Origin of the sequence: Nitrosococcus watsonii C-113, from assembly GCF_000143085.1 — a bacterium.
Lineage (GTDB): Bacteria > Pseudomonadota > Gammaproteobacteria > Nitrosococcales > Nitrosococcaceae > Nitrosococcus > Nitrosococcus watsonii.
Window position 1 is genome coordinate 2,560,417 of sequence record NC_014315.1, and the last position, 57,671, is coordinate 2,618,087.

Consider the following 57,671-nt stretch of genomic DNA (forward strand, 5'->3'; position numbering starts at 1 on the left):
CAGCGCCAGGCCGAGTCCCATATTAAGGCGCGGCAAGGGTCTAGCTTTAGAGGAGCGTTTTTCTTCAGGCAAGAGGTTGGTGTGCTCCCTATCTGCGCCCGCCACATCGACCACCGCAGGTTGAAGCCCCCAATGGGATAACCGCTCCAGCCACTCGTCCAGGATACGCCGGGGCACAACAATCAAGCTGACGACTATCTGGCGCGTGGCCAAATTACGTTTCCTGATGGCAAAATCGTAGTAAACCTGATTGACGGCAAAAGGTGTGTGACGCTCCATTTCAAAGGCCAACACTTGGCGTAAATTCTCTTCCGCCGCGCTAGGCAGTACCAGGGACTTGGACAGCACCTGCCCTGGTGGCAGGCGGAATACCAGGACCGTATCCTCCTCAAGGAGGTTATCCCATTGCCCCGCACCCTCGTAAAAGCCGAGATTTTCCCGGGATTCACCCCGCTCCCGCTGGACCCGCACGCCGCTTCCCTGGGGCTCCAGCACCACGCTCGTGGTCTCGCGCCAAAACCACTGCCGCACCCGCCGGGGGAGGCAACCTAGTAATCCCTGTCCCCACCAATCGAGGAAACTACTAATATTCAGAGACGACGCCATCTCTTTAGACAAGATCTGAGTGCCTTTCCCTGGGTGCTTTGCCTGGCGTTTGGCCGCGCTCATCGGAATGTATCCTTACTCATCATGGCTTCCTTTTCTAAAGGCGCTTGCTGATAACACAACGGGCAGCCAGATCCTTAACCTCTTCATGCATACAGCGCTATTGGCTGCCTCGCGGGAGCCATTGAACCGTGCGTAACCAGCCCTGTTCTTGCCAAAATTCTTATTGAAATATCCTCCTCCATAGTAGCTTCTGGCACTGTCATAATGGTATGAAAATAGCTTCAACGTTTGGCTCTGAATATATTCGGCAGGGGATGCTCGCACTTGAAACCGATCCCAATATCGGTTGCTGGGATAGTTACAGGTTTTCCCGCCATTGGAGTATGGACGAATTGGGGATAAAACCTCCCGTACCGGAAGAACCGAGAGCAATCACCGCTTCTATAACGGCGGCGCCTCCTTCCTCTGGTTTAGCTTCAGCGCGCACACTATACGCCAAACCGCTTGCCTGGGCCAAATATCCCCCGCCAATGGGCGGTAATGGCGGCGGTATATCTCCCCTGGCCGCCATTATCCTTCGTTCCTCAAGATAAGCTTCAATTAATTGGAGATCCACCCCCGGTATGGCTAGCAGCACTTCTCTTGGCGCTACCGTGGGATCAACCCCCGCTTGCCCTGAATAGACTGTTAATGATGGCGCCATGCGCTGATACAAGGCCGACGAGATCCCTAAAACCTGCTGCAATTCCGTGACATCATCAAAAGGGCCATCCTTGGCGCCATAGGGCAATCCCGCGGCAAAGTAATCTTTATCCTCCGCCCCCTCTAAAAGAGGAATATCATCGGGATCACGCCAATCCTCGATGGCATCCAGCAAGCGGCCCTGCCCATTCGCGGGAACGCCCGCCGCCATCAATAAGCCGCCTAATAACTCTCGGCTGGCAGTATTTAAATCAATCAAACCGGCTACATCTCGAACGGAGATCATGACGGTTTCCGTGCCAAATTTCCATGGATAAGGGATACCATTGGGAGGAAAACGGCGCAATGGAGGTGGACGGAGCATATCCAGCGCGGCATAGGCAATACCCGCCTCCGCCAAGGCCCGGGCCTTGGCCCGTCCCACCACATTAACGGCCAGGGTAGATTCAATGCGTAAGGTGTAAGTAAAACTGCCAGCGATAATAGCTAACAAAGTCAGCATCCATAACACCACAATCAGGGCAATGCCATGCTCCCTCAACATGGGCTTACTCTGGAATAGGCTGAGACTGAGCACGGCCAGGAAACGAAGAGTCAGAACCAAAATCAATCCCGGGGAGTCCGCCGCCCATTCCCATGCCACCTCCGATTACGCCCTCGGAGGGCTCCGCCCGAATCGGCACCACCAGCTCGGGCCACGCCCCATGCGGGGTATGGACTTCCAAACGAACTAATTGGGGCGGTTCCTGGGGATTTTCCCATTGTCCGCGCCACTCAGGAACCGTTCCTCCAACCGCCCGGCCAAAATAGGAAAAAGTGGCCGTTTTCACAGCTTTCAGCAAAACTTCTTCCTCCCGTTCCTCTACTTCTTGTTGGCCCGCTGGCCGGTAAGGCCACCAACGCATGACCAAGCGGGACTCGCCTCCCTCCTGAATCACCTCAAACATTATCCAATAAAGCCCACCAAGACCTAAACGGGTCAGAAGAGGCGCTACAAACTGCATGGTATTTGAGGTGCCGGCAAACGTCGCGACTTGGCCCCGTTCGGCATCACTGTAGAAAAGCAATTTTTGCTCCCGAATTTGACGCCGGAACAAACCTTCTATGGCTCTTACTTTCTCCACTACCGCTAGCCTTCTCTCAGTAGCTTCCCAACTTCGGGTCGATAGACGCAGAGCACTAAAAAGAATGACTAAAATCATCCCCACTAAAGTCATGGCAATCAGCAACTCCGCCAATGTAAACCCCTGGCGATAGCGCAAGGCCCCACGCTTCCGCCGAAGCCGGGGTAAAACCGCCCTAGAAGGGGCTTCTTTGAGGAACGCCGCGCACATGCTATAACTCTATCCAATTATATAAGGTTAATATAACCTGAGTTCCAGATAAGTGAGAGAAGTTTCCCGGAGCAGAAATTTAAAAGCACCCAGGGCCCGGATACGTTACGCTTTCCCGTCCTGCCTTTTCTTCTTCCAAGCCCGGGCTGCTATCCAAAATTGGCTGACGTTAACATAAATAAGCAAATTAAAAAGCCCACAAGGAATATTACTCAAGGAATGAGCATCGAGAAATTGCTAGCGAAGGCCCGCCAATTACAGGCCGCAAACCGGGTTCAGGAAGGCACCCAAATCTACCGCCAAATTCTGGCCGAATATCCTCATCACTCAGCCGCTCTTCTGGGCTTGGGCAACGCCGCGCTTCAAAACAAGGATTTTACCGCAGCTATCCAGTGGTTAGAGCGTCTGCTTGCGGTTATCGGCCCCAAAAAGCAGCTATTAACCACCCTGAGTATGGCCCACAGTAATCGTGGCTCCCGTCTGTTTGAGAAGGCCGCGCTGCCCCAGGCCCAGGCCCATTTCCAGCGGGCCCTGGAACTCGACCCTCGTAATCGGCTTGCCTGGCGCAATTTAGTGCTCGCTCAACTCCAGCAGGGACACAATCAAGCCGCCGTTGCCAGCGCCCGCCAGGCAAGCGGCCTCGACCTGCGGGATCATGAAATCCGTTTACTGCTAGCGCGGGCCCTCCTCGCTAACCAGCAATACCCCGCGGGACTGGGACTGCTCGCTATCCTAACCAATATTTCTCTGCCTGATGATATTGCCCTGGGCGTGGCCGAACAATGGCTGCTTTACCACCAACCAAAACGTGCCTGGGCATTGTTAGAGCGGCAACAAAATCTTAGCGCGAATCCTAAGGCATTGATATCCCGTGTCATGACTCTCGCCCGCCGCCATGGAGAAAACTGGCAGGCAGCCCAATGGCTGCGCCGCTGGCTTAAGCGCCACGATGCCCAGGAAAAACAATGGCTAACTTTCGCCCGCGCCCTCGACCGGGCTGGCGAGGCCCGAAAAGCCATAACCGTCTACCGGCATCTTCTGACGAACTATCCCGATGCCTGGCAAACGCGGCTAGGCGCGGCCCTCACCCTGCCGGTTATCTACCGCGATCGCCAGCACCTGGCTACCGCGCGGGGCCGGTTCCAGCAAGAATTGCAAGCCCTCAAGGACTGGCAACCGGCGAGTCCACCGCGGCTGGAGGATCTGCTCTGGTCCAACTTCTTCCTAGCTTACCAAGGTGGGAATGATTTCTCCCTGCAACGGGATTATGGTGATTGGCTCCATCATTGGGCCAGCCGCGCCCTGGATGCCCCTAGTCCAACCCGCCGCCAACATGCCAGGCCGCACCGTATCGGTCTGGTGTCAAGCGCTTTCCGCGACTGCACGGTGGGTCACTACTTTGGCCGCTGGCCGGGGAGCTTGCGGCAGGGGGGCTTTGAAGTTATCGTTTACCAATTAGGCCCAAAACGGGATCACCATACCCGGATCGTCGCCGATTCAGCCAGTCAATTCCGCTACCTGGACGGTCGCCTTGCCTCTTGCGGGGCCCAAATAGCAGCGGATCGGCTGGATGCCCTCATTTACCCGGAGCTGGGCATGGACGCCCGGCTGCTGGTGCTGGCCGCCCTTCGCTTAGCCCCGTTTCAGGGCTGTGCTTGGGGCCATCCTGTCACCAGTGGGCTGCCTACCATGGACATGTACTTCTCCTGCGCCACCATGGAGCCACCCGAAGCTCGGACCCATTACCGTGAACGGTTGCTGTTCCTGCCGGGACTAGGCACTAGCTATCCAGCTCCGCCTGAACCTCCTCTTGCCGATCGGCACGACCTTGGCCTGCCAGAAAAGCGCACGCTCTATCTCCTGCCCCAGTCGCCCTTTAAAATTCACCCGGATACCGATACCCTGGTGGCCCAAGTGCTGGCCGAGGATAGGCAGGGAATGTTGGTACTATTTACCGGCCAAGATCGCCGGGTTACGGACAAACTGCTAACACGCCTGGGAATGGCCTTAACCCAAGCGGGGGCTAACCCAAAGCGCCAACTGCTACTGCTGCCCGCTACGTCTCGCGTACGCTATTTACAAATCAACCGCTGCTGCGATCTCATGCTGGATACGCCCCATTGGTCGGGGGGCAATACCGCCCTGGATGCCTTGGGTTCCGGGCTTCCTCTCATTGCTCTGCCCAGCACCTACATGCGGGGGCGGCAAAGCGCAGCCATGCTAAATTTGCTGGAACGCCCTGAATTGATTGCCCAGGACGCCGGAGATTATGTCCGTAAAGCGCTCCAGTATGGCCGGGACAAAGAAGCCAACCAAGCCTTGCGGGCGCAGCTTTTAGCCCGACGCGATCGTCTCTTTGTCCAGCAAGCGCCCCTTGATACGCTAACCGCCTTTTTTAAATCCTTGAACTAATAAACCATCGCTACCCATGATCCTTCTTCAACTTTTGACCGCCCTCTTTCTCCCCTGGCTCCTGGGCGTGGCCTGGTTAAGAATCGGCTGGTCGCGGACCACCCGTGGCGCTGGTCCCTTGGTGCTGGGCTATGCCTACCTATTAGGCATGCTGGCTACCACACTCATAATGCGCCTCTGGGACGCAGTGGGGTTAAAGCAGGCTTTTTGGCCCCTTGCGGGCCTATTTCTGGCCTTGACCCTAGTAGGATTTTGGATGAGCCGCACAAGCACCAGGCAAAGTGATGGATACGTGGATAATAGCACCGTCCATTCCTGGGATTCCTGGCAGACAGGGCTTTTTGCCCTATTGCTTGCCCTGCTTGCTATCCGTTTTGTTAACCTGGGGCTAGAGATTCTTTGGCGCCCCTTATATCCTTGGGATGCCTGGACCACCTGGGCACCCCGAGCCCAGGTGTGGTTTGCCCTAAAAGAGCTAGTACCTTTCGTCGACAGTACCACCTGGCTCCATCACCCCAGCAGGGACATCTATACCTTGCCGGCCTGGTCCTATCCCGAAACCGTTTCCCTTATCCAGCTCTGGATCAGTCTGGCCCTGGAGCAATGGGACGACTCCTTAATTAATTTGCCCTGGCTATTTTGCGCCGCCGCGCTGGGGCTCGCCTTCTACGGCCAACTCCGGCTTTGGGGCCTGGCGCCCCTGGCGGGCCTGCTCGGCAGCTACCTGCTGCTTTCCCTGCCGCTCCTCAATACCCATACCGCCCTTGCCGGCTATGCCGATTTATGGCTCGCAGCTACCTATTCCCTGGCTGGAATGGCCTTCTTGCAATGGCTGCGCAACGGTGATCCCTGGCAGGGCGGGCTGGCGCTGCTGCTGGCCCTCGCCTGCCCCCTCATCAAGCGGGAAGGACTCATCTGGATGTTCACTTTTCTGCCCCCCCTTCTCATCGCCTGTCTCCCCTTCAGGACACGACTATTGGCCGGGGCGGGAGGAGCGGCGCTGCTTGCCATCTGGTATGTAAGCGGGGGCATTCGGATAGGGGAATTCCAGCTTACCCCGGACGTCATTCAGATACCGTCCCTAGGACGTTTTGAGATTTTACTCCAGGGAGGATGGGAGCCGTTCCAGCAAAATCTGCTGGTGCTGGATAACTGGCACCTTCTCTGGTACTTGGTCATCCCGATAGTGATTTTTTCCATACCCCTTATGATCGCCCGGCGCCAGCGCTTGATTGGCCTCACCTTTATCGGCAGCGGCTTAGTGGTTATTTTCGGCACTTTTTTTCTGACCGACAATGCTGCCTGGGCTGAATTCTACACCAGCATCAACCGGATACTGCTGCACTGGGCGCCGCTGCTGCTATTCTATGTGTTGGTGTTGCTGCAAGCATCGCACCCGGGACAACCGCTGAAGCAATAATATTAGCCGGGCAACACGACGGGGCCCTGGATAAACGGGTTAATGATAGTCACTCCGCCCAGTTGCTGTTCATGTTGCAAATCTTCAGTCAACAGATAATTGCTGTTAACCTGTTGCGCCGCCGAAACGATAAGGGAGTCCCACCAAGAAAACTGGTATTGATCTTGAATTATCCAAGCACTCTCAATAAGCCCTTGATTGATACTTATCGGCTGCCAGGCGATAAGATTGCGAATATCTGCCCGCGCCTCCATAGAATCCAGCCCGGGGTTAAGCTTCTGAGTAACGGTCACATAATATTCATTCAATACCTGAAAACTGAGCTGTCCTTTTCGCAGCCGCCATAATTCAGCAAGCCACTTTCCCGAACGTGCCTGCTTTTCAGGCTCTGAAGCATCACGAAAATAAACCAGGATATTAGTATCAACGAAGCAGATCCCGGTCATCGCAGAATTAAAGCGGAAAGATAATCATATTAATTAAAAAATAGAGATGGAGGGATACAAGCCGTTCGAAGCGACATTCACAAGGAGTGTAAGCGGTTAGGTTTGGGGGAACTTGGCCTTTGGCGGCCGTATCGGGCTGGCGGTGGATACGATTAACGGGGGAATGTACAAACTTACGCCCGAGCAACTCTCGACAGAGCTGGCAGAAGAAGCAAAGGCCGTTGCCGTTGATGACAGCGATCAACTCTATCTAGCCGTGGTGCTGAAACCTCATCCTCGCTGGGAAAAGATAGGGGTTTTAAATCCGTTAGCGGGTCATCCATAAACGAATTCCACGACACATTGAGCCCGTCCAGGCGGACTCAAGCGGGCAAAAAACATCTACCAAACCTGATCACCGTTCCCGCCAGCGCCCCCCTCCTTCTGGGCGGGCCGGTTCCGCCGCTCCTTTTCCAACAACGCTTCCAGCATCGCTAGCCGCTGCGTCAGCCGGCGCAACTTACGCTCCTGCCGGGAACGCTCCAAGTCCATGGTCAGCATTTTAATCAGAAGCAACCCCATCCCTAGCACTACCGCCAGAATGGGTGGGTAAGCTACGCCAAATAAAGGCGCCACCGTATCGAACAGGCGGGGGAAAGCACCCAATACCACGACCATGGCGGCCACCACTAACCACCAGATAGCATAGGGGCCATGTAAATGATCCCGGCGTACCAAGAAAAGAATCAGGCCAGCAATCAACAGCCCAATCAGGGTGGAAGTCCACTGGTAATCAATCATCGCTGGGCTACCCGCCGCTTCCCATTCATACCTACCTTGGCGAGGCATAGAAGGCTCGTTTGCAGCATATATTTTCCCACCACCAGCCAGGAAGGAAATACCCGCGAGCCGCCATGGTCCCGCTCGCGCATAGGCACTGGAATTTCCCGAAGGCGCAACCTAGCATGGCGCAGCAGCAATAACACCCCCACATCCTGATAATCAAGTAAGGTGGCATCGGGAGCAGCCAGCACTTTCATGGCAGCCTCGTTATAAGCACGGAAACCGGAAGTCAAATCCTCAATCCCCAGTCCCGTCAGTTTTCGAAAATAACTCCAGGCAAGCTGCCGGGCGCGGCTGCCCCGCTCAGGGCAAGCACCGATCACCACGTCTACCTCTCCCGAAACCAGCGTTGCGAGCAGCAAAGGGAGATATTCTGGCAGATGCTGACCATCGGCATCCATGGTTAATACCTGCTGATAGCCGGTCCTCAGTGCATAGCGCATACCCGCCTGAGTCGCGCCCCAAGCCCCCAGATTGCAGCTCAGGGGCAAAACGGTGGCACCGGCGGAGCGGGCGATACAGGCAGTTTCGTCCGTGCTGGCATCGTCAATCACGACCACATCTCCACCCAAATGCTCTTTGGCTGCCTCCACTAGGCCGCCAATGGTTGCTGCTTCATTATGGGCCGGAATCAAAACCGCAAATCCCGCCAAAACGGGAAATGATTGAGAATGTGAGTGCATAAGAGTATGATTTAACAAAAAAAACGCCAGCGAATGCTGGCGTTTTTCTCCTGCTGGCAGGAAAATTGGGCTTTTTACTTAAGGCTACCTATAAAAGCCGCTACATCGGCAATGTTCTTCTCACTCATAGCCGCCGCATTAGCGTTCATGATAGCGCCAGGCCCTTCGCCTTTCCGCTCGCCACTCTTGAAGGCATGGAGTTGCTCGGAGATATAAGCGGCATCATGGCCCGCCAATTTTGGGAACATGGCGGGGTTAACACTCTCCCCTTTTGGCCCGTGGCAAGCCGCGCATCCGTGCTGAGTATAGTACGCCTTGCCAGCCTCAGCATCACCATCACCCTCAGCCATTAATAAGCCCGAGGAACAAATCAGAGCCGCGCTAGCTACTGTTAACAGAGCTTTTTTTAGCATTTTTTCTTCCTCCACAATTTATCTTAAGGAACTAGAAATAAATCCTTATAAGTTTTATTGCTATCAGGTGTTCCAAATACACCTATAGAGATTTTCCCCGAGAGTGGCGCCAATGTAAAGCAATCGTCTCAAAACTTAACCGGTAGGGCGGGATGCGCTACGCTTTCCCGCCCTACCTCACAGCAGCTTACCCATTTTTTCCAAAAAAATTCTTTTATCAAATTTCCGCGCCTGCATTTCACATGCTTGCCGCATCTCTAACGCTCGCCGGGGAGTCAGCGCACGTACCGCCGCGATAATATCTTCCGGTGAGGGCTCCGGGCCAACCAGTAGACCCGTTTCCCCATCCACAATAGTCTCCAACAATCCTCCTTCCGCCGCTCCTATCACAGGCTTTCCCGCCGCCATGGACTCCACGGGAGACATGCCAAAATCCTCATCCTTCGGAACATAAAGCGTAGCAATGCAACGGCCTATCAATTGCCTTAGCTTATCTTCATCCACCAGGCCCGTGAAAGTAATGTTTTCCGCCCCCCCGGCAAGGCGCTTCAGGCGGCTAATCTCAGGCCCGCTGGAAGCGATGATGAGCTTTTTATCACCCATCTGAAGAAAGGCCTTAACGATAAGATCCACGCCCTTGAGAAAATCCAACCGGGCGGTGGAAAGGTAGTAATCCTCCTGCCCGCCCCAGGTAAAGCGTTCAACCTCACAAGGAGGATAAATAACGGTAGAAGGCTTACCAAGATAATGATGAATACGATTTTTGACGTTCTCGGAATTGGCAATAATAGTATCCATTTCCGCCACCGCCTCCTCATAGCGAGGCCGTAAATAATCAATCAAAAATTGCAGCACGGGACGTTGCCAGGGAGGAATTTGGGCAAGGAAAAATGTTTTTTTATCATAAATAAACCGGGGCGGCGTATGGCAGTAAAAAAGATTAAAGCCATTTTGGTGGTTCCTAACCGCCAAGGGCGCCACCACGCCACTATAAATTACCGTATCATAACGAGACAGAAATGAAGTTTTGTGTTGGAAAGCCTTAATATGCTTTAGGGTGCGCCACCCAATTAGGCGGGAACTCACTTCCAAATCAAAAACCCGAAGGCCCTCCAACACTTCCCGCCCATAAGAAGTGTCCTGCCAGAAACCAAAGCCAATATCCAACCCCAGTTCCTGGCATAGAAGCAACACCAGCCGCTCGCCCCCGCCACGAATTTCAAAGAAATCATGCAACAGGATGGATTTTGGGCTACTCATGGAGAATCAGAACAGTCCTTTGAGCCATTCCGAACGAGAAACAACAACCGAGTTACCTCGGAGCGTTGTCGCGAATATTCCATTAATAGACTACGGGCGGGATCATTAAGCGATAAACCTTCATAACGGCTCCAAGCGGCAGCATGCTGCTTTTTAATTTCCGCCAGGGGCAACCGTCCAAAGTAGGCATTAAGGCCCAGTTCATCGAGCATTTGCTCGCAGCGCTTCTCAATGGTCTGAAACCAGGACTCAGCATACCGCTCCGCCCACTGGCCCGAGGATTGGGGCTGAATCAGCGGACCCAAATCATCTATTTGCCGGGAATCCAGATAGCCCGCCTGGGACAGTTTTTCCAGACCTAAAGCGGGATTGTCCCGGAAATCGGCATCGTAGGATAAGGATAAATCGCTGCACCGGCGACCCATAAGGTAGCTCAGTTTCCAAAAATAATAGTGCCGCTCATAGAGGGATTGAATCCCCGGATCAGCCAGGAAAGGAAAATATTCCGCTAGGGCGACAGACCATTCCAGTAGATCGTATACATGGCCTTGACCCGGATTATCCGCTGCTTCCGGCGCCAGATGCCGAGTCATGGAGAAATAGGAATCGCGGCTATCCCGGTAGAGGTGGACAATCCTGGCCGTGGGAAAATGGGTCCGTATCCAGGGCAGCCGGAAATCTATCCGGTTAAACTGGAGTACGGGAATTGCCGGCGCCGCGCTTTGGAGAAGAGATTGAAGATAAAATTTTAGCTCATCCCAGGATTCATGGGCTTCTAGCAATAGCCGGGAAAGGCCAAATTCGGGTTGGTGTCTGTTCTCTATAAGGGGCAGCTGATTTTGATAGCTGGCCCAATAACTCTGGACGCCCCGATGGGAGTCCATGGGCAAAGTATAGCGAATATGGGCCAGCAAATTATCGTGGCAAGGTTCATAGTAGGCATGGTAGCCCTTGGCCTGATCAAAAATATGCCACAGCAAAGTGGAACCGCTACGGAAGCGGGCAGTAATAAAAAGAGGGACTTGTTTTGACATAAACGCTTGCATAACCAGGATAAACTGTGCCCAGCTACCTTACAATCGGAGTTGGCGGCTTAACGTTCGCGACCGGGGCTAATCGCCCCATGAGTGCCTCATGCGCCGCTACGCTTAGTAACCCGGCTAGGGGGTCGTCATACATCCCTGTATTCCTTCTAAGCGCTCGGCCCGTAGCCAATTGAGGGCAATGCCGACCTGGCGCTCATCCGGGTTGGCCGGATCAAGGGATTGGGGGGAAAGAGTCCGATTCACCTTGAAAACCAGCCGAACCAGGCCGCGGGACTTGTCGGCGATAATGTTGACGGGAAGCAGGCAGCGATAACGTCTTACGGTCGTTTCCCTGGTTCCTTCTGTTATTTCCAGTTCCAGGGGAACGCCATGGGCGGTAACCTGCAAACTACCTAGGATATCTAATGCCAGAGCATGGACGATCCGGAATTCAAGCATCCACTCCTGACCCCCCTGAATAGGCAAGTCGATAAAAGATTCCGTTCCGGGACCCGACCAGCGAAAAGTTGAATTATCGGCTGGCGCCCGCTCCCGCCTATGCCATCCAGACCCTAATAAAGGCTCTTGGAGGGAAAGATAAAGACTTTCCTGGGCTAAAGGTCGCGCTTCCAGATGATGCCGATAATGACGGTCGAGAAGCTGGTTGACCAGAGCCGGATTTTTGGCAAACGTTCCAGGAACCACTTCCCCTGGCCGGGCGTAACGCATCAAATCCCCCAACATGTCCGCCACGCGATCCTGGAAAAGACGCTCCGCCTCTTGGTACAGGGCCATATCCAATTTATTACAATTGAGCACCTTCTCCCGCACCTCTTCCGGCAAATCATCACTATTTGACCCGCCCGGCGCTACCCGCAGCTTTTGAACCTGCCCCACGGGCGGCCAGCCAAACGTCCAGCTTAGCAGCGCCATGGATTCATCAAAGCGCTCGGCCAAACCCAACCAGGCGCAGGCATGGAGCATCCTTTTAGCCCGTTCCAAACGCTGCTCAGCGGATAGGGAAACTTCATGCTCCAGCACCCATTTATCTACCGCGGACCGGGACTCGGCGGATAAAAAAATTGGGCCTGTATCGGGATCGTGCCGGAGATCAAAGGAAAGATGGCGGACTTGCATATCGCTGACCTTTTTCCTTGTTTCCGGGGAATCGAGAAAGTCGGAAAAAGACATAGCGCGCTCTTTTACTAAATGATGAACCCGGGTGCCCGACTCCCGTAAAATAAACCGATAGGTGGAAAGCGTAAGCGACAGGGGGTGGCGCAGCATGGTGAGATAAAGGGGCGGTTCCGGTAAAAATGGTTGCAAACCGCCGGCACCAAAATGGCCCCGGAAAAACCGGTACTGAGGAAGCGACTCTTGGGGCAAGGTAACCAGCTCGCGCCATAATTGCGCAGGGCAAATATCATTGGCGTCAAAGCGGGCATCCAGCAGCGGGATCAGGGTCGTTCCCGCCGTTTTTGGAATATGGATGAAATAGAAACGGTCGCTGAAATTCAGCATAATCCGGGAATATATTTCTAATAAATGTCAGCTTTTACACTAACGCTGTAACAAAAGATTAGTAAAGCCGCAGGACAAAAGCTGTTGGCGGTTGATGGGATGAACGCCGCTGTTTGCAAGGTTAAAGATATTAAAGCCAAACCCTTCCACCATATCAATAAAACTGTCCAGCGGCATGCGGTTTTTAAAGCGGTCAGGCGAATATTCAATAATCACTTTGATATTTCTGGAGCGATGGATAAGTTGGGACATGCCCTTCAGGCCCAGGGGCTCCGAACCTTCAATATCCATTTTCACCACATCGGCGGTAAAATCGGAACCCAAAAATTCATCAAGGGTAACCACGGGAACGGTAATTTCATCCATGCCTTTGTTTTTAGACTGCTTTTCCGATACAAAAAACGACCCTCCCCCCATTTGATTGGGAGGAAAACGAAGCACCATTTCTCCTGCCCGATCCATGACGCCCTTATTGAACAATTGCGCTTTGCCATTGCGGAACATTCCATTCGCTATGAAACTTCTTTCAACCAAGGCGCACAGCCTTGGGTTTGCCTCGAAGGCCATGATTTTGCCCCGTTCTCCCACGAGAGGCGCGGCAATCACCGAAAAATAGCCCAGATTCGCGCCAATATCGAGCACCGTATCCCCTTTTTTTATCAAGCTAGTAAACGTCCTGGTAATATGGGGCTCCCATCTCCCCGTGCTGATGATATGAGGCGCGATACTGATGTCATCAGTAAACACATACAGTTTCGAGCCATTGGCAAGGAAAGTCAGCGCGGTATGGTCGCCAAGGTAAAAGGTGCGGGTGTCGAGCAGCTTTCTTACCTCTTCTCGCAGCTGCTTGTTTTCCTCTAAAAGCTGATTAAGCTTGCCTTCGATGGAGTAAGTATCGGTAGGCATTTTAGTCCGCACGTGATTCCATAGCTGCAATATTTTCTTGGTTAATCGTTCCACGCTGATATCCTGCATTAGGGAGAGGAAATTTTGAGAAGCTGATTCGCCTTAAGATTGGAGTGGGTCGTCACCTTCCCATCTGGCCAGTAGATCGTTGCCTGCTTGGCTTGTGGAGATTTTCCCAGGCCAAAGTAAAGACGGTAATGCCCCTGGGAAAAGTGCGCGCCCTCCGAGACTCCCACCTCGCGCACCTGAACGCCCTCATCCGTTGAAAGCTCCACCCGGGCGCCAATGGCGTTCCGGTTACCCGCTGGACCCACCAGTTCAAGCTGTAACCAATGATTTGCGGGCGGCTGGCCTTGGTAGAGCCGGGTACGGTACCAACGCCACATGGGCCGCAAGGGCCAGGCTACATCCTTGCGCGCTAGCCGCCATTCTTGAAGCGTTTGGCCCTGTTCCTCCGCCTGCTGCCGCCGCCATTCCTGCAGGATTTTGAAATAGCCTTCCGCAGGGAAAATACCCAACGTCATCAACACATCCCAGGCCCCGTCATTATCAGCATCGAACCAAGAGCTTACGCCATTTCTCGCCCTCTGGGCCAGCTTCCAGCCGGTCCATTCCCTAGCGCGTTGAAAGCGCCCGTTTTCGGTTTGATAAAAAATGCCAACGGGCAAGCAATGAAAATCCAGCTTGCCATCCAGATCCACATCAACCCAGCTTGCCGACAGACAGCCCCTGGGAAGCCCCCATTGCTCCATATCCCGGGGCTCCAGCTTGCCCCTATTGTTCACCAACAAGAAACTCTCATGGCGGTATTTTTTACGGGCCGTGACGACATAGACATCCTGATCCCCATCGGAGTCAAAATCCCCCAGAGCAAACTGCATCACGCTGCCTGTAAACGGCCGGGAAATAAGTTGCCGTTTAAACGTCACCTTATCGTTGATAAAGACCGCAAGCCAACTATTGCTATCAGTATATAAACCAAAATTAGGATCTTGATGGCTACCGTCGCCATTGAGATCGGCCAACAAATCCATATCGCCATCCTGATCCACATCAAACCAGACGAATTGAGCGCCGGGCCTGGTCGCCAGGCCATACTTTCTAGCAACCTCTTTGAACCGTCCCGTTGAGTCCTGCGAATAAAACTGATTGGGACCGCCCAGGCAACCCACATAGAGTTCCAGGCGATTATCCCCATTAATATCCACCCAGGCGGGCCTATAGGTTCGGCAGTTTTTTTTCTGAATGCCCCGCTCGATGGCGACATCCCGGTAGCGGCCGCCGCCGTCGCTGAGCAGGAGTTCATCGGAAGCGATGTGGGGCTGCTGGAAGCGATCGAGGGCGGCCCGCAGACCGCCGGTGGACATAAAGGCATCCAGCCACCCGTCGCCATTCAACTCTGCCCAGGCTACCCCATGCCGATCACGCCAGCTTAGGACAAAATGATGTTCCTTGGGATGGAGGGCATGCTGCCCCACCTTCACCTTGTTTAAGGGCAGGGATGAATCCAGCGTCACCTCGAAGGGCAAGGCAATGTAAAGGGTATCAAGCACCAACGTACCTTGGGGAGCGATAGAAAATTGGACCTTGGTCCAAGTCTCGCCAGCTTCCGAAGCCAAATTGGTGATATCCGCGCTAGCGTGCTCAGCCCAGTAAATCTGGATCGGCGAGGGCTCGCCGGTGGGAGAAGGCACCAGAATGCGGCCGGAAACCGTTCCCGCCTCGCCTAATTCATGGGCTCTAAAAATTAATAACCGCCGCCGCCGATGAATGTAGAGGCCGGGTTCCTTCAATGCGGGATCGGCGTCCATATCCTCCAGGTAGGGAAACGCTCTTGCCTGATCCAGACCCAAGCGAGTCAGGGCATCGGTATAATTTCCCTTGCCATCGCCCAACAGCAAATTCTCGCGGGTATAATGGCCGGTTGTATAAATATCGAGGATATCATCGCCATTGATATCGGCCACGCCCACATCGAAAACATCGTGGGGAGAGGCCAGTTTAATTTTTTGATAAGACTTAACCGCAAAGGACTTTTCCGCAACCGGCTCTTTCGACTTAACGGGAATTGGTTGGCTATTTTCCTTGGCAAAAAGAATTAGACTAAAAAATAAGCCGCTCATAAGAGACGCTGTTATAAAAGATTTTATCATTTTCTAAATTGTTAGCCTCAATATCCTCTGTTAGCCTTCGACGGGCTTTAGGGCGATTGCCCGCAATGCGAAACCCCGCTTATCGCTATCATTAGGATCTCCGCCTAGCTCGGCCACCGACACGGTTTCAGACACGTGAAAGCTTAACCTTAAAAAAGGCTCTTCGGTAGATTGGCCATTGACTATCCCCTGGCCCACCCAGCCACTACCCTTCTTTCTTCCTGTTAAGGAAATAGGACCGGAAGAGGTGTGCACTTCCAACTGACGTTGGTTCCGCCAGGTCATGAATCGCAATAGGTGGATTGTTACTTCGTAATCGCGCCGGGGATCAACCGGCGCATCAACGGTAGAAACCAGCTTTGGCCCCGACCAACGGTGAGGCGTTTCTCCCAACCGCCCATGCACATCCGACCAGCCTGTTCCCTGGAGCCCCCTGGAGGCATCCCAATCCCAACTTTCCTGCTGCTCCACCCGCATACGTTGGGCATACTGAAATAAGCAACTCTCCCATAAAACCTGCTTTCTCTCATTCGCATAATCCAGAGCGGTCTCCACGGGCATAGAGAGCATTTCTGGCAGATTAAATTCACGGGCTAAATCACCTACCAGAAGAGTCTTCCCATGACGATATAATGCCATATCCAGCTGATTCTCTGCTTCCAAATGCTTGAGCACTTCAGCGGATACCTGCTTGCTATCTCTTTCCCGTTCTCTCCGCTTGACCGCATCGAGTTCAGGAAGCGCGGCCAGTTTATGGCACAGCAGAAGCATGGAGACCTCATAATATTCAGTCAATCCCACGAAAAAAAAGTTATTGAGATTTTGCTTGGCCTCCGCTAACAATAGGGGCGAGGCCAGATCTTCAAAAAATCTATCCGGCGGAAGGTTTAATATGCCAGTGTGCGCCCAAAACTGGCCTACTCCAAATTTTTTTCCGATATAGCGAGTCTGGAGGTTGCGGAATAATTTGCGCCCCTGTTTATGGCGCATGAATTCTGCTAGCTCCATTTCGCTAGCAAATTTATACAATCCCTCGGTCGGCGTTTTACGAATATGATGGTACTGGGACATCACCCTGCTAACAGGCTCCCGCAGGAAGGTCAACACTTTAAATTCCGGGCCAATCATTTTAGTTAAGTTAATACCAAAATGGCCACGAAATAATTTCAACCTCGGCATGCGTGGCTGATATTTAAAAAGCTCCCGCCAGGTAGTTTCAAAAACAATGTGTTCTAAATCATATTGCCGCTGAAGAAACTGGGTGACAGAGGTTCCGGCTGTTTTCGGAATATGCAAAAAATGAAGTTTGGGCACTGTCGGCATGGCGGTAATACTATTTCTTAAATCTCAATAATTTTTTTAATGACTTAACTTTCGCATCCGCTGAGACGCTCCATGGCTATCCCCTTTACTTCCATGGAACGCCATATGGAAAGATAAAATAAAGTTTCTTTTAGACCTATCTCTTGGGGATAGAACCAAATTTCATAGCCTTCTTGGCTCTCTACCTTCACAACCTTAGAAGGTTTGCCAAAAAATTTTTGAAGAGCCACGGGAGGAATACGGTGCTTTGATTTTTGGGCGATGATAATGAACGAAAAAAAACGGAGAGCAGGGCAACCACTATCCCAATTCCAGAAACCATAAGCATTATTCCTCCATAACCAGGGTCTGGCGTCATCCGCAATAGCTCCCACATAGAAGGGCGTGCGGAGTGTTACCGGATAGGCTATCTGATAGGGGGCCAAACCACTGTTGCCAATTTCACCTTGGGAATGCAGTTCAGTCAGGGTATTGGTAAGCACAGTGAATGCCGGTGGCTTCGATTGCATCGCGATCGCTTTGGGAAACAATAATAATACCGCTACGGCAGCAACGCTTCCAATGAACAATCCTCTAAACCGCGGTGGGCCCGTTTCCAAACGCTCGAGAAAAACGGTATGGTTGCTTGCAATCACTAGCACCGCAATGAAGAAAATATAAAAATAATAGTGGGAAGCAAGCTTGCCGGTAACCATCATAGTCGTGGGAAGCAAGAAAACCGTGACCAAAAATAACACCGCCATGAAAAAATCTATAGGCTGTTCCCCTTTCTTATCATCCGATCGCCTGCTTGGCCACAACGTAGCTAAACACAACAGCACGGCAAACACCTGGACAGCAAGCAAACTCAATGAACCGGGATGCATGTACACTTGCCTCAGCGTATAAAATCGGTCGATTACTTCTTCCATGGAGCCGGGAAATTGTTCCAGAAAGTTATCACCGCGATGAATAGCTACGAAGGGCAAAAATTCCACAATAATATTCGCCGCGCCAGCAATGCCCAAGGAAAGGCCCAGTATCATGCCGCAGAGAATAAAGATCTGTATATTGCCTTTTCGCAGCAGTGCAAGGATAAGCCATGTCATGAATAAAGGCCCACAGACCCACGCCAGGAAAATGAGATCAGCATGGATAGCCAGCCCAAAAACCATTGAAAACCCCACTATACCCATTTCCCTAGCAGCGCGATCATCCAACCGCGCACAGATAAGCGGAGCGGCATAGAAGAGCATGGCCAAGGGCAACAACCCGTTATGCTGGGCAGGGGCTAGCCATTGCTGGGCAAAAAAAGGACTCATTGCTGCGCAGAGCAAACAGCCCAGCATAAAAGCGCAGGCGATGGGGCGTCTCCTGGATTCAGCGCTCCCATAGGCCCATAGCCATACAAGGGTCGCGCCATACAGCAATCCCAGATTTAATAATGAAAACAGAATTCCCCATTTAGCAAGATCCCCAAAAGCCAGCAAATAGGCAATGGTGGAGATAATGAGATCCGGAAAATAGCGTGGTGCTTCTTGCCAGCTCCAAGCAATTGGAATGCCATCAAAAATTGCTTGAATGATATCCTGCGTATAGCGAAATGTGCCTAAGGCATCAACATCCATCCCGTTTATATTATTCACGCTGTACGCTGCAAACAGGGCCGGCAACACCCATGCCCAGGACAACATTGCCTGCCTGGCGGGGGCATATTGGTTATAAATACTCCCTATCCTTCGATTGAATATCATTAGAACTTACTTTGGCAATAGGCGCTTAAAAGGGGCGGGATAATAACTCAAGATACTGGGCATTTCCCGCCATGTTTTTTACCAAGGCTGTTTACCCACCATTCTTTTGTCTCCGGCTAAGATTTTCCCTAACGCAAGTAGCTAATTCAAGATAGTCTTGCCGGGTCAACGCCCAATCAAATCGCTTTGCTTCCGCCTGGGTACTCGCCGCTAGGGCAGACAACCTGACTGGATCGCTGAGTTCCTCGATACATTCCTGCAAATGTCCTTCGTCAGGCTCGAAAATAGGAAGGCCACAACGATTCTTGCGCTTGGAGAAACTACGCGCCAGCAAGCCACTTCGCCCATGGCGGATCACTTCATTGATGGGGGCGATATCATTGGAAATCACTGGCATCCCATAGGCCAGGGCCTCGAACAAATGGACCCCTAGCCCTTCCCAACGGCTCGGGCAAAGACAAACGTGACAACTTGAAAACAACCGCCGGTGTTCCTCGAAGGGTAAATCCGCCACTATATGGGTCATTCTGGGATCATCTTCGATGATCACGGGCTCGGAGGCTTTATCAATGCACTGGCTCTTAATAATCAACCTAATATGGGGGTTCTTTACCTGCTTGAACGCCCTGAGGGTAGCCTGGATGGGCTTGCGGGTTCCCTGGGTACCCCCGTGGAAGAAAAAATAAAGGGCATCGGTGCGCTTAGTAGGAGAGAAGGCCGTCAACGAGGGCGCCAAGCCAAACCGGACATAGGGGGAGGCAATTCCCACTTTTCGGTAGTTCTCCTGCTCGCAGCGGGTCAAAGAATAGACAATATCATAGGCTTGTTTGACCGTCGCCACGTAATCCGGATGGAAAGCCTCCCACACGAAGCGCCCGATGGTCCGTACCCCCAACCTTCGAATAGCAGCAATGGCCTCGAATTGCATATTCATATCGCAAAAAAGCACATCCAGGGTGGACTGCTTGGCCCAAGCTACATATTCTTCGAGGGGCATATCATAAGCCGAACCGTGAGTAAGACGAGGCACTTGCCACTCCTCCCGGCTATCAATAAGATTGGACATGGCCGCCCTGGTCCGCGTGGGCCGGGCCAGTACGTAAGTATCATGTCCCGCCTCAGCGAAAATGCTCCGAATCTGGCGGGTCACGATCCCTTGCCCGCGATTGCACCAGTTACTGATAAAGCCGATATTCATTGAAAGTTACCGGCAAGAGTCATAGCCCGCGGCCTTTAAACTTTCTACCAAACCAAGCGTCTCATAGGCTGCCAGCCAACGGGGATCGTCTTGATAACAGGCTTTATCGTTTTCACGGACATGGGCTTCCGCCCACGCCACGACTTCCTCGCTCACGGGAAGGCCCATGTGCTGATAAAGCTGGATCACAGTATCCCGAGGATGAGCGCACAGTTCCTCGTGGCGCAATACGCGGAAGGCTTCTCCAAAGGCGGCACGGCCATCGTGATAAGCATGATCAAAAGTATATTTCCATAGCACCAGGCAACGAATCCAATTAGGGGCATCCGCCAGCTCTGGCCTTCCCTGCTGGGCGATGATACCCTCGAAAAATTCACGGAATTTCCAAGCGTTAAATTGATCCCGGATAGTAAAAAACTGCTCCCGGCTTGCAAGCTGCCCTAAACGTCTTTGTCCACGGCCATAAAGGTAGGAGGCCACCACCTGCTGGGGATGGCGGACGAGTAACACAAAACGGGCTTGGGGAGCCAAGGCGGCAAGTTCTTCCACTTTCCGGTACATGCGGGTGAATTTAATAACGCTATGTTCCCTACGCTCCACCATAAACCGAAGATAATCCCGGCAAAATTGGGGCAATTCTTTTTGCAACTCCAGGCCCGGCGCCCGTGGCGCGCCGTAGTTAAGAGCCGTCATGTCCACAGACTCCGGGTAGGAAGCAATGAAAGCTTGCTTAACTTGGCGGTGCTTTACCATAAAATCAGTCTCTTGGACCCCACTCCCGCCCCCAAGCTCGCCTATTTTACCTGCGGCAAAAGGCTCGTAATAAAGATCCAAACGCCTGTCCTGGGACAACACATCATAAACGATGGTCGTCCCTGAACGGCGCAAACCCTGCATAAACAATTTCATTCCAGTATCTGAACAAGCTGCCCGGCTGCCAACAAGACCCGCCAGGCGGCAATCGTCTCGCTATCTATTGGAATTAATAAAGCCTGGTGGTTAATAATTTCAACCGACCTTCTTTCCATAATAGGCTTACTTACCATTCGGCTTTCCGCATCCTGCCAGCATCTACATACTTTTCCCAGGTGGTAAGCTCGTGCTGTAAACTTTTTAACTTCTCCGGATAAATCCCGGCAAGGTTATGTTGCTCTGAAAGATCACTATCAAGAGAATACAAGGCTATGCTCGCCGGCCTTTCTTTCTTGGCAGGCCGCATGAGCATTTTCCAAGGCCCCTTACGAACCGCTTTTTTACCCTTGCTGCGCCAAAAAACTGTTCTTTCCGAAAGCTTGCCGCCTTCACAAAGCAGCGGCAATAAATTAACGCCATCGATTTTCTTTTCAGGCAACGACGCGCCCGCCATTGCCGCCATGGTAGGAAATAAATCCATGCTCATTGCAATCTCGTCAATCACCACATTTGGCTGGATTTTTCCGCGCCAGCAGGCAATGAAAGGCACCCTATGCCCACCTTCCCATAGCGCTCCCTTTTTCCCTCTCAATGGACCCGCGGAACCAATGGCGGGGCCATTATCGGACGTAAATGCCACCAAAGTCTTGTCTTCTATCCCTAGCGATTTTATCGTCTTAATCACCTCACCAACGCTCCAGTCGATTTCTTCAATGGCGGCGGAGTACAGGAATTTCCTGGATTTTTTATCCTCTCCCTGGATGGCGGCTAGTTGTTCCTTGGAAAATCGTTGCGCGAATCTCTTAGAAACATGCACCGGCTGATGGGGCATCGGATGAGGCATATAAAGCAGAAAGGGGTTGCTTTTATGCTTGCTAATAAATTGGACGGCTTCTTCAGTACAATACTGCGTCATGTCATCTAGATCGGGATTTAGCTCGATAATCTCCTCGTTCCTCATCAAGGGAAGAGGCGGAAACGACTTGCGCCAAGGGTGCATATCATGGCTGTAAGGAATCCCAAAATACTCATCAAAACCCTGTCGAGAAGGCGAAAAAGAGGGACGATCCCCTAAATGCCATTTACCTATCAGCGCCGTGCTATAACCCACCGCTTTTAACGCTTCTGCGAAAGTGATCTCTGCCAGCGGCATCGCCTTGGCCATGGCATAGCGTTGATCCTTTGGAATAATTTGAAGGCCCACTCTTTGCTGATAGCAGCCGGTCAAAAGCGCGGCCCGGGTGGGCGTGCATAACGGACCATTGCTATGAAAATCCGTAAATCGCGCCCCCCTTTTCGCCAAAGCATCAAGATTGGGAGTTTTTATATGCTGATTTCCATAACATCCCACATCTCCATAACCCATATCATCAGCGACGATCAAGACAATATTAGGCCGCCCCCTCTCTCTTTCAGCAACTAAGGATAGGCTATCAATAGGCCAGGATAGAGCCATCGAGGCACCCGCAAAACCAAGCGTTTTTAAAAAATGACGCCTCGTATAGGTGTATTCGTTCAAATTTTATTACTCATTAAACCGGTTATATGCAGAAAAATATTATAAGCTTAGAAAACTCCCGTAGGTTAAGTATACTTTAAAGGGTGTTTACCCCGCTCGATAAAAAGGAGGGGGCCAGATTTCCTTGTAATCGCAACGCAGACCCCTTACGCCTATTCGCTACTTCATGAATCATGCTTTTTTATTTTGCCTCGAGGCGGGCTATCTGGAACCCCAGTCCCTACTCCTGGCCCATTCCATCCGCCGCTGGGGCGGGCGCTACGCCTACTGTCCTCTTCACGCCTTCAAACCCCGGCAAGGTCCACCTTTAGCCCCAACCACGCTTGATGCTTTACGCACGCTGGGTGTGGCGCTGCATGAGGAGCCTCTCAACCAGGAGCATCGCTTCTATCCCTTCGCCAATAAAATCTATGCTTGCGCCAGGGCCGAGGAGATGCTGCAAGAGGAATTTTTGGTATTTTGCGACAGCGATACGGTTTTTCTTGGGGAGCCTGCCGCTTTTGACTTAAATCCCGCCTTGGATGCCACTCTTCAGCCTGTGGTTTTGGTGGGTCAGGGAAGCACCGGCCCAGACCACCCGCACGACGGCTTCTGGCGGCGCATGTATCAACTGGCGGGGGCCAAGCATGCGCCCTATGTCAACACCATGGAACGAGGTATTTCCATCCGCGGTTACTGGAATGCAGGTCTAATTGCGGCGCGGCGCGAGCAAAAAATTTTTAGGCAGTGGTTCGAGATCTTCCAGTTATTGATAAAAGCAGGCCATATTCCACCCTCGGGCAATATCAATAATCTGGACCAACTTTCCCTGGCGGCCACTCTGGCCCGGTTTCCGGAACGGATAGGCACCCTCGATTATCATTATAATTACTCTCTCCCTCGTCGTTCTTTTTTTCACGGCGCAATGGGTACCGCTGATCTAGACGAGCTAATTCATATTCATTACCACCGCTGGTTTAATCGGCCAGGGTTTCTTGAGTCACTGGAACCGTCCCTAGGACGAGATACTCTCCAATATCAGTGGCTTAAGCCTTTTTTACCTTTTCACCCCACCATAGACGAGCCCCTCCATGGAGAAATAGGATCTGAGATCTCGCGCACTGAACTACGGCAGCGTCACGGCACTTCCCGCCCGGATTACAAACTACCAGAATTAAAAGACAGCTAGCGTATGGAAAGCACAGCCCCTTCTCTTCTCCCTAACCACCCGTTAGGACAAGAGGATCAACAGGATAAGGATTCTCCCATCCCCTTATTCATTGTGGGACTGCAAAAATCCGGCACTTCCCTGCTAAGCCGTTGCCTGCAAATGGATGCCGCGGTCAGCAGTCCCTTTAAGGCTGAGGGCCACGATTTTTGGGGGGATGTCCCGCCCTTTACCCCAACCGCCTATCCCACGGGAACGCTTTACCAGGCCAAGGGGGGAAAACAAGGGCATCTGCTTGAGGCATCCGATATTGATACCACCATAACTGCCACGGTCCATGGCCGCTGGCATAGTCTTCCCTGCCTTACTCCCATTCTTCTCAATAAAAACCCTTATAACACCCTCCGCCTGGGGTGGCTACGGGCGCTATTCCCGCAAGCCCGAATCGTAGCCATGGTCCGGAACCCGCTAGCCAATACCTACTCCCTGGCCAAAAAATACCTGCCCCACCAGGGGCGGGGAAAGGCGCCTGAAGAGGGTTGGTGGGGGGTCAAGCCTCCCCAGTGGCGAGAGATCATCCAAGAGGACAAACTTGAGCAATGCGCCCGTCAATGGCTGACCGTCAACCAGCATTTGCTAGCAAATGCCTGGCACGTGGATTTATACTTGACCTATGAAGCTTTCTGTCAACAACCCCGTCTCTGGCTGCAACGGATTCTACAACTTTGCCAACCCCACCGTGTCGATCCACCGCCTATCGTGCTCCCCTTGCAAAACTGTGACGGGGAATATCTTACTGGCGCTCGCCTCCGCTCAAACAACCGCTATTTCCATGAGCGGGGCAATCTTTCCCTGCCAGCCCACACGGTTACGGAGTTTCCACCACTAACAGCGGAGCAAACCCGCCGTATTGAAAAGCTGGCCTGGCCCCTATGGCAAGCATTCAGGGAAATCCAGAAAAGCAAAATGCCGCCGGAAGCAATTAAAAAGCATACCCCCTAAACAGGCCGCTAAACTCCGCCGTTGCCATTCGTGCCAGCACCTCTTGTTTTGCTTTAGCGGGCCACACCGTTTTATACCGACGGGCATGGGGAGCCGGGCTGACTATTCGGATACAGTTTTCCAGCAAGGAGGAACTTACTGGGCATCCAAGGAAAGCAAATAATCGCTCCAGATGAGGTTTCGGATCCCGTACAAAATCTTCATGGCGCAGCAATAAAAATTGCTCCTCAGGCAAGTTAGCCTGAACCTTCAAGATACTAGAAGCATTGATAAAATAACGGTTTATCAAATGATCATCAATCATGCGTTGTTGCCGGTAAGCCATGGCGCTGAGGTTATCGAAGGGGTTTCTTATGACGCTCATGATATGCAGTTTTTCTGCAAAGCGTTCATAGAGTTGATCCAAAAGAGCCGGATTTTGGCTCAAAGCCCGGGATGTGCCACCCCCTTTTTTGTCCCCGAGCACCCGAATACGCGTGTATTGGCCTTGCCAGGCATGGGGAACACAATAGCGGTAACCCGTATTCAGCCAACCCTCCGGGCGAGAGTTTTTGCTCGCATAATGTAAAATCAGGGCTTGTAGCTGATGAAGTGGCAACTCGCAGCGCTCGACCAACTGCGCTATATTGAGTTCATTAGCAATCACGATTTCAGGATGGGCGTCCAGCAAGGCGCCCACCAGGCTATGGCCGCTATGGCCATGGCCCACGAACAACGCATAGCGTTCAACCTGATCAAAAAGAGATTCAGGATAATAACGAGTAAGCTTTTGGATAGCTGCTACATCAACAGTGGTCACGAGTATACTATAAAATATATCCTTATTACTTGCAGGGATAAATATTAACTTAAAGAACTCGATAATAAAGTACAAGCCATGAAACTAATTATTTGGGGCGCTGCCCTTTATGGACTACTGCTTCCCGCGTCCGGTTTTGCTGCCTGCGCGGGGGGCACCACTGCTGCCTGGGAAACGGAAGATCCCGGCAACCATTTACTCGTCAACGCAATGGCGGCCATGAGAGGCAGCGACTGCGGTCTTGAGATCCAACTGGGCGGGACCGAGGGTCCTAACGGCAAACGCTATGTCCAGGACTCCACGCCCAACCAGGAAACCCGTTATCGGGCCCGATTTTATTTTGATCCCAGTGGGGTTGGCATCGCCTCGGATGGTTCCGAAAAATTAAAATTTTTTAATCAACAGCAGCTTAGCCAGTCCTCTCTCCCCATCGGCGTGGCCCAAATGAAGCTGAAAGGCACATCTTCAGGTTATGCCATTCGCGCCTGGGCGCGATGGACACGGCCAGACAGTAGCGACGGCAAAAGACGGGTGACCCTGCCTCTTGAAAACGGCCCTAACATCATTGAAATTGAGCTGATTATCGGGAATGGCAATGGCGCTTACCGAATCTGGATTAATAAGTCTAATGAAGCCAACCCGGATTTTGAAGCTACCCATCTCAATAACGCCACCTATGGGGGTATTGATCGAATCCGACTCGGGTATCTGGGGGGTAATTTTACCCCGGCTGGAAGCCTCTTCATTGATGAATTCGTATCTACCCGCTCCAGCTTCATTGGTCCCTGACCACGTATTCGTCGAGCAAGGTAAGGCGGGAAAGCGCAGCGCATCCCGCCGAAGTCGCTTCCATTCATAGGGGGCTCCACTTTCCCGCCCTACGTATGCTTGCTCTATCGGTTCTAATTTAAGGGATTTTTTGATACCCCCAATAGCGGCAATAGTCCGCCATTAGTTCAAAAACCTGTTCTGCTTCTCCCACTAAGGTGGCATTGGTTTCCACCTGCCATCGGCGGACACGCTGAGTGGTAATCCGCTTGCCATGAAGCTGGTATTCCCGTCTACCTCCTGCCGCTCCATTACCTAAAAACTCACCAATATTCCCTATCCCCTGCAAAGGACACTTCACAAAGCGCTTGATTTTTTCAAAAGCTTGAGAATCCTGGCATAAATCTTCATAGCGAACAGATAGACAGTCTATTGTCGTCGCTATTTCTAGTTGTCTTTGAAACTCAGCATTTAAATCCGCCGCTACTAATGCTGGATTATAGGGCCCCCGCCATCGCCCATACCCCTCTTTCTGGCGGTAAAAAAGGGAGATATAAATATCCCGCGGGTCCCGACCCATAAGAATGACCTTCATCCCAGGAAATCGCTGATAATAGCACCGCCAGTTTTTGTGCCTTATTTCCTTGACCCCCCATTGCTGCATGGGTGGAAAGAGCTTGGGCAACAACTCTTCTTGCAGGGCAGTGAGAATAGGACGCTCAGTTCTGTTCTCTAACCACTGCTCCCGCAGCTGATCTAAATCAACCCCAAACGGTCTCAGCCTGTCGGCATCCCCTAATTTTAAGGAAAATTTATTACGGCTAAAATGAGGTTCTCGAAAGATAAATGAATGGGGCAAGGCAGTAAGCGCCTCGCTCAGCATGGTTGAACCGGTTCGCCGCAAAGCGGCAATATAAATAAAGGGTCGGGGAAAACCCACAGAAGAAGCAACCATAGCTATGAAAAATAGGCAGCGCGCAGGTAAAGATAAAATTTTCTTAGCCGAGGGCCAAACCAAGGAATTTGCAGTGGCCAGAGCCGCCATGAAATAGGGCGGCGGAGCTTCTTTAACCGAGCTATGAGAACCTCCTCCGGCAGGGCTTCCCGGGCAGGAACGAGCTCCACCCCACCGATGGCGACGCCTACCATGCGCATATCCCAGTAATAGCGTTCCCGGCGCACCGTCTTGGCGACCCGAAAGGCCAGCTGGATATGCCTGGCTCTGGAGGTGAAAATATGCCGGGAAATAAAGGCCCGATAGTAACGGGGGCACGAACCGCGACCGAAGGAACGAAGCGCCACCGGCTGGCCGTTGACGGTTAATTGCAGACTTTCCAGTATCGTCGGAGAAGCTGCATCCAGCACCAGAAAAGTCACTACGAAATCTTCCGCAACGCCCAAGGGGAACGCCAGGGTAGACACCCTGCCGGGGCCAGTCCAACGATAGAATATTCCCTTGGAGGACGCCTTCTCCCGGCCGTGCCAACCACTTCCCGACAGGGGCTCGGCAAAGGTCATACGAATAGGCGCGCCTGCCGGGCGGGTTTGCTTTGGCCGCTGATATCGGTAATGGCGTTTCAGTAGCTTATGGAGCAATAGGGGATTGGCAATCAAGGGGTCCGGCACTACCTCCCCCGCTCTTGCGTATTGCCGTAGATCCTCTCTCATAGCAGCTAGCCGCTCCTCAAACCGCTTTTCCGCCGCTTCATAGAGCGCCAAGTCCAACAAATTATAAGCGCAAATCTGCGCTTCCAAGGCGGAAGAAAGAGCCGCTCCCTGGCGAGAAGCCGAAGGCGCTACCATTAATTTTTGCACGGGCCCCACCGGCGGCCAGCCAAAAGTCCAGGATAAAAGGGCCATGGACTCATCGAAACGCTCTACCAAACCAAAGAAAACGCACTCCTGAAGTACGGCAAAAGCCCGCTCAAGCCGCTCTTGCGGAGATCGATAGACCACCTTGTGGCTATTTACCCACCGCTTGGCGCCGCGGGCGGCAGAAAGTACCGATCCCCTGCCTGGCTGGTAATGCAGCTCGAAACCCAGGTTGTTCACTTGCTTATTAGTCACCGCCAGGCGGGCTTTGGGGTGCCGTAAAAATTCAGCAAAGCTCATTTTTCTGGATTTTACCAGACGGTGTCCCTGAGTCCCCGGTTCCCGCAAAATAAATTGATAGGTGGAGAAAGCCAAGGGCACGGGATGGCGCAGCATGGTTATCCGTAGTGGTGGCTGCGGTAAAAAACAATCCAGCCCCTTAGCCCCAAAATGTCCTCGGAACAGGCGGTAGCGGGGTAATGTCTCCTGGGGAAGCAACAAGAGCTGGGGCCAAAGTTGCGCCGGACAGATTTCATCCACATGAAAGCGAGCGTCCAGATGGGGAATCAGGGTAGTCCCGGCGGTTTTAGGAATATGAATGAAATACAAGCGGTCTTGAGGCTGCAACATCTCTGGCGCCTATTGCTCTGCTCGCTGGAGAGATCTCAGGCCAGGATCTGGCCGTAGGCCGCGGAGAGACGATCGGCATAACGTTCCGGGCTGAAATACTCAACCCGGCGATAACCCGCTTCAATCAAGCGCGCCCTTAAACAAACATCTTCCTGGAGCGACTCAATATGAGCAAAAAGCCCATCTGAGTCATAGGGATCCATATAAAGGGCAGCCTCACCACATACTTCCGGCAATGAACTAGCATTGGAGGTAATGACTGGGCAGCCATGGCTCATGGCTTCCAAGGCAGGGAGCCCGAAACCTTCATAGAGAGAAGGGAAGGCCATGCAGAGAGCGTGGCTATAAAGGGTGCTCAAAACAGCAGAAGGCACATAGTCCAGTATTCGCAGGCGCTTGGACTCATCCTCGCCAAAGTAGCGCTTGGCCATCTGGAGTGGTTCTTCCCAAAGCCATGCCTTGCGGCCTACCACTACTAGAGGGAGATCATGCTGGAGCATGCTCATAGCCTTGATCAAAGTCGCCAGATTTTTTTTGGGCTCAATATTCCCTACGAATAGCACATATTGGCCCGGCGTCAACCCGTAATTCTTTAGGACAGAAAAAGACTGCCTTTTATGGGTGTTGGCCCTCTTCAAGGATAAGGACTGGTAGGTCACTACAACTCGCTCTTCAGGAATATCATAAAAAGCGAGAATATCCCTTTTCGAGCATTCGGAAACGGTAAGTACCAGATCTGAATCCCGCAGTGCATCCCGCACCAACCGGTAGAAAAATTGTTTGTTATCCAAAGTAGTATAGGGCAGACGCAGGGGAATCAAATCATGGATAGTGGTAACCATCCGGGCCCCCCGAATACGAATAGGCACGGGCGTAGTGGCATGCCAAAGGGCAGGTGGCCGCGGAAATTTAACCCGGGTCAACCTGCCCAACCGCAAATAGGTCTGGTTGGCCATATCATAAAGCTGAGGCAAATTATAGCAACGATGGATAGCAGCCCCGCCCGAGTCTTCCATGGGAATAACCCGGGAAATATCCACTGGCATTGCCCGTAGGGTGCGGCCTGCATGGGAGAGCATCCGCCATCCTCGCCAAAGTCGGGGATGGCGGGGAGCATGGTCCATGGCCTGATCAAACAGATGTACCTCGGACAGAACTGGATACCGGCTTTTAGGCACATGCCGATCCGTCAGCAAGGAAACCTGAGCCTGGCACTGGCTCAAGGCATTGAGCAAGGAAAGCCCATAGGTCTTAATCCCAGAACCCTGGGGCAACCGAAGGTTATAGGTATCTACCAAAATTTCGTGAGTGGCCAAATTCATAAATCTGCTATACGGTTATGATTCATCAAGATCAAGGATTTCCTCTCCCCCCATGGCTTTTTCGTAGGCATCTAGCACCTGGGGAGCCTCCCCAAACAGCCGGGTCCGGCCATGGTCCAGCCACAGGCAATGGGTGCAAATTTGCCGTAGCAAGGCGCAAGAGTGGGAAACCACGATCAGCAGTTGGCTATGCTGAATCATCTCCATCATCCGGGCCCGGCTTTTGGCTTTAAAAACTAAATCCCCAGGCGCCAGAGACTCATCCAGGATCATGATTTTTGGGTCTAGGATAGAGGCCACGGAAAAGCCGAGCCTGGCCTTCATTCCCGCCGAGTAGCTGCGCATGGGCTGGTCGATAAAATTACCCAACTCTGAAAAAGCGATAATATCATCCAAACGGCGATCCACCACCCGGTGGGGAATGCCCAGAAAAGAGGCATAAAGATAGGCATTAGCCCGGCCTGACAACTCCCGGTTAAAGCCGGCGCCAAAATTCAGCAACGGCGTCACTTCGCCACGAACCTGGACTGTCCCGCTATCCGGCGTCAAGATACCGGCCAAAACCAAGCATAAAGTACTTTTACCCGCTCCATTGTGACCCACGATTCCTAATGCCTCCCCCTCATGGCACTGGAAATTCACCCCGTTCAGTGCCCAATGAACCTGCGCCAATCCCTTGCGGGGAGACAGCAGAACTTCTTTAATCGAGCGACGCTTATGCTGTTGCAGTTGGTACCAAAGTTTGAGATTACGAACCTCAATTAAGGGAGGGCTGGCCAGATTCAGTTGACTTGGCACTTTTCCCTGACTCCCGGTCAAGGTAGGATGGCCTCCGGCCATCGAGTGCTTGGCAGGCCGCTCACTCACTAGAGAAATTTGATGACACGGCGGTCATAATAAAGATAAATACGATATCCCAAAAAGAGTAAAATTCCAGCCTCTAGGAGGAGTACAAGCCAAAAATAAAACGGCATGAGCTCTCCATAGAAAATACTGTCCCGGTAGCCACTAATCAGGATAGCAAAGGGATTAAGCATGTAGAGGTTAAACAGCTTATTACCCCATTCGGAACCGAACTCGGCTGTCAAAAGGCGCTGGATAAGATCGATACCATAAAGTCCTGGCGACAGGTAATAGGCCATTCTAAGAAAGTGGCTAATAAAGGGAGAAAGATCCCGGACCAAGGCACCTATACATGCCAGGGGCAAGGCAATCCCAGTGACAATGAGCAACTGCAACGCCATCAAGCCCGGCAGTTGAAGCAGCGGCAGCAAGTCGCCGCTGTGTTGGACTAACGCGCCGGATAAAGCGGCGCCTAGGGCGAAAACCAGAAGCACTATCATGCCGAACAAAAAAAAACCAAAACTCGAAAACACGATGGCAATCGGCAAAATAATAGTAGGAAAGGGCACCGACTTAATAAGATGATCCTTGGCGCTGAGCACATTGGTAGCCTTGGCGGCGCTCTCCGCAAAATGCTTCCAGGCGATCAGGCCGCAGAAGAGGAAAATCCAGTAGGGCTCGTAACGGATATTTCCCCGGCCAAGGATGATCACCATCACTCCCCAATATACCCCCATCAACAGCAAAGGGTCCAGCAGCCACCATAACCAGCCCAACCGCATTTGGGCCGTGGAAGACTGCAGCTCACTCAGGGTGAGGGATTTAAGAAGATCCTGGCGGGCAATAATATTAGTTAAAGTCGAAAGCATGATGGTGATGGCGCACTGCCCCGATTTCCGTATGCCGACCAAAAAAAGACAGTATAATGGGGGAATATTCCCACAACATCAAGTCGTGTGGAACTTTAACCCGGCTAAATTAACCTATCAACAACTCGCAATCGAAGCCAAAAGCTTGTCATATACCGCCAGCTAAAGCAGGCGGTCCCCGCACTCGAATAACTATGATAGTCCTAAAACCTCATATTCCAGCGGTTTCCAAATTTAACAGACCAAATTATGACTCAGAACCCGCGTCACTCAGACCGCAAGTTTTTTAAGGAAGATTTATACACAATCTTCTCCAGGATACCCTTTAAATATCCCCATAAGATGGTAAGCTAATGAAAATAAAAAAATTGCTTCGCTGCTCATTCGGAATACTGGTGTTGCTTGCAGGGGGGGAAATAGCCGCCCAAAACCTTGCTGGCGCTTCCTTCAAGCTATCCGTAAAGGATAATGTGGTCAGCTTCCAGGGAGAGGGAGCGTTACTGGGAGAAGTGTTAGCGGAATTAGAGCGGCAAACAGATATTAAAATTCATGTTTCCGACTCCGTGGCTACCGAGCCAATCCCCCTGTCTTTTGACGATTTTCCCTTAGCCGAGGGCCTAAAATTACTCTTGAGAGGAAGGAATTATATTCTCACTTACCAAAAACCCCTCCTACCCAAAGATCGAGACTCCCCTCCCAAAATAGCTGAGATTCGGGTTTTACCTGACGGGGAAGCGAAGGAAGTACCCACTGAGGCTCAAAAACGTGCCTCCCCGCAACAGGTTCCGCCCACTTCCTCTCAAAAAGAGAAGGATGAATCGAATGATATTGAAGAATAATCCGCTTCGATTACGTTAAAAAGGCAAAACAATCGCATAAAAACATGAAGAAACTGCTTGGAAAAATAAGACTCATTACTATCATACAGACCATGATAGCGTTCATGGCCTGTATGGCCCCCCTTGCAGCCCAAGGACAAGCCGCCTCTTCCCCAGACTCCCTTTGGGAGGATGCCGCCCCCCCGACTATCGCCCGACGGGGCCTAGCGGCGCCCGAAAGCTACTATCGCCTCCTGCGGGTCGATATTACCGCCCTGGAACGGACTCTGGGCCAAGCGCCTTTCGAGGAACGCCCCGGTGCAGAGATCATCCTGTCCATTCCCATGCCAAGCGGGGGATTTCAGCGTTTCCTCATCGAAGAATCTCCAATTATGGCTCCAGCCCTAACCGCCAAGTTTCCCGACATCAAAACCTACCGGGGCATCAGCCTGGATGATCCTCAGGGCACCGCCCGGTTTGACCTGACGCCCAAGGGATTCCACGCTATCTTCCATTCCAGCAAGGGAACAGTGTACATCGACCCGGACTCCCCGACCCAAGATGGCCTGCCAGAACTTTACCGTAGTTATTTTAAGCGGGACTTCAAACCGGCCCAACCCAAGAAGCGGGAATGTCAAGTGGATGAGACAGAATCCCCCGCAGAAATCCTGGGCTTTCGCCCCTCCCCCCTGGCGCTACGGCCTTCCGGCAACACACTGCGCACCTACCGCATCGCCATTGCCGCCTCCGGTGAGTACACTTGTTTTGTGACCACGGGTGATTCCCAAGCCTGCGCGGGTGGGGCGACGGGGACTAAAAATGATGCCCTAGCCGCTATTGTAACCACCCTCAACCGGGTTGATTTTATCTACGAGCGGGAAGTAGCGGTGCGGTTTGAGTTGGTGGAAGATAATGATTTGATTATTTATACTAATCGCGACACCGATCCCTACACCAATGATGACGGCCACACCATGCTGGGTGAAAATCAAATGAATTTGGATAACATCATTGGCAACGATAACTACGACATCGGCCACGTGTTTAGTACCGGCGGCGGCGGGGCCGCGGTCCCCGCCACGGTCTGCCAGGCGGGCAGTAAGGCCAAGGGGGTCACCGGCTCATCCCGTCCTCTGGGCGATCCCTTTGATGTGGATTTCGTGGCCCATGAAATGGGCCACCAATTCAGCGCCCAACACACCTTTAATGGCACCGCAGGCGCCTGTGGAGGTAAAAATGCCCGAAAGCCTAACGACGCCTATGAACCGGGCAGCGGCTCTACCATCATGTCCTATGCGGGCATCTGCGGCGAACAGAACCTGCAACCCCATGCCGACCCTTATTTTCATGGTCTTAGCTTCGACCAAATCGTAGACTATACGACCCAAAGCACGGGCAATAGCTGCCCTCTTATCACCAGCACCTTGAATCAGGCACCCGTCGGCGTGGATGCGGGGCCAAGCTACACGCTTCCCATGGGAACCCCCTTTACTCTCACCGGAACAGCCATCGATCCCGATGACGATCCCCTTACCTATAATTGGGAAGAATTTGATCTGGAGAAGGATGGCAATAGTCCCCTTTTCCGTTCCTTTCCCCCTACCGACGACCCTTCCCGGACTTTTCCCCAGCTTTCAGATTTGCTCAATAATACCTCGACCCTGGGGGAGCAACTACCCGCCGAAGCCCGTGAACTCACTTTCCGATTGACAGCCCGGGACAACCGGGCGGGGGGCGGCGGCGTGGATTATGATATGGTCACCCTGGAAGTCACCGACCTTGCCGGCCCTTTTAGGGTGACCGAGCCTAACAGTCCGGTCACCTGGGCCAGCAACACCTCCAAGCTGGTGACCTGGGAGGTGGCTAATACCGATCTCGCCCCGGTAAGCTGCGGCCAGGTTGACATCCTATTGTCCATCGACGGGGGCGACAGCTATCCCATTACGCTGGCTACTACCGCCAATGATGGCGAGGCAAGCATTATCGTGCCGGATAGTGCTACCACTCGGGCCCGCCTCAAGGTAGCCTGCGCGGATAATATTTTCTTTGGTATCTCCGATACCGATTTCACCATTACCGGGACTTTGCCGGATATCATCTTTGCTGATGGCTTTGAGTCCTAGCTCTTCCCGCCCTATGGGCGCGCTTGATCTTCTTGCGGGGGAGCTTGGTGCAACCAAACCTGTAACTGGGGCAGGGCACTCTCATCCTTTACGGGATCTTTGGTACCATCCACTGCTCCCCCAGTACCCACGGCAAAATCCAGCCACTGATCGCCATTCACATCGGCCGTGGCAATACCCCAGGTAAAGGGTAGCCCGCTAGTGGGAAGACTCGTATCTTGAAGCTGAGTCCAACCACCCTTGCCGTCACCGCGCAGGATAAACAGCCCATAGCCGGTTCCCTTTGTTTCCAAGCGCCCCCCTACCACTAAATCTAAATGGCCATCCCGGTCCAAATCACCTAAGGCAATACCTTCCGCTCCGCCAAGCATGGAGGGCATGACATCGGGCGTTCGCTGCCATGATCCTTCCTGGGTTTGCAGAAAAACCTCAGGGCCGTTGATACTGTTAGCCACCGCTAAATCCAAGCGGCCATCTTCGTTAATATCGCCCACCGCCAAGCCGCGGAAAAGCCCGCCAATCATGGGCCGGGGTAATCCTTTGGAATAATCCTCCCACTGCCCTTTGCCATTACCTCGCCAAACCCAGGGCCCTAAGTAATAGCTGGCTACCACATCTAAATGCCCATCTCCATCTATATCCAATAACCGCACCTGATTGGCCCAACCGCCGTTTTCCTCGGCTCCTGGCCCCAGGTGCTTAACGGTGGGCAAACCCTCGGCGTCACTTTCTTGCCAGGATTTACCGCTACCATCTCCCAGATAAACCGCAAATCCACCTTCATCGGAGGCGGCTACTACCAAGTCCAGAAAACCATCCTCATTAATATCCCCCAGGGCTAAATCTTCGGCTCCGGTCAGGGTATTTTCCCCCTCCTCTTCCAAACTTATCTGGTGCGACAGGGCTGGATTCAGCCTTTCGGTACTGGCTGTCCACTCCCCTTTACCATTGCCTAAATATACGAATATCCCGCCACAATGATCCGCTACCGCCAAATCAAGCATGCCATCCCGGTTAATATCGCCAAAGGCCACCCCCCCACCGCAAGAATCGGCGGGACCCAGCCCCTGGGAAGAATCTTGCCACCGGCCCTTTCCATCCCCGAGCCACACCTGAGCCCCATCACCCACGCGGGAGATAGCGGCTAGATCCAAAAAACCATCCCCATTGCTATCAATCATGACCGGGGTGCTTTTCCAGATGGGAAGGGGAGCCCTAGGGGGCAGCCCCTCTACCGCCAGCCGATAGCTGAGCAAGGGAGTTTCCGGAGAAGAGGGTAATGATCCTTCTTCGGCAAAAACCTGGGTGGCAAGGGCCATACCCATAATTCCACTCAATAGCCGCCGCTCCTTCATGATTCCCCCCCGTTCAACGGTGAGACATGCCGATACCATACGCCATCCACCTTGACCCATTCTGCAATCATACTGTCCTCCTCGGGTTGTAATTTGTATAACGTAGGGTCATTTAACTTCCGAGCATACACCACATTGACCCGGCCCTGATCACCACTGACCTCCACCCACTCAAAGCGGTGGGTAACATAGACAAACAGGGATTGTTTGCTTAAAAATTCGGCTTTAGAAACCTTGGCGCGATAGCTCGGTTCTAAAAAACGATAGATAAGATCCCAGTTTTGCGCTTCCTTGGCTTTCCAAAATTCATCCGCCCGCTGGGACAGGGCAGCTTCTTCTTCCACAGGCCGCAAATGGGGAGGTAGCTTGGGCATCTGCTCCCGTAACTGAGGGGGAACAGGATACCATTGCTTCTCCCTAATTTGCCAAGGCTCCCACATTTCTACCCGATCCGGCGATACTTCTGGATAATTGTAAGGTTGGGCAGTATAGTGCATTTCTACCCATCCACTGTTTCCGGCTACCGCCACCTTGCCTACCTCGGCGGATAAATATCGAAAAGGCCCTTTTTTTTCCCGAAAGGCGACAAACTGTTCCTTAGTCGCTTTGTTTCTCGCCTCGGAGGGTAAAAAATCATAGACCGTGGCCCAGTCTTCCTGAACCCGCGCTTTCCAGAAAATACTGGCCCGGGCCTTGAGAGCGGCTTCTCCTCCCTGACCCTCCTGACCCTGGGCAAACCCCAAACCCATAAAGAATAAACACAAAAATAAGGCAAAAAAATTATATCGTTGCTGCATTGAATGGTCCTATCTTCGGCTGAAGCGGAGGCGCTCACTTCTTTAATCCCATAAAATAAAAAACCTGCTTCATCTTCAACCAGGGATTGAAAGAGCAGGTAAAGCGATAAAACTTTATTTTTGAAACTATCGGCCAGAAAAACCGGATCTTTATCTCGCTCAAGCTATTTCATAAGCGCCCCAAAAAAAGATTTTGAGAGCTAATTTTTCTGGTTCTTCATTCCAGTCCTCTACTCTATTGCATGCAGTGATTGCCTCGTAGAAGCGGCTGATAAGCATAAAACGATTTAAATCTCTCAAAATCTTTTACCGGGATATTTTTTAAACCTCAAGAGTTTAAACCTTTGGCCGTTATGGCCATAAAAAAAGGGCAAGACTTCAAGTCTTGCCCCTTCCAAATTTTGGTTTTTTTATATTATTTTAATTTTGATTTGGCACTAAGTTTAGCGAGCAGGACGCTCCTCAATCGGCTCTTCTGCATCATAGGCGATAAAGCCGGGCAGCTGGCCTAGCATGTGGAGGGTAGAGCCCGACTCGGCCAAGCCTCCCGAGCCACCATTCTCTGAATCATCGTCATCATCGCCAAGGGGAATGCCTTTTCCAAACCCGTAGGTAGTTGCTAGCACGCCCATGATTCCCGCATCTTCGGTAACGATACTCTCATCGACAAACGGAGTCCGTGGCGCATCCGGGCGTTCGCAGACACTACTCTTCACGCCCTTGACTTTGAAACGGGCCACATTGGTGCCGGAAGCGCTGAAATTACGGCCATTGTTCTGAACACCGCTGAGCAGTAGCTGGTGCCAACTGTCAATACATTGGTAAGCTCCGGTAAGCTTTACTTCCTGCTCATTCCAGACATTAAACTTCAGCTTAGTGAAATGGAACTGCTGGTCCTGGGACAAGTCTTGATTGCAGGAGGCAATGGTCAGCTCATTCTGGCGCACATGGAGGTTACCGACAGAAGTACCCGCCGGGCTGAAATGGCCAATGAGTTTTTTCGGGCAGGCCTCGTATTCGGCCCCATCCAGATTCAGTTTGCCGGCCTCGGCAGTCACACACGAATCCCCGTTATTTCCAACCAAGCAACGGTATCCCCAAGCGCTGTATTCATAAGCCGTACCCTTGGAAGCATCAACCACGGTGGCCGTACCCACCAGGTGATTCCAGCGAATTTCACTGGCGCCAGAGGAATCCACTGCCCAGCATTGCAATTCACCCGCTTCCTTGGCGTTGTCCGGTAACAGCACCTGGCTTGGCCTGACTCCACGATGGTTGCGGCCACCATTGATGCTATTTTCTTCGGGACCTTGGTAACCGACGCCAATGTTGTCCAAATAAGCCTGATTGGTGAAGTCAGGAAAGGGCGTTACATTATAAGTGCCCCGACCATCCTTGGCGCTTATCCAGATAGGTTGAAACTTAGTCAACTCAATCTGGAAATCGGCGAAGAATTTGGTCCCGTTTTTCCAGTAGCACTTCAAGCTCACCGAATCAGAGTAATCATTCTGGATACGAATGATGGTATTCCGGTTCCCACTAACATCCACATTCGGGAACACCAGTAGGCTTCCTTTCTCGGAGGTATTGCCCCTGTCCAGGGCCAGGGCGGAGGTGCTTAGCAAAGAAGCAGCCACTACCGTCCCCATAATTACAGCATAGCGTTTCATAATTTTTTTACTCCTTAGATATTATTTTGGAGCTTTCTTGTCGCGGTTAATTTTAATTTATCCTTAACAAAACCTCACCAGACAAGCTTCATACGCTTTATATTTTGGATCTTCCCGACCCTAAAAGTCTCCATGAGGTTGCAAGAGTGTAACTTGGATCTAATACTGAAACAATATTTATTTTAATAAAATTGATTCTTGCGCCTGTCTGTTAAGGGCACGTAGACAGACAAAATGTTTCTAAAATTACTGGCCTCCTCCACCGCAGAAACAACCTCAGATTAAGGGTTAACCAGGGCAACAAAGAGATCTTCATCAAGCAGGAGATAAACTTGTTAGTGGCAGCCTGCTTGCAAGGGTCCAGGCGAAAAGAAGGGGTCTGCCTGGTATAGGCGGACCCCTTGGTGGAAGGTACTTTTTGTTGACCGTGCTAAGCTGATGTTAATAGAGCACTGAGCTTAGCGAGCGGGACGCTCCTCAATCTCCCCATCGGCGGGATCGTAGAGGATAAAGCCCTCCATCTGACCGAGCATGTGCAGTGTGGTGCCTGTTTGGGCGATGCCCACCTCTTCCCCGATGCCGTAGGTAGTGGCCATGACCCCGAGCAGCCCGGCCTCTTCGGTGACAATGCTCTCGTCAATGTTGAAGGTCTTGCGGTTATCGGCACGCTCACAGACGCTGCCCTTCATCGCCTTGACCTTGAAGCGGGCCACATCGCTTTTGAGGCTGGCGGCGGAGAAGTTACGCCCATTGTTCTGCATCTCATCGAGCAGCCCCTGATGCCAGCTGTCTATGCACTGGTAGGCGCCGGTGTATTTAACTTCCTGCTCGTTCCAGACGTTAAACTTCAAAAAGCTGAAGTGGTATTGCTGCTCTTCGGTCAGGTCCTGATTGCAGGAGGCCAGGGTCAGCTCATTGCGCTGGACATCAAACCCACCCATCTCTCTGCCCGCTGGGGTAAATTGACTAATGAGCTTTTTGGGGCAGGCTTCGTATTCGCTGCCATTGAGGTCCAGTTGACCCGCATCGGCGACCACGCATGCCTCCCCATTGTCGCCCACCAGGCAGCGGAAGCCCCAGGCGTTGTACTCATAGGCGGTTCCCTGGGAGGCATCGACCACGGTGGCGGTGCCAACCAGATGGTTCCAGCGAATTTCACTGGCCCCGGCGCTATCCACCGCCCAGCATTGCAGCTCGCCGGTATGGGTGGCGTTCTCGGGCAAGGAGACCTTGCTGGGGGTGGCATGTTCACCACCACTGAGACCTATTTTATCCAGGTAGCGCTGGTTGGTGGCGGTGGGAAAGGGCGGCACTTGGTAGGTCCCGTTGCCATCCCGGGCGCTGAGCCAGATGGGTTGAAACTTGGTCAGCTTGATTTGAAAATCAGCAAAGTGCTTGGTGCCGTTTTTCCAGTAGCACTTCAAACTCACCGAATCGGAGTAATCATTTTGGAGACGAATAATCGTATTGCGCTCTCCACTCACATCGATTTTCGGGAACACCAAGAGGCTGCCTTTCTCGGAGGTATTGGCCCGGTCTAGCGCCAGGGCGGAGGTGCTTAGCATGGAGGCGGCTACAACCGCGCTCATCATAAGGGTAGTGTGTTTCATCAAATGTGCTCCTTAGCATTGGTTGTCTGGGTGCGCCTGTCCCTGCGCCGTGTTGGCCCTGCTACGCCCTTCTCAAGCGTGTTTACTCATCAGGTATCCCCTTTTTCTGTGGGAAGCTCTGTCCTTGACATCCCTTGTCTGCCCCTAGACATTGCTAAGTCCATGCCAAACCTTCTAAGCCCTTGTTACTACACACCATTCCTATCCCCCGCACCCCGGAAAGACCCTCTCCTCCCCCCGCACCCCCTCGCTCCTTGTTTCAGCTATGTAACACTTCTACCCCCCACCCCCTAAAAACACTAACAATCGACCTCAATTCAATCCCTTACCTCTCCCCTCCCCCTTGTCAACTTCTCTGTACAGAAGGCGTTCATATTTTGGTGTGCTAAGATTAAGCGGCTGTTTTCAAGGAGTATTTCTGCCTGTTTAAAGCCATGGCGCAACGGCGTCGATTGGAGGAAGACGAAGGGAATTACTAAAAAATCAGAGGCTTGGGAAGTAATTCAGGTTCCACGGCTACTGCCCAGGACCTATTACCGGATTAAATGTTGGTTTAGGGACTTTTACCTTTTTAGGCTAAGCGCCCCAAATGGCAAACGACCGGCTTATTCCAACTCCAGTTTTTTTAACCGGTAACGTAAAGCACGGAAAGTAATACCTAAAATTTTAGCAGCAGCGGTTTTATTGTAGCGAGTTTGTTCGAGTGCTTGGAGGATAGTCTGTTTTTCTAATCCCGCTAAACGCTCTTCTAAAGAATTTGCAGGAAGGAATTCTGAGCTACTAGGCAATTCTACTTGAGGCAGGCGCAGATCCTTGGTCCCAATGGTTTCGGATTCGCACAGGGTTACGGCCCGCTCCAGGATATTTTCCAACTCTCTGATATTCCCAGGAAAGAGATAACCTTGTAGCACTTCTAAAGCTTCAAGCGCTAGTTTAAAAGGAGTCCCCCCATTGGTCTCGGCGAGTTTGTCCAAGATATGTCCGGCTAGCTGAGAAATATCGCTTGTCCGCTGTCTCAAGGAAGGAACAGCTAATTCAATGACATTGAGCCGATAGAAAAGATCCTGGCGAAAGTCACCTTGTCGCACCAAGGCGGCCAGATCTTTATGGGTAGCACAAAGAATACGGACATCAACAGCAATTTCTTTCTGACTGCCAATGGGCCGCACGCTCCTCTCCTGGATAGCCCGCAGAAGCTTGACCTGCATGGGGAGAGGTAAATCGGCTACTTCGTCCAAAAACAAAGTGCCCCCATCTGCGGCCTGAAACAATCCCTACTGGTCACCAACAGCGCCACTAAAACTGCCCTTTCTATGACCAAAAAATTCACTTTCCATCAGCTCGGTGGGTATAGCTCCACAATTGACGGGTACGAAGGAACCCGCCGAACGGGGCCCTTGCTCATGGATAAGCCTAGCAACCAGTTCCTTACCCGTGCCCGATTCACCGCTAATGTAAACTGGCGCTTGACTACGACGGGCCAGCTTGGCAATTTGGGCGCGCACTGCCCGCATGGCGGCCGACTCCCCAAGTAACCGGTGGCGGGTTCGCCTTTCCATTTTGGGATAGGGAAGAGGAAGTTTTAGCGCCCTCTTGACCAGATTGCGCAACGCCTGTAAATCCACCGGTTTTGAGATGAAATCAAATGCGCCGGCTTTCAAGGCGGCAACGGCAGTCTCCACGTTGCCATGGGCGGTAATCACCGCTACTGGCGTTTCCGGGCAGTACTGGCTAATTAACCTAACTAGCTCGATGCCATCCCCATCCGGAAGGCGCATATCAGTCAAGCAGAGATCGAAGGGCTGTTGTTGCAGATAGTGACGAGCCCTAGCAAGATTAGCCGCCTTTTGGCAGACAATACCCAAGGGCGTCAGGGTAAGGTCGAGTAATTCCAGAATATCCGGCTCATCATCCACGATGAGGGCCAAGGGGCATTCCTTCATGCCACATTCGCTCCCATGCTCAGGGGAGCAAAACAAAGCCGAAAACAGCTTCCTCCGCCAGGAACTGGGCGATACTCCAGACTCGCGCCATTACATTCCGACAGTTCCCGGGCAAAATAAAGGCCCAACCCGGTACCCGTTTTTTGGGTAGTAAAAAAGGGTTCGAATATTTTATCGGCCATATCATCGGGAATACCGGGTCCCCTATCCATGACCTCCAAAAAAACCTGGCCCCTATCCGTTTCATTCTCCATCCAAGATTTGGAAATAGGGAACATGGCCCCGACTTCGGGAATGACGCCAGGCATTATCGCAAAGATTCCATACTATCTGGCGAAACTGAGAAGGGTCCATATGAACCTGGGCTGTGCCGGAGCGTATTTGGAGCGCCACCTCTGTCCGGTCAATGCCTTGGGTACGGCAAAATTCATCCAGGAAATCCAGCAACCATGGCTTGAGGGGCAACACTTTTAGACGGCTATGCTGCTGCCGGCGGCTCAACTGCAAGACATTCTTGACGATCCCGTTTACCCGGGTACAGTGATTAAGAATAATTTCCAGCAGCCGCCGCTCCCTTTGACTTAGGGTGGAAGATTCCCTTAAAAGCTGACTGGCATGACTGATGACGCCCAGGGGATTACGGATTTCATGGGCAATGCTCGCTGTGAGCCGCCCCAGGGAAGCCAGCTTCAATTGCTGGGCTTGGCGGGCCGAGGCCGAAGCATCCTCTAAAAAAATTAATGTGCCTGAGCGGGGCCCCAGGCTAATGAATTTAGGCAATATTTCGGATTGTCCCCGAAGCGGCCGGAAAGCTTCAGACTGGTGAAAGTGCAGTCCTTCCCGCCAGCTATTAAGCCGTTTAGCCAGGTATGGGGCTATCTGGTCCAGCGAATTTTTTTCCTCTCCTGGTTTCAGCCCTAATAGGATCTGCCCAGCCTGATTAATGAGCCGAAGGGTACCTTCCCAATCTATCACGAGGACTCCGGACTGTAGATGCTGGATAATATACCCATTAAGCTGGCTGATATTGGCCAGATCCAAGCTCCGCTGGGCCGCACGGGCCTCGCTCTCCCGAAGCCGTGCTGTTAGCACCTGGGCCAGTAAAGCCGTGGCAAACAGGGTGGCGCCTAATAAGCCCGCCTGAGTATAGTGAGCAGCATCGGAATCACGGAATACGAGAGCATAAGACTGTTCAAGCAACACCGCCAATGTGGCCAGGGCAGCCAAGGCACTGGCAGTCCGCCCCACCGTTAAAATACCCCCGGCGGCAATCACTACCACCAGCAGCATTCCCAAGCCACTAAGCACACCGTCACTGGCGTGCATCAAAAGCGTAATCGCGCCAATATCCAAGGTTAACTGAAACCACACTTGGAAATAAAATCCGCCCATTCGAGCTACCGTGGCAACGCCTAGGGCAATGGCTGCGGCGGCATAAACCAGAGCTGTCATCAAGAATAGATGAGGGTGAGATTCACCCAGAAAACCGGGGCCGGTACCGGTAATAACGGCCATCAAAAACAAGGAGATAATTAATAAACGATAGAGGCAAAAAATGGCGAGCGGCCGCCAAGAAGATAGGGCTTCCTCCACTACATCCTGGCCATTAAACTCGATGTTTTTTTATCCTTTATCGCTTTTCGCCAATTCACGGTGCTCACGGCAACAAAAATTGTGATTGCTCTCTGTCAGGGCTTCGTCCTCGGGAAGGAAAATTCCACAGTGAGCGCAACGAACCATCCGCTTGCTATCTATTACTTGATTCTTTCGGCTAAATTGGTAATTCTTTAATAGTTTTTTCAGCAAAAAATAGGTTAATAACGCAATCAAACCAAAGAGTAATAACCGCATTTCGCTACCCTTCCGCTGCTACTTTGCTCCGCGCTGCCCGTTTCCTTTCATGTTCCAACAAAAGTTTCTTGCGCAAGCGGATATGTTCGGGGGTCACCTCGACTAACTCGTCGTCATCGATAAACTCCAAGGCTTGCTCCAAGCTCAATCGTAAGGGGGGGGTCAACAAAATATTTTCATCGCTTCCAGCCGCACGGATATTGGTAAGCTGCTTGGCTTTCAGGGGATTAACAACCAAATCGTTCTCCCGCGAATGAATACCAATAATCATGCCTTCATAAACCTCGGCACCCGGTCCGATGAGGAGCCGCCCCCGTTCCTGTAAATTAAACAAAGCATATCCCAAAGCTTTCCCAACACCATTGGCTATCAAAACCCCGTTCTTGCGATGGGCAATGGTACCTTTTTTAATAGGTCCGTAGCGGTCGAAAACATGGTACATTAAACCAGTGCCCGAGGTGGCCGTCAGAAATTCGGTCTGAAAACCAATGAGGCCCCGGGACAGGATAGAGTATTCCAAACGCACCCGTCCCTTGCCATCGGGTACCATGTCGGCAAGATCACCTTTGCGCTCGCCCAGCTTTTCCATTACGGCGCCTTGGTGCTGCTCTTCCACATCCACCACAAGCTGCTCATAAGGCTCACACAGCTCCCCTTCGATTTCCTTGGCGATCACTTCGGGCCGGGACACGCCCAATTCATACCCCTCCCGCCGCATATTCTCGATAAGAATGGAAAGATGAAGCTCGCCTCGTCCCGAGACCTTGAATTTATCTGGATCTTCACTCTCCTCGACCCGCAAGGCAACATTATGAATCAGCTCTCTGAGTAAACGCTCCCGTAACTGCCGGCTGGTTATATATTTTCCGTCCCGACCGGCAAAAGGAGAATTATTCACCTGAAAGGTCATGCTTACGGTAGGTTCATCCACCGTGAGAGGCGGCAGCCCCTCAACCTGAGCAGGATCGCAAAGGGTATCGGAGATTCGCAGATTATCGATACCCGAAACCGCGATAATATCCCCCGCCTGAGCTTCAGGCACCTCAACCCGTTCCAACCCCCTAAAACCCATGACTTGCAGCACCCGCCCCTTGCGCCGCTGGCCTTCCCTATCCAAAATTTCCACGGGGGTGTTGGTACTAACCCCGCCTCGCTGAATACGGCCAATGCCGATCACCCCCACGTAGGGACTATAATCCAGGCTGCTGATTTGCATTTGGAAAGAGCCTTCCAGATCTACCCGCGGGGGAGAGACGCATTGAACGATGGTCTGAAATAAAGGAGTCATATCTCCAGTCCGCGTTTCTGGCGATAAGCCCCCATAGCCTTGAAGCGCGGAAGCATACACCACCGGGAAATCTAATTGCTCCTCGGTTGCGCCAAGGCGGTCGAATAGATCAAATGTTTGATCCAGCACCCAATTGGGACGACTGCCTGGCCGATCAATTTTATTAATCACCACAATAGGGTGGAGCCCCAGGGCAAAAGCCTTCTGGGTTACAAACCGGGTCTGGGGCATCGGTCCCTCTACAGCATCCACCAGCAATAGCACCGAATCCACCATGGACAACACCCGTTCTACCTCGCCACCAAAATCCGCATGACCAGGGGTATCCACAATATTAATTCGGTAACCATTCCATTCGATGGCAGTATTCTTGGCAAGGATAGTAATTCCTCGTTCCCGTTCCAAATCATTGGAATCAAGTACCCGTTCAGCCACAGTCTCCCATTCGTCAAAAGTACCGGACTGCTTAAGCAGTTGATCGACCAAGGTGGTTTTGCCGTGGTCCACGTGAGCAATGATAGCGATATTACGTAGTTTATCGACCATAATTTATAGAAACCGACTCTATGAATTTACCTTGATGAAAAAAATAAAATTCCCGAAATGATAACGGGTAATTACCGCTACCCTTTTAAAACACGATGAAGCACAGCCCATAAGCGGCTTCTAGGAGTCAGGCAAGAATTTATGAGGTAAATTCCTCCACCAACAGAGGCTGAATGGCTTGCAGGATGGCCTTATGCACCGAAAGACTTCCCGCCACCACATTGCCCGTGGTAAAGAAATCATGATCCCCAGAAAAACTAGTCACAATGCCGCCTGCTTCCTGAATAAGCAATGCTCCGGCAGCCATATCCCACTCGGCAAGGCTCATCTCCCAGAACCCATCTAAACGTCCTGCCGCCACATAGGCGAGATCCAAAGCCGCCGAACCGGGCCGGCGAATATCGGCGGCATCACGAAATAGGGCCTTAAAGGTCGCCAGATAGCAATCTAAATAGTGATGTTTTTTAAAGGGAAAACCCGTCCCCAAAAGAGCTCCTTCTAATCCTCTTTGTTGGCTGACTCGTATCCGCCGATCATTTAATTGAGCGCCGCCTCCCCGGGAAGCGGTAAAAAGTTCCTGCCGTAGGGGATCGTAAATTACGGCATGCTGTAAACGGTCTTTGTGTTTTACGGCAATAGATACGGCAAACTGGGGAAACCCGTGGAGAAAGTTAGTCGTGCCATCTAAAGGATCGATGACCCAAATTGTCTCATCTCCTGCTTGCCCGCCACCTTCTTCAGCCAAGATCCCATGACTAGGGTAAGCCTTGCGGATGACACTAATAATTTCCTGCTCGGCCAGACGATCAACATCGCTGACAAAATCATTTCGCCCCTTTACCGTCACCTCAAGGTGGTCGACTCGGTCTAAAGAGCGCACAATTAAATTACCAGCACCGCGCGCTGCACGCACAGCAATATTAAGGAGGGGATGCATGAATAAAGCCTTTTTTAAGGACGTGGTTTAAAAATCAAATGGCCAGCGCCGCATCCAATGCGACGGACCCTGCAAATATTTATTATGATACCTTGTGAATTTTGCCTGCCGCAAACAGCAAACGGCTTAATCCCTTCTCCCCTAGGAAGGCAGGCATCACGGTTTTGTAAAAAATCTCCTAAATATAGACATAAAATACTGGCGGTTATTCCTAATTAACAGTGAGTTGCTGCTATAATTGGAAGTCTTTTATTGGACTTTCTCAATTTTTCCTGCTAGTTTTCATGCGGCTCTTTAAAAGTAGTGATCATTTTATTTATCCGCCCTTATTTACCGCAACTTCTCCTACGAAATAACGAAGGATTCCACAATGAAAAAACGCTTTCATAACTTCCTAAGCCTAGGTATTGCCATGATTTTTTTGGTGCTTCTGAGCGCTTGCGCGGGTACTTCCCGAGTAGAACAGTTAGAATCCCAAATCCAGGAGGTAAAAAATACGGCTGAGGAAGCGAAAAATACTGCCCGTAGCGCCCAAAATGCTGCTGCTTCTGCCTCACAATCGGCGGAAGATGCCTCCATAAAGGCCGACAATGCCCAGCAAACAGCCAATGAAGCTCAACAAACAGCCGATGAAGCCCTACAGAAAGTTGATCGTATGTTTGAGAAGGCAATGAGTAAATAAGTATTTATGCACTCATCGCCTGGCCCGGTTGCTATTACGCTAAAACAGCGAAGCAATCGGGCCAGACGGTATTTTAAAAGTTAAAATTTCCTGGTAACTAATTTCGGCTTTACTATATTCATACCCAGCGGCTCTTCCCGCCCGAGACAGCGAATTTCCATCGTCTATCTCACTTACTCGCGTTGCTATCCCGGTTCGATCAGCAGCGGTACGCTTAGCTAGCTCCCAGTTAATGTCTTGAATCGGCTTGTCGGTAATGGCAACGATAGCCGCTACCATGGATGTCAATGCGCCTTGTTCCGAGTTCTCTAGCTCTGGCAGAGGGGCATGGGCTTCAAGATAAAGTATGCCGTCCTTGATTCCGGCTTTAAAAGGCTGATAAACAATATTAACTGGCGTACCCACCTTCACCTGACTGAATAAGCCCAAAATATCTTCCGGATAAAGCCGTATACAGCCATGGCTCACCCGCATCCCCACGCCCCAAGGACGATTAGTACCATGAATCAGATAACCCGGCATCCCTAAACGCATGGCAAATTTACCCAAAGGATTATCGGGGCCGGGCGGAACTCTCTTTGGTAACGGATTTCCATCAGCTGCGTGCTCCGCCCGAATCGACTCTGGTGGAACCCAGGCGGGATTTTTCTTCTTGCTAATCACTGAAGTCCGCCCTAAGGGGGTAGACCAACCTTCTCGCCCAATCCCTATGGGATGGGTAACCACGGTGCTTGGCTGCGCCGATGAGGGCTCCGGAAAATAATACAGCCGCATTTCAGCCAGATTAATGACGATACCCCTACGAGGCGCTTGCGGTAACACATACTGAGCTGGAACCACTACCAGGCTGCCCTCCTTGGGCAGCCAGAGATCGATATCAGGGTTAGCGGCTTTAATTTCGCTGTAACCAACATCATAGCGGCGGGCAATATCCAGCAAAGTCTCGGAAGCTTTTGCAGGTACTATAAGATTGCGCCCTACCACCGTCTCTCCTACCGAAGGCAGCGCAAAAGTTACTGCCGGGGCAGGAGCAGAGAAAAAAATGCTGCCAGCTATTATACTAGTATAAAAATTTGCGATAATGAGAGGCACTATTTTTAATTTAACCATAAAACATTTTTTCCCAGTATAGCCTTCGGTTTTGCTCAGTATCTGCTTTGCTCCTGCCCTTAGTTAGGGTAATCTAACAGCATGTGGATTTTTAAATTTCTGTCCTTGTGCCTAATCCTATGGCTTGGTGGATGCGCTTGGCTTGGCAAGTCTCCACCGGAAGAGAAGCCGGAAGCTGATTGGACTGTGGAACGTTTCTATGCCGAGGCCAAAGCCGCTCTTAATGCCGGTGATTACCAAAAAGCCATCACGTTCTATGAACAGCTTGAAGCCCGTTATCCCTTTGGTGTTTATGCCCAGCAAGCACTCCTAGAGTCCGCTTATGCTTACTACAAATTCAATGAACCCGAATCGGCGCTTGCTGCGTTAGACCGTTTTATTCGCTTGTATCCTCTCAACTCTCATATGGATTACGCTCATTACCTTAAAGGGCTGGTAAGCTTCCATCGCGGCGTTGGGATCGTAGAAAGATATATTCCCCGGGACGAGACCCAGCGCGACCCAGAATCCGCCCGGAATGCCCTCAAGAGCTTCAAGACATTAATTCAGCGCTTCCCTGACAGCAAGTATGCCGAAGACAGCGCTCAACGCATCGTCTACCTGCGTAATCGGCTTGCCCAACATGAAATTAACGTAGCCCATTATTATATGCGACGGGGTGCCTATATTGGAGCCATCAACCGGGCCAAATATGTCGTGGAAAACTATCAGCGTACTCCCCCGGTGCCTGAAGCACTCACTATTATGGCGCGGGGATATGAAATCCTTGGCTTAAATGAGCTAAAGGAAGATACCCTGCGAATATTGGAATTAAGCTTCCCAGGACATTCTGGTATTGCCAAGGCGAGGACGCTTAAAGCAGTAAAATAAATAGGTAGGCTCTTGGAAGTAAAACGTCTACAAAAATCATCACGCCAGCCTTCCAGCAAGTGGCTGCTCCTCGCCCGAAGGGGCGAGGGTTTACGTGGATTTTGCTAAGCTAGTTGCCATGCTTTCACGCGAAACTGCTGCCGCTTAAATGGCATCCACTCCTTCCTCGCCAGTACGGATACGGGTAGCACGTTCAACGTTAGTTACAAAAATTTTACCGTCACCAATCCGGCCGGATTGCGCTGCCTTAGTAATTGCCTCGATACAGGCATCAACTTGCTCATCGCCGACCACTATCTCCAGCATAATTTTCGGCAGAAAGTCCACCACATACTCAGCACCGCGGTAGAGTTCCGTATGGCCTTTCTGACGACCAAATCCCTTGACCTCGATGGCTGTCATCCCTGAAACGCCGATTTCCGACAGCGCTTCGCGCACATCGTCAAGCTTAAAAGGTTTGATAATCGCCTCGATTTTCTTCATTAACTACTCTTTAAAATTTGGAGTTTTATTAGGACCAGTTTCCATCTTACCCATTACTAAATCTCGTCTGCCTGATAAATGGGTGTTTCCCCGCCATTCCTAGAGCGGAGATAGTTTTTACCGTCTCAGAAATTTTATCGTTCTTCTCGACTTATAACGCCCTATAAGCGGGGAAACTCTAGCGCGAATTCAGCGGCGAAGCAACCTTCAGACATTATTGGTTTTATTTTCCTTATCCACCACCCATAGCCTGTTCCATACACGCTCCCATCTCGGCCGGTGAATGAGCAATAGACACACCCGCCGCGGATAATGCTTTTAACTTACCTTCCGCGGTTCCCTTGCCACCACTGATAATGGCGCCGGCATGCCCCATACGTTTGCCCTTGGGAGCCGTCAGCCCCGCAATATAAGCAACAACGGGTTTACTAACATGATACTGAATATACTCGGCGGCTTCTTCTTCAGCACTGCCACCTATTTCACCCACCAAAATTACCCCCTCAGTTTGGGGATCTTGCTCGAACAAAGCCAAACAATCGACAAAGCTCATGCCTTGGATAGGATCTCCCCCAATCCCCACGCAGGTACTTTGGCCCAGCCCCTTCTGGCTCGTTTGATAGACTGCCTCATAGGTGAGAGTGCCTGAACGGGAGATAATGCCAATCCGGCCCGCTTGATGAATATCGCCTGGCATAATACCGATTTTACAAGCCCCGGGAGTAATAATACCAGGGCAATTAGGTCCCACTAGATAGGATGGGAGACCTGTCAGAGCCGCTTTAACCCTGAGCATATCAAGCACGGGAATCCCCTCGGTAATACACACGATAAGGGGGACTCCCCCATCTGCGGCCTCTAAAATAGCATCGGCGGCAAAAGCTGCGGGAACATAGATCATAGTAGCGTTAGCACCGGTCGCCTCTACCGCCTCCGCTACCGTGTCGAATACAGGCTGCCCCAGATGGGTCTGCCCTCCCTTGCCTGGCGTTACGCCACCCACCAGCTGCGTGCCATACTCTAAGGCTTGCCGGGAATGGAAAGTGCCTTGCTTACCCGTAAACCCTTGGCAAATGACCCGTGTCTGCTTATCAACCAAGATACTCATGCCCGCTCCCCCGCCGCGGCAACCGCTTTGCGTGCGGCATCCGTCAAATCATCCGCCGTGATTAGCTTCATTCCGCTCTCCCGCAATAGGGCACGGCCCTGTTTGGCATTCGTACCTTCCAAACGCACCACGACCGGTAACTGAATCTCTACCTCTTGCACTGCCTGAATAATCCCTTCCGCAATCAGATCACAGCGAACGATACCGCCAAAAATATTGACCAGAATCGACTTCACCTTAGTATCGGTAAGGATCAACTTAAAAGCTTCGGTCACCCGTTCAGCCGTCGCTGTTCCCCCCACATCGAGGAAATTAGCTGGCTCCCCATGCTGGAGCTTTATTAGATCCATGGTCGCCATGGCCAGACCCGCCCCATTAACCATACAGGCAATATCCCCTTCCAAGGCAATGTAGCTTAAACCATGAGTCCGGGCCTCAACTTCTTTCTGATTTTCTTGGGTAGGGTCGCGTAACGCCTCCCAAGTAGCGTGCCGGAAAGCGGCATTATCATCCAGTACCACCTTGGCATCCAAAGCGAGCAAATCGCCCTGCTCCGTTACCACTAATGGGTTCATCTCCACCAAGCTTGCATCTTGCTCCAAAAATAAGCGGTACATTTTTTCCATAATCTGGACGAGTTGCCGGTGCTGTTCCGAAGTCAATCCAAAAGCGAAGCCTACCCGCCGACACTGATAAGACTGTAATCCTACTACGGGATGGATTGCCAATTGGAGAATTTCGCCGGGATACGTTGCTGCTACCTGCTCAATATTTACCCCGCCACGGCTTGAAGCCATGATCACCACCCGTTCCAACTGGCGGTCCAGGGTTGCAGCAAGATAAAATTCCCGAGCTATCGCCGCTGGCTGCTCCACCAAGAGGTTTTGCACCGGTAACCCCGTGGCATCGGTTTGCGCCGTCACTAAACGGGTCCCCAACAAGTGGGAGCAAAAGTCCGATAGTTCCTCCATACTGGCAACTACCCGCACCCCACCGGCCTTGCCGCGCCCACCAGCATGCACCTGGGCCTTGATTACCCAGCGCTCCCCCCCTAACTTCCGCGCCCATGCGCAAGCTTCCTCCGCAGACCTGGCAGGACCTCCGGAAGGAACAGGGATTCCATAATCCGAGAACAGGCATTTAGCCTGAAATTCATGCAAAATCATATTTTGAGCCCATTTGAGTACAATAATAGTATTATTATGTCCATAAATATGAAGTGTAGGCGAAATATTGAATGCTGACTCTCTATCCCGACATCAAGCCTTATGTACGCCATACCCTGACGGTAGACCCACCCCATGAACTCTATGTCGAGGAATGCGGCCACCCAGGAGGACTCCCCATCCTCTTTCTCCACGGAGGGCCGGGTAGTGGTTGCCAGCCCCATCACCGCTGCTTTTTCGATCCCGACATTTATCGGATAATTTTATTCGATCAGCGTGGTTGCGGCAGCTCCCAACCCCATGGCGAACTGGAGAAAAACACCACTACAGCGCTACTTGCGGATATGGAATTTATCCGCAACTACTTGGGAATTGAGCGCTGGCTTATTTTTGGGGGCTCTTGGGGTGCCGCCCTCGGGCTACTCTACGGCGAAGCTCACCCAAGCCGGGTTTTGGGGCTCATTTTGCGCGGTATTTTCCTCGGCCGGAAGCAAGATACCCGCTGGTTCCTGCAAGAGGGCGCGCCGCGAATTTTTCCCGATACCTGGGCGGCCCTGGTAGAAGATATTCCCACTGGGGAAAGGAATAACCTCATAGAATTCTTCCACCACCGTCTCAATGGTCCCGACGAGTTGGCTCAGATGGCGGCCGCTAAGGCACTGTATGCCTGGGAGTCCAGTTGTATGCACCTTGCTAGCAATGAAACGCCTTCCCAATCTGGCCACACCACACTGCTAGCCCATGCCCGTTTGCTTATTCACTACGCTAGGCATCATTACTTTATTCAACCCAACCAGATACTTGATCATGCCCGCCAGTTAAAAAATATTCCTGGCATCATCGTCCACGGCCGCTATGATGTCATTTGTCCTGCCAGCAATGCCTGGGAGCTGCATCAAGCGTGGCCTTCATCCGAGCTACAAATCGTGCCCCTAGCCGGCCATGGAGCAACCGAACCAGCCATCGTGGACGCGCTAATCCGGGCAACGAACCTGATGGCAAGGCGGGTAGGATAAAACTCGCTGGTGATTGCCCTGCTGCAGCGGGTCACCCAGGCCCAAGTCGCCGTCGCGGGAGAGGTTATTGCGCACATCGGTCCCGGATTAGTGGTATTGGTGGGAATCGAGCGGGGCGACGGCACGTCCCAAGCCGAACGGCTCCTAGAACGTCTATTAAGTTACCGGGTATTTGCCGACTCCAAAGGACACATGAACCTAAGCCTGGCCGATGCGGAAGGCAATCTCTTATTGGTGCCTCAATTCACCTTGGCGGCCGACACCCGCAAAGGAACCCGTCCCAACTTTACTCCAGCGGCCCCACCCCCCTTGGGTAAGCAAATAGTCGAATATCTATTTGCCCAGGCTAAGGCCCGTTACTCTAGATGCGCGGCAGGCCGTTTCGGCGCCCACATGCAACTCTCCCTGACCAATGATGGCCCTGTTACCTTTACCTTGCGGATTCCGCCAGCGGTTCAAACAGCCAAAAACAAATAAAAAATATGGAATTTCCGGAACAAAAACTCCAACGGTTTACGGCTTTTACCGATAAATTAAGTGCCAGAATAGGCCACCTAGTGGCCTGGCTAGTCCTGCTTTTGGTGTTATTGGTCTGTTATGACGTTAGTATGCGCTACCTTTTCCACAACGGCTCGGTGGCCTTGCAGGAACTGGAATGGCATCTCTTTGCCCTTATCTTTTTATTGGGCGCCGCGCCCACCTTGAAGGATGATGGCCACGTGCGGGTCGATATCTTTCATCAAGATAAGTGGTTAAGTCTCCGGGCGCGAATCTGGATCAATCTCCTTGGCACCCTTATCTTTCTTCTCCCTTTCTGCCTCGTCATTATTACCGCCTCCTGGCCTTTTGTCCGTAACGCCTTTTTGCAAAACGAAGGTTCTCCCGATCCTGGCGGCCTCCCTGATCGCTATCTTCTGAAAGCTATCATTCCACTTGCCTTTAGCTTACTCGCACTCCAAGGCGTGGCTGATTTTATCCGCAACTTACTAAAGTTGCGGCACATCTCGGACACCATCCAATAATGGAAGTTTGGGCGCTCGTCATGTTTGCAGTGCTATTTGCACTGCTGCTATTAGGTTATCCGGTTGCCTTTACCCTGGGAGGTGTTGCGCTAGCTTTCGGCGCAATCTTCCTGGATATGGATTTCTTCCGGCTTTTGCCCCTGCGTATTTGGGGCATCATGACCAATTTCACTTTATTGGCGGTACCCTTGTTTGTATTTATGGGGGTCATCCTAGAAAAGTCGGGGCTAGCCGAAGATCTACTGGAAACCATGGGCTTATTGTTTGGCCGATTGCGGGGAGGATTAGGAATCTCCATCGTTGTGGTAGGCGCCTTGTTGGCGGCAACCACGGGGGTAGTAGGCGCTACGGTAGTCACCATGGGAATCATTGCTTTACCCTCCATGCTCAAACATGGCTACGCCAAGGAACTGGCGACAGGGACTATTGCCTCTGCGGGCACATTAGGGCAGATCATCCCCCCTAGTATTGTGCTGATTCTATTAGGAGATGTAATGGGAGTAGCGGTAGGCCAGCTATTTATGGCGGCAGTCGTCCCAGGGGTTTTGCTTATCCTGCTCTACATTCTCCATATCGCGATAACTGCCTGGCGGCGACCAGAGGCCGCGCCAGCTTTGAACAGAACGGCATCCCAGGATAACCCTAACTTAGGGCGGCAGGTAGTCAAAAGCCTTATTCCTCCCCTCACCTTAGTAATGGCGGTATTAGGCTCCATTTTTTTTGGGATTGCTTCTCCCACCGAGTCGGCGGCTGTGGGTGCTCTCGGTGCAATCCTCCTGGCACTCTGGCACCGGCGGCTAACACTGGCTAACTTGCATGCAGCCAGCGCCCAGACCGTGCGCCTGACCAGCATGGTGTTTCTTATCCTAATTGGCGCTACTGCCTTTGGCCTGGTTTTTCGCGGAATGGGAGGTGATACCCTGGTCTTAGAATTAATGACGGGACTACCAGGAGGAAGCTGGACTTTCCTCGCCATCAGCATGTTACTAATTTTCTTGCTAGGATTTTTTCTGGATTTCCTTGAAATTTGCTTTATTGTGGTCCCCATTCTTACCCCCGTGGCTATCCACTTAGGGCTTAATCCGCTGTGGTTCGCAGTATTGATCGCGCTCAACTTGCAAACCTCTTTTCTCACGCCACCCTTTGGCTTTTCTCTGTTTTATTTAAAAGCAGTAGCCCCTCCTGAAATCCATATCACTCACCTTTATCGCGGCATACTGCCCTTTATTGCTATCCAGCTCATCACCTTGGCGCTCCTGTTGGTCTTTCCCGAAATAGGACTCTGGCTGCCTACAACCATGGATCGCTTGCAGGGGATGGGTGGCTAAAATTTTGGATTTTAACTACCTCTGTACAAATTATAAGGTGGAAGTCTATCAGTAGTTGAAAATCTTTCATGATTTTACTCTTGTCCTCACGAGGAGTTAGGTATTTTTGCTAAAACGGGGTTTAGATTGACCTAGACGAACTCACCCCTTCGGCGAATACAGATCGTTCCCGTGGCTGTCCTTACTCTGGATTTTCCCATCTTTAGCCGTGGATGTAGAACTCAGTGCCTTAGTTCTGGCTAATTTTGCATTCGGCATCAACGACACCTTGCTTCTTGTCAAAGTAGCCGCTGCTGCAGATGGTGTTACCCTTCTTAACCTCCCAACCGCTATTGGCGTTCGAGACTACATGATGTGATCCTGGTTTCTTTGGCATGGTCGCCTCCTGTCTACTTGTGAAAATTTCCCGAGGAGATCTGCAGTATGTACATCAGCCACGAATTGGTTCTGAGGAGAATGGCCCTGAGCTGTTCATCGGTCAGCGCAGTCTCCAGCTCGTGAACCCGATTGAACAGCTCGATCATCTTCACCAGCGCCCGGGTATCGTGCATCAGGAAGTCGGTCAGTGGATCGTTGTTCAGCTCCCGGCAAACATAAAGAACCCTGGCTCAACGGGTAGGTTTACCCTCATGAAGCAGGTCCTTCTGGTTGGACACCCCCGGAATCCACGCGGCGACAAGATCATCGGGTGCCAATCGCCTGAGCAGATGGTTCCACAGCTCCCTGAGCGAGCTCAGAATATGCCGTGCCCGGTCGGCATTGTTACCATACAGGGCATCCCGAGCGCCGATGTACGGCCGTGCGAGTCCCGGATCGACCTGTTGCAGAAGAGCGATGCAGCCCGATGTTTCCAGCTCAGATTCGGCGACAAACTGAATTTCCGTTTCGGTCTCATCCTCATCCCGTTCATCCCAGGGGCGGAGGGCCTCGAGTGCGAAGCTGGTTGTGTAGATCTCTCGAGTGGCCCGCGGCAAAACGAAGGCAGGCAGCCGCGTAATGTCCGATATATCCCGCAGTGACTCTGCCAAGCTTCCATACGAGGCTGCCACATGGGCTATCGAGCTCTCCAGCCCCGCAATGACCGGCATCTCGATTTGAAAACAACTCCTTATCGCCTCGAAATCAATGCCCGCCATGAGCCGTTCCGTGGCGGCAAGCCGCAAGGAGGTATCACACAGAGCCAGTCTGGCAGAGGTCTGGAGCTGGGAAAGGTGCGAGAAGTCGTGTTGGACAGGCTTAATATGCTCAAGCCATGACCGGTGTGAAGCAGCAAGGCTCTCGGCAATGCGGCTTGTCACGGTAGTCTGCTTTACCAACTCCTGCCAGTGTTGGTTGGCATTGGCTATCTCCCGTATTCGAGCCGCTGCTCCAGACATTTCGAGAGCACGGCTGATTTCCAACTGCTGACGACGTATCGGTTCCAGCGTGCGTTCCATCTGCTCGATCACGCTCAGATAGGACGGCTTGGCCAGCCGGTTGATGGCCTCCATATCCTGATGGAATTTAGCGAGAGCGGTTCTGGCTGTTTTGACAACCGTCCGACATTGCCGAGTTAACCCGCTTCTTTGGCCCGTTTTGCAGCACTCAACCCACCGCATCCAGGCCCCGCTATCTTGCTCCTGCCACCGGTTTGAGGTATTACCCGAATTTGGGAGCTGATCCGCTCCTTCAGGGCCGGCACGTGTGAAATCACGCCGATCAGCTTGCCGTCCTGCTGCAGGCCCGCGAGAGTTTCCAGCGCGGTATCCAGAGCCTCCTCATCCAGGGTGCCGAAGCCTTCATCCAGGAACAGCGAGTCCACCCGAACATTCCTGCTGGCCATGTGGGACAATCCCAGCGCCAGGGACAGGCTGACGATAAAGCTCTCGCCGCCGGAAAGGTTCTTCGTGGACCGAATCTCCCCAGCCTGGTAGTTGTCAACCACGCTGAGCTCCAGGGGCTGAGCATCGTCGCGGATCAGCAGGTAGCGATCGGTCATTTGCTGGAGTTGCCGGTTGGCGTGACCAAGCATCACTTCAAAGGTCAACCCCTGGGCAAAATTGCGGTATTTCTTGCCGTCTGCAGAGCCGATTAATTCGTGCAGGTTCTTCCACCTGCGGCATTCTTTTTTCTGGGCTTCGATAGCCCCTTGCTTCTCCTTTATCCGCTCTTTGGCGGCAGCATTTTCATCAAGCCTGTGCTTGAGACCGGCAATGATGTCTCGCAGCTCTTTCAGAGATTCCTCCTGTTCCTTGAATTGGGGCTCGAGCTCTTCCAGCGATTTGTCGGTAACCTTTTGGGCCATTGCCGTGGCCAGGCGCGTTTCCCGATCCTTTTGTCTGGCCTTCAGGTCGGTTTGACGCTCATCCAGCGCTCTAGCCTTATC

At 52.0% G+C, this 57,671-nt stretch carries 54 protein-coding genes and 1 pseudogene (1 of these 55 running past the window's edge); 14 read left to right on the top strand and 41 right to left on the bottom strand.

The annotated features are described in order from the left end of the window. The 3 genes from NWAT_RS11535 to NWAT_RS11545 form a co-directional block, all read right to left on the bottom strand. A protein-coding gene (locus NWAT_RS11535) for a PilN domain-containing protein (protein WP_013221249.1) crosses the window boundary here: on the bottom strand, nt 1-669 show its 5' portion. Its footprint begins 453 nt before the window's first position; 669 of the gene's 1,122 nt are visible here — the first part of the coding sequence; its start codon is at nt 667-669; the stop codon falls past the left edge of the window. Between the two features lie 298 nt (nt 670-967). Then, on the bottom strand, nt 968-1,855 hold the full coding sequence (locus tag NWAT_RS11540) for a type II secretion system minor pseudopilin (protein WP_013221250.1): 888 nt from the start codon (nt 1,853-1,855) through the stop codon (nt 968-970). Between the two features lie 4 nt (nt 1,856-1,859). Then, nucleotides 1,860-2,645 (bottom strand): prepilin-type N-terminal cleavage/methylation domain-containing protein, encoded by a 786-nt coding sequence (locus NWAT_RS11545; RefSeq protein WP_013221251.1) that lies wholly within the window; start codon nt 2,643-2,645, stop codon nt 1,860-1,862. Between the two features lie 219 nt (nt 2,646-2,864). Here NWAT_RS11545 and NWAT_RS11550 point away from each other — a divergent pair, with 219 nt between their 5' ends. Both NWAT_RS11550 and NWAT_RS11555 read left to right on the top strand, forming a co-directional pair. After that, on the top strand, nt 2,865-5,057 hold the full coding sequence (locus tag NWAT_RS11550) for an O-linked N-acetylglucosamine transferase family protein (RefSeq protein WP_013221252.1): 2,193 nt from the start codon (nt 2,865-2,867) through the stop codon (nt 5,055-5,057). 16 nt (nt 5,058-5,073) lie between these two features. Next, complete coding sequence (locus tag NWAT_RS11555; RefSeq protein ID WP_013221253.1) at nt 5,074-6,477, top strand: hypothetical protein; 1,404 nt, start codon at nt 5,074-5,076, stop codon at nt 6,475-6,477. 2 nt (nt 6,478-6,479) lie between these two features. On the opposite strand, the gene NWAT_RS11560 is transcribed toward NWAT_RS11555, so the two are convergent. After that, nucleotides 6,480-6,923, bottom strand: a complete 444-nt coding sequence (locus NWAT_RS11560) for a PIN domain-containing protein (RefSeq protein ID WP_013221254.1) — start codon at nt 6,921-6,923, stop codon at nt 6,480-6,482. Between the two features lie 112 nt (nt 6,924-7,035). Here NWAT_RS11560 and NWAT_RS15700 point away from each other — a divergent pair, with 112 nt between their 5' ends. After that, nucleotides 7,036-7,248 (top strand): hypothetical protein, encoded by a 213-nt coding sequence (locus tag NWAT_RS15700; protein WP_049772992.1) that lies wholly within the window; start codon nt 7,036-7,038, stop codon nt 7,246-7,248. Nucleotides 7,249-7,304: 56 nt separating this feature from the next. On the opposite strand, the gene NWAT_RS11570 is transcribed toward NWAT_RS15700, so the two are convergent. From NWAT_RS11570 to NWAT_RS11630, 14 genes are all read right to left on the bottom strand, one after another. Beyond that, complete coding sequence (locus tag NWAT_RS11570; protein ID WP_013221255.1) at nt 7,305-7,703, bottom strand: DUF2304 domain-containing protein; 399 nt, start codon at nt 7,701-7,703, stop codon at nt 7,305-7,307. Continuing rightward, nucleotides 7,700-8,428, bottom strand: coding sequence for a glycosyltransferase family 2 protein (locus NWAT_RS11575; RefSeq protein ID WP_013221256.1), 729 nt, complete (start codon nt 8,426-8,428; stop codon nt 7,700-7,702). The genes NWAT_RS11570 and NWAT_RS11575 overlap by 4 nt, the downstream gene beginning before the upstream one ends. Nucleotides 8,429-8,502: 74 nt before the next feature. Then, nucleotides 8,503-8,841, bottom strand: a complete 339-nt coding sequence (locus NWAT_RS11580; RefSeq protein WP_013221257.1) for a c-type cytochrome — start codon at nt 8,839-8,841, stop codon at nt 8,503-8,505. Nucleotides 8,842-9,018: 177 nt separating this feature from the next. Continuing rightward, nucleotides 9,019-10,101, bottom strand: a complete 1,083-nt coding sequence (locus tag NWAT_RS11585; RefSeq protein ID WP_013221258.1) for a glycosyltransferase — start codon at nt 10,099-10,101, stop codon at nt 9,019-9,021. After that, on the bottom strand, nt 10,098-11,135 hold the full coding sequence (locus NWAT_RS11590) for a sulfotransferase (RefSeq protein WP_041350704.1): 1,038 nt from the start codon (nt 11,133-11,135) through the stop codon (nt 10,098-10,100). Before NWAT_RS11590 ends, NWAT_RS11585 begins: the two co-directional genes overlap by 4 nt. Nucleotides 11,136-11,261: 126 nt before the next feature. Next, a complete protein-coding gene (locus tag NWAT_RS11595) occupies nt 11,262-12,647 on the bottom strand; it encodes a sulfotransferase family 2 domain-containing protein (protein WP_013221260.1) in 1,386 nt (461 codons plus the stop codon). 39 nt (nt 12,648-12,686) lie between these two features. Next, a complete protein-coding gene (locus NWAT_RS11600) occupies nt 12,687-13,607 on the bottom strand; it encodes an FkbM family methyltransferase (RefSeq protein ID WP_041350991.1) in 921 nt (306 codons plus the stop codon). A 14-nt stretch (nt 13,608-13,621) separates the two neighbouring features. Beyond that, a complete protein-coding gene (locus NWAT_RS11605; protein WP_013221262.1) occupies nt 13,622-15,676 on the bottom strand; it encodes a CRTAC1 family protein in 2,055 nt (684 codons plus the stop codon). 60 nt (nt 15,677-15,736) lie between these two features. After that, complete coding sequence (locus NWAT_RS11610; protein WP_013221263.1) at nt 15,737-17,029, bottom strand: sulfotransferase family 2 domain-containing protein; 1,293 nt, start codon at nt 17,027-17,029, stop codon at nt 15,737-15,739. A 44-nt stretch (nt 17,030-17,073) separates the two neighbouring features. Beyond that, nucleotides 17,074-18,702 (bottom strand): hypothetical protein, encoded by a 1,629-nt coding sequence (locus NWAT_RS11615; protein WP_013221264.1) that lies wholly within the window; start codon nt 18,700-18,702, stop codon nt 17,074-17,076. 151 nt (nt 18,703-18,853) lie between these two features. After that, entirely contained in the window at nt 18,854-19,960 is a 1,107-nt protein-coding gene (locus NWAT_RS11620) for a glycosyltransferase family 4 protein (protein WP_013221265.1), read from the bottom strand. Nucleotides 19,961-19,966: 6 nt separating this feature from the next. Beyond that, a complete protein-coding gene (locus tag NWAT_RS11625; protein ID WP_013221266.1) occupies nt 19,967-20,869 on the bottom strand; it encodes a sulfotransferase in 903 nt (300 codons plus the stop codon). Continuing rightward, a complete protein-coding gene (locus NWAT_RS17795; protein WP_269724253.1) occupies nt 20,866-20,988 on the bottom strand; it encodes a hypothetical protein in 123 nt (40 codons plus the stop codon). Before NWAT_RS17795 ends, NWAT_RS11625 begins: the two co-directional genes overlap by 4 nt. Before the next feature lie 11 nt (nt 20,989-20,999). Beyond that, nucleotides 21,000-22,328 (bottom strand): sulfatase family protein, encoded by a 1,329-nt coding sequence (locus NWAT_RS11630; RefSeq protein WP_232420110.1) that lies wholly within the window; start codon nt 22,326-22,328, stop codon nt 21,000-21,002. 229 nt (nt 22,329-22,557) lie between these two features. Here NWAT_RS11630 and NWAT_RS11635 point away from each other — a divergent pair, with 229 nt between their 5' ends. After that, nucleotides 22,558-23,559, top strand: coding sequence for a hypothetical protein (locus NWAT_RS11635; protein ID WP_013221269.1), 1,002 nt, complete (start codon nt 22,558-22,560; stop codon nt 23,557-23,559). A 3-nt stretch (nt 23,560-23,562) separates the two neighbouring features. Then, nucleotides 23,563-24,540, top strand: coding sequence for a sulfotransferase family protein (locus NWAT_RS11640; RefSeq protein WP_013221270.1), 978 nt, complete (start codon nt 23,563-23,565; stop codon nt 24,538-24,540). On the opposite strand, the gene NWAT_RS11645 is transcribed toward NWAT_RS11640, so the two are convergent. Next, complete coding sequence (locus NWAT_RS11645; RefSeq protein WP_013221271.1) at nt 24,521-25,339, bottom strand: sulfotransferase; 819 nt, start codon at nt 25,337-25,339, stop codon at nt 24,521-24,523. The genes NWAT_RS11640 and NWAT_RS11645 overlap by 20 nt on opposite strands. A 78-nt stretch (nt 25,340-25,417) precedes the next feature. On the opposite strand from NWAT_RS11645, the gene NWAT_RS11650 reads away from it, so the two are divergent. After that, a complete protein-coding gene (locus tag NWAT_RS11650) occupies nt 25,418-26,128 on the top strand; it encodes a hypothetical protein (protein ID WP_013221272.1) in 711 nt (236 codons plus the stop codon). A gap of 118 nt (nt 26,129-26,246) precedes the next feature. Here NWAT_RS11650 and NWAT_RS11655 read toward each other — a convergent pair whose 3' ends face one another. The 5 genes from NWAT_RS11655 to NWAT_RS11675 are packed head-to-tail and all read right to left on the bottom strand — an operon-like array spanning nt 26,247 to nt 31,583. Beyond that, nucleotides 26,247-27,062 carry a sulfotransferase gene (locus NWAT_RS11655; protein WP_013221273.1) on the bottom strand — a complete coding sequence of 272 codons (816 nt, stop codon included), beginning with the start codon at nt 27,060-27,062 and terminating at the stop codon, nt 26,247-26,249. Nucleotides 27,063-27,064: 2 nt separating this feature from the next. After that, on the bottom strand, nt 27,065-28,549 hold the full coding sequence (locus NWAT_RS11660) for a hypothetical protein (RefSeq protein WP_013221274.1): 1,485 nt from the start codon (nt 28,547-28,549) through the stop codon (nt 27,065-27,067). A 35-nt stretch (nt 28,550-28,584) separates the two neighbouring features. After that, on the bottom strand, nt 28,585-29,871 hold the full coding sequence (locus NWAT_RS11665) for a glycosyltransferase family 4 protein (RefSeq protein ID WP_013221275.1): 1,287 nt from the start codon (nt 29,869-29,871) through the stop codon (nt 28,585-28,587). Nucleotides 29,872-29,886: 15 nt separating this feature from the next. Further along, nucleotides 29,887-30,738: an ABC transporter ATP-binding protein gene (locus NWAT_RS11670; protein ID WP_232420111.1), complete on the bottom strand. Its 852-nt coding sequence runs from the start codon at nt 30,736-30,738 to the stop codon at nt 29,887-29,889. After that, nucleotides 30,738-31,583: an ABC transporter permease gene (locus NWAT_RS11675; protein WP_013221277.1), complete on the bottom strand. Its 846-nt coding sequence runs from the start codon at nt 31,581-31,583 to the stop codon at nt 30,738-30,740. Before NWAT_RS11675 ends, NWAT_RS11670 begins: the two co-directional genes overlap by 1 nt. A 353-nt stretch (nt 31,584-31,936) precedes the next feature. Here NWAT_RS11675 and NWAT_RS11680 point away from each other — a divergent pair, with 353 nt between their 5' ends. Beyond that, nucleotides 31,937-32,422 (top strand): hypothetical protein, encoded by a 486-nt coding sequence (locus NWAT_RS11680; RefSeq protein ID WP_013221278.1) that lies wholly within the window; start codon nt 31,937-31,939, stop codon nt 32,420-32,422. Between the two features lie 44 nt (nt 32,423-32,466). Continuing rightward, nucleotides 32,467-34,524: a reprolysin-like metallopeptidase gene (locus NWAT_RS11685; protein WP_013221279.1), complete on the top strand. Its 2,058-nt coding sequence runs from the start codon at nt 32,467-32,469 to the stop codon at nt 34,522-34,524. A gap of 11 nt (nt 34,525-34,535) precedes the next feature. Here the strand turns inward: NWAT_RS11685 and NWAT_RS11690 are convergent, their stop codons facing one another. From NWAT_RS11690 to suhB, 10 genes and pseudogenes are all read right to left on the bottom strand, one after another. Beyond that, nucleotides 34,536-35,918 (bottom strand): FG-GAP repeat domain-containing protein, encoded by a 1,383-nt coding sequence (locus NWAT_RS11690; protein WP_232420112.1) that lies wholly within the window; start codon nt 35,916-35,918, stop codon nt 34,536-34,538. Continuing rightward, nucleotides 35,876-36,676, bottom strand: coding sequence for a hypothetical protein (locus tag NWAT_RS11695; protein WP_013221281.1), 801 nt, complete (start codon nt 36,674-36,676; stop codon nt 35,876-35,878). Before NWAT_RS11695 ends, NWAT_RS11690 begins: the two co-directional genes overlap by 43 nt. Before the next feature lie 443 nt (nt 36,677-37,119). After that, nucleotides 37,120-38,346, bottom strand: coding sequence for a hypothetical protein (locus tag NWAT_RS11700; RefSeq protein ID WP_013221282.1), 1,227 nt, complete (start codon nt 38,344-38,346; stop codon nt 37,120-37,122). Nucleotides 38,347-38,804: 458 nt separating this feature from the next. Further along, nucleotides 38,805-39,956 (bottom strand): hypothetical protein, encoded by a 1,152-nt coding sequence (locus tag NWAT_RS11705; protein WP_013220986.1) that lies wholly within the window; start codon nt 39,954-39,956, stop codon nt 38,805-38,807. Between the two features lie 605 nt (nt 39,957-40,561). Further along, nucleotides 40,562-41,899 (bottom strand): annotated as a pseudogene (locus tag NWAT_RS11710) (sigma-54-dependent transcriptional regulator). Further along, complete coding sequence (locus NWAT_RS17515; RefSeq protein WP_269724254.1) at nt 41,896-42,207, bottom strand: sensor histidine kinase; 312 nt, start codon at nt 42,205-42,207, stop codon at nt 41,896-41,898. The pseudogene NWAT_RS11710 and the gene NWAT_RS17515 overlap by 4 nt, the downstream one beginning before the upstream one ends. Further along, nucleotides 42,143-43,492, bottom strand: coding sequence for a histidine kinase dimerization/phospho-acceptor domain-containing protein (locus tag NWAT_RS11715; RefSeq protein WP_232420113.1), 1,350 nt, complete (start codon nt 43,490-43,492; stop codon nt 42,143-42,145). The genes NWAT_RS17515 and NWAT_RS11715 overlap by 65 nt, the downstream gene beginning before the upstream one ends. 30 nt (nt 43,493-43,522) lie before the next feature. Continuing rightward, on the bottom strand, nt 43,523-43,750 hold the full coding sequence (locus tag NWAT_RS17800) for a PP0621 family protein (protein WP_013221283.1): 228 nt from the start codon (nt 43,748-43,750) through the stop codon (nt 43,523-43,525). A 4-nt stretch (nt 43,751-43,754) separates the two neighbouring features. Continuing rightward, nucleotides 43,755-45,584, bottom strand: a complete 1,830-nt coding sequence (gene typA / locus NWAT_RS11725) for a translational GTPase TypA (protein WP_013221284.1) — start codon at nt 45,582-45,584, stop codon at nt 43,755-43,757. Nucleotides 45,585-45,723: 139 nt separating this feature from the next. Next, nucleotides 45,724-46,521, bottom strand: a complete 798-nt coding sequence (gene suhB / locus NWAT_RS11730; protein ID WP_013221285.1) for an inositol-1-monophosphatase — start codon at nt 46,519-46,521, stop codon at nt 45,724-45,726. A gap of 370 nt (nt 46,522-46,891) precedes the next feature. On the opposite strand from suhB, the gene NWAT_RS11735 reads away from it, so the two are divergent. Then, nucleotides 46,892-47,203, top strand: coding sequence for an Lpp/OprI family alanine-zipper lipoprotein (locus NWAT_RS11735; protein WP_013221286.1), 312 nt, complete (start codon nt 46,892-46,894; stop codon nt 47,201-47,203). Nucleotides 47,204-47,242: 39 nt separating this feature from the next. Here NWAT_RS11735 and NWAT_RS11740 read toward each other — a convergent pair whose 3' ends face one another. Further along, complete coding sequence (locus NWAT_RS11740) at nt 47,243-48,313, bottom strand: L,D-transpeptidase family protein (protein ID WP_013221287.1); 1,071 nt, start codon at nt 48,311-48,313, stop codon at nt 47,243-47,245. 81 nt (nt 48,314-48,394) lie between these two features. Between NWAT_RS11740 and NWAT_RS11745 the strand changes: the two genes are divergently transcribed. Beyond that, complete coding sequence (locus NWAT_RS11745; RefSeq protein WP_013221288.1) at nt 48,395-49,183, top strand: outer membrane protein assembly factor BamD; 789 nt, start codon at nt 48,395-48,397, stop codon at nt 49,181-49,183. Between the two features lie 144 nt (nt 49,184-49,327). Here the strand turns inward: NWAT_RS11745 and NWAT_RS11750 are convergent, their stop codons facing one another. The 3 genes from NWAT_RS11750 to sucC form a co-directional block, all read right to left on the bottom strand. Beyond that, a complete protein-coding gene (locus tag NWAT_RS11750) occupies nt 49,328-49,666 on the bottom strand; it encodes a P-II family nitrogen regulator (protein ID WP_013221289.1) in 339 nt (112 codons plus the stop codon). A 232-nt stretch (nt 49,667-49,898) separates the two neighbouring features. Continuing rightward, entirely contained in the window at nt 49,899-50,774 is an 876-nt protein-coding gene (sucD, locus tag NWAT_RS11755; RefSeq protein WP_013221290.1) for a succinate--CoA ligase subunit alpha, read from the bottom strand. After that, nucleotides 50,771-51,940: an ADP-forming succinate--CoA ligase subunit beta gene (sucC, locus tag NWAT_RS11760; protein ID WP_013221291.1), complete on the bottom strand. Its 1,170-nt coding sequence runs from the start codon at nt 51,938-51,940 to the stop codon at nt 50,771-50,773. Before sucC ends, sucD begins: the two co-directional genes overlap by 4 nt. Nucleotides 51,941-52,011: 71 nt before the next feature. Here sucC and pip point away from each other — a divergent pair, with 71 nt between their 5' ends. The 4 genes from pip to NWAT_RS11780 are packed head-to-tail and all read left to right on the top strand — an operon-like array spanning nt 52,012 to nt 55,306. Then, complete coding sequence (gene pip, locus NWAT_RS11765) at nt 52,012-52,956, top strand: prolyl aminopeptidase (protein ID WP_013221292.1); 945 nt, start codon at nt 52,012-52,014, stop codon at nt 52,954-52,956. 9 nt (nt 52,957-52,965) lie between these two features. Continuing rightward, nucleotides 52,966-53,433, top strand: coding sequence for a D-aminoacyl-tRNA deacylase (gene dtd, locus NWAT_RS11770; protein ID WP_013221293.1), 468 nt, complete (start codon nt 52,966-52,968; stop codon nt 53,431-53,433). Nucleotides 53,434-53,438: 5 nt separating this feature from the next. After that, nucleotides 53,439-53,978, top strand: a complete 540-nt coding sequence (locus NWAT_RS11775) for a TRAP transporter small permease subunit (protein ID WP_013221294.1) — start codon at nt 53,439-53,441, stop codon at nt 53,976-53,978. Continuing rightward, the gene (locus NWAT_RS11780; protein WP_013221295.1) at nt 53,978-55,306 is read left to right on the top strand and encodes a TRAP transporter large permease; all 1,329 of its coding nucleotides are present in this window, start codon (nt 53,978-53,980) and stop codon (nt 55,304-55,306) included. Before NWAT_RS11775 ends, NWAT_RS11780 begins: the two co-directional genes overlap by 1 nt. A gap of 389 nt (nt 55,307-55,695) precedes the next feature. Here NWAT_RS11780 and NWAT_RS17090 read toward each other — a convergent pair whose 3' ends face one another. From NWAT_RS17090 to NWAT_RS11795, 3 genes are read right to left on the bottom strand one after another with little or no spacing between them, the layout of a single operon-like run. Then, a complete protein-coding gene (locus NWAT_RS17090; RefSeq protein WP_013221296.1) occupies nt 55,696-55,857 on the bottom strand; it encodes a hypothetical protein in 162 nt (53 codons plus the stop codon). A gap of 57 nt (nt 55,858-55,914) precedes the next feature. Further along, nucleotides 55,915-56,904 carry a pPIWI-associating nuclease domain-containing protein gene (locus NWAT_RS11790; protein WP_157679896.1) on the bottom strand — a complete coding sequence of 330 codons (990 nt, stop codon included), beginning with the start codon at nt 56,902-56,904 and terminating at the stop codon, nt 55,915-55,917. Continuing rightward, entirely contained in the window at nt 56,859-57,590 is a 732-nt protein-coding gene (locus NWAT_RS11795; RefSeq protein WP_232420114.1) for an SbcC/MukB-like Walker B domain-containing protein, read from the bottom strand. The genes NWAT_RS11790 and NWAT_RS11795 overlap by 46 nt, the downstream gene beginning before the upstream one ends. Nucleotides 57,591-57,671: the final 81 nt, after the last annotated feature.

Bases quoted from the DNA above. Each gene is read 5' to 3' on its own strand.
- NWAT_RS11540 (WP_013221250.1), bottom strand. From the start codon at position 1,855: ATGTTGAGGGAGCATGGCATTGCCCTGATTGTGGTGTTATGGATGCTG.
- NWAT_RS11545 (WP_013221251.1), bottom strand. From the start codon at position 2,645: ATGTGCGCGGCGTTCCTCAAAGAAGCCCCTTCTAGGGCGGTTTTACCC.
- NWAT_RS11550 (WP_013221252.1), top strand. From the start codon at position 2,865: ATGAGCATCGAGAAATTGCTAGCGAAGGCCCGCCAATTACAGGCCGCA.
- NWAT_RS11555 (WP_013221253.1), top strand. From the start codon at position 5,074: ATGATCCTTCTTCAACTTTTGACCGCCCTCTTTCTCCCCTGGCTCCTG.
- NWAT_RS11560 (WP_013221254.1), bottom strand. From the start codon at position 6,923: ATGACCGGGATCTGCTTCGTTGATACTAATATCCTGGTTTATTTTCGT.
- NWAT_RS11570 (WP_013221255.1), bottom strand. From the start codon at position 7,703: ATGATTGATTACCAGTGGACTTCCACCCTGATTGGGCTGTTGATTGCT.
- NWAT_RS11575 (WP_013221256.1), bottom strand. From the start codon at position 8,428: ATGCACTCACATTCTCAATCATTTCCCGTTTTGGCGGGATTTGCGGTT.
- NWAT_RS11580 (WP_013221257.1), bottom strand. From the start codon at position 8,841: ATGCTAAAAAAAGCTCTGTTAACAGTAGCTAGCGCGGCTCTGATTTGT.
- NWAT_RS11585 (WP_013221258.1), bottom strand. From the start codon at position 10,101: ATGAGTAGCCCAAAATCCATCCTGTTGCATGATTTCTTTGAAATTCGT.
- NWAT_RS11590 (WP_041350704.1), bottom strand. From the start codon at position 11,135: ATGTCAAAACAAGTCCCTCTTTTTATTACTGCCCGCTTCCGTAGCGGT.
- NWAT_RS11595 (WP_013221260.1), bottom strand. From the start codon at position 12,647: ATGCTGAATTTCAGCGACCGTTTCTATTTCATCCATATTCCAAAAACG.
- NWAT_RS11605 (WP_013221262.1), bottom strand. From the start codon at position 15,676: ATGAGCGGCTTATTTTTTAGTCTAATTCTTTTTGCCAAGGAAAATAGC.
- NWAT_RS11610 (WP_013221263.1), bottom strand. From the start codon at position 17,029: ATGCCGACAGTGCCCAAACTTCATTTTTTGCATATTCCGAAAACAGCC.
- NWAT_RS11615 (WP_013221264.1), bottom strand. From the start codon at position 18,702: ATGTTGTCCTGGGCATGGGTGTTGCCGGCCCTGTTTGCAGCGTACAGC.
- NWAT_RS11620 (WP_013221265.1), bottom strand. From the start codon at position 19,960: ATGAATATCGGCTTTATCAGTAACTGGTGCAATCGCGGGCAAGGGATC.
- NWAT_RS11625 (WP_013221266.1), bottom strand. From the start codon at position 20,869: ATGAAATTGTTTATGCAGGGTTTGCGCCGTTCAGGGACGACCATCGTT.
- NWAT_RS17795 (WP_269724253.1), bottom strand. From the start codon at position 20,988: ATGGAAAGAAGGTCGGTTGAAATTATTAACCACCAGGCTTTATTAATT.
- NWAT_RS11630 (WP_232420110.1), bottom strand. From the start codon at position 22,328: ATGGCTCTATCCTGGCCTATTGATAGCCTATCCTTAGTTGCTGAAAGA.
- NWAT_RS11635 (WP_013221269.1), top strand. From the start codon at position 22,558: ATGAATCATGCTTTTTTATTTTGCCTCGAGGCGGGCTATCTGGAACCC.
- NWAT_RS11640 (WP_013221270.1), top strand. From the start codon at position 23,563: ATGGAAAGCACAGCCCCTTCTCTTCTCCCTAACCACCCGTTAGGACAA.
- NWAT_RS11650 (WP_013221272.1), top strand. From the start codon at position 25,418: ATGAAACTAATTATTTGGGGCGCTGCCCTTTATGGACTACTGCTTCCC.
- NWAT_RS11655 (WP_013221273.1), bottom strand. From the start codon at position 27,062: ATGGTTGCTTCTTCTGTGGGTTTTCCCCGACCCTTTATTTATATTGCC.
- NWAT_RS11660 (WP_013221274.1), bottom strand. From the start codon at position 28,549: ATGTTGCAGCCTCAAGACCGCTTGTATTTCATTCATATTCCTAAAACC.
- NWAT_RS11665 (WP_013221275.1), bottom strand. From the start codon at position 29,871: ATGAATTTGGCCACTCACGAAATTTTGGTAGATACCTATAACCTTCGG.
- NWAT_RS11675 (WP_013221277.1), bottom strand. From the start codon at position 31,583: ATGCTTTCGACTTTAACTAATATTATTGCCCGCCAGGATCTTCTTAAA.
- NWAT_RS11680 (WP_013221278.1), top strand. From the start codon at position 31,937: ATGAAAATAAAAAAATTGCTTCGCTGCTCATTCGGAATACTGGTGTTG.
- NWAT_RS11685 (WP_013221279.1), top strand. From the start codon at position 32,467: ATGAAGAAACTGCTTGGAAAAATAAGACTCATTACTATCATACAGACC.
- NWAT_RS11690 (WP_232420112.1), bottom strand. From the start codon at position 35,918: ATGGTATCGGCATGTCTCACCGTTGAACGGGGGGGAATCATGAAGGAG.
- NWAT_RS11695 (WP_013221281.1), bottom strand. From the start codon at position 36,676: ATGCAGCAACGATATAATTTTTTTGCCTTATTTTTGTGTTTATTCTTT.
- NWAT_RS11700 (WP_013221282.1), bottom strand. From the start codon at position 38,346: ATGAAACGCTATGCTGTAATTATGGGGACGGTAGTGGCTGCTTCTTTG.
- NWAT_RS11705 (WP_013220986.1), bottom strand. From the start codon at position 39,956: ATGAAACACACTACCCTTATGATGAGCGCGGTTGTAGCCGCCTCCATG.
- NWAT_RS17515 (WP_269724254.1), bottom strand. From the start codon at position 42,207: ATGCCTGGCGTCATTCCCGAAGTCGGGGCCATGTTCCCTATTTCCAAA.
- NWAT_RS17800 (WP_013221283.1), bottom strand. From the start codon at position 43,750: ATGCGGTTATTACTCTTTGGTTTGATTGCGTTATTAACCTATTTTTTG.
- typA (WP_013221284.1), bottom strand. From the start codon at position 45,584: ATGGTCGATAAACTACGTAATATCGCTATCATTGCTCACGTGGACCAC.
- suhB (WP_013221285.1), bottom strand. From the start codon at position 46,521: ATGCATCCCCTCCTTAATATTGCTGTGCGTGCAGCGCGCGGTGCTGGT.
- NWAT_RS11735 (WP_013221286.1), top strand. From the start codon at position 46,892: ATGAAAAAACGCTTTCATAACTTCCTAAGCCTAGGTATTGCCATGATT.
- NWAT_RS11740 (WP_013221287.1), bottom strand. From the start codon at position 48,313: ATGGTTAAATTAAAAATAGTGCCTCTCATTATCGCAAATTTTTATACT.
- NWAT_RS11745 (WP_013221288.1), top strand. From the start codon at position 48,395: ATGTGGATTTTTAAATTTCTGTCCTTGTGCCTAATCCTATGGCTTGGT.
- NWAT_RS11750 (WP_013221289.1), bottom strand. From the start codon at position 49,666: ATGAAGAAAATCGAGGCGATTATCAAACCTTTTAAGCTTGACGATGTG.
- sucD (WP_013221290.1), bottom strand. From the start codon at position 50,774: ATGAGTATCTTGGTTGATAAGCAGACACGGGTCATTTGCCAAGGGTTT.
- sucC (WP_013221291.1), bottom strand. From the start codon at position 51,940: ATGATTTTGCATGAATTTCAGGCTAAATGCCTGTTCTCGGATTATGGA.
- pip (WP_013221292.1), top strand. From the start codon at position 52,012: ATGCTGACTCTCTATCCCGACATCAAGCCTTATGTACGCCATACCCTG.
- NWAT_RS11775 (WP_013221294.1), top strand. From the start codon at position 53,439: ATGGAATTTCCGGAACAAAAACTCCAACGGTTTACGGCTTTTACCGAT.
- NWAT_RS11780 (WP_013221295.1), top strand. From the start codon at position 53,978: ATGGAAGTTTGGGCGCTCGTCATGTTTGCAGTGCTATTTGCACTGCTG.
- NWAT_RS17090 (WP_013221296.1), bottom strand. From the start codon at position 55,857: ATGCACGATACCCGGGCGCTGGTGAAGATGATCGAGCTGTTCAATCGG.
- NWAT_RS11790 (WP_157679896.1), bottom strand. From the start codon at position 56,904: ATGCGGTGGGTTGAGTGCTGCAAAACGGGCCAAAGAAGCGGGTTAACT.
- NWAT_RS11795 (WP_232420114.1), bottom strand. From the start codon at position 57,590: ATGGCCCAAAAGGTTACCGACAAATCGCTGGAAGAGCTCGAGCCCCAA.